The following is a 57143-nucleotide window of genomic DNA, read 5'->3' as shown; positions in this document are numbered from 1 at the left end:
GCTCACCGTCGTCATCCTGCTCGTCGTCTTCGGCTCGCTCGTCGCGGCCGGGATCCCGCTGCTGCTGTCGGCGACCGCCGTCGCCGCCGCGTTCGGGCTGCTGGACACGCTCGGCCGGTGGGTGCCGTTCAACAGCGCCGCCTCCGCGATCGTGCTGCTCATCGGCATGGCGGTGGGCATCGACTACTCGCTGTTCTATCTGCGCCGTATCCGCGAGGAGCGAGCGGCCGGGCGGTCGGTCCAGGAAGCGCTGCGGATCGCGTCGCGCACCTCGGGCCACGCGGTCGTGGTGTCCGGTCTGACCGTGATGGTGTGCATGACCGGGCTGCTGTTCACGGGTGTCGACGTGTTCAAGGGGCTCACGCTCGGCACCGTCCTGGTGGTCGGTCTCGCGGTGCTCGGTTCGGTGACGGCGTTGCCCGCGCTCGTGGCCGCGCTGGGGGACCGTGTCGATCTGGGCAGGATCCCGTGGCTGGGACGGCGGCGTACGGCCGCGGGCCGGTCGCGGATCTGGACGGCCGTGGCGGGCAAGGTCGTACGCCGTCCGCTGCTCACCGGCGGTCTGGCGGCGCTCCTCCTCGCCGCCATGGCGCTGCCGGCGCTCGGGCTGCACCTCCAGGACGCCACGCAGATCCAGAGCCTGCCGCGCGGTGTATCGGCGGCGGCCGACGCGGGCGCCCGGATGCAGCGGGTGTTCCCCGGGGTGACCACGCCCGCGCGCGTCGTGGTGTCGGACAACGGCCCCGAGGCGCGGGCGGCGGCCGAGGCGCTGCACGAGCAGGCCGCGCGGAGCGACGGGGCGCTGCGCGAGCCGATCACGACGGTGCCGGTCGGCGACATGCTGGTGGTACGAGTGCCGCTGGCGGGGGCCGGTACGGATCCGGAGTCGATGCGCGCCCTGGAATTCCTGCGGGAGCGGGCGGTGCCCGCGACGGTGGGGGCGGTGAAGGGGGCGGAGGTCGCGGTCGCGGGCCGGACCGCCATGCCGTACGACTTCACCCGTCAGGTGAACGCGCGGACGCCGCTGGTCTTCGCCTTCGTCCTCGTCCTGGCCTTCGTCCTGCTGGTCGTCGCCTTCCGCTCGCTCGCCCTGCCGCTCGTGTCGATCGCGCTGAACCTGCTGTCGATCGGGGCGGCGTACGGGGTGCTCGTCGCCGTCTTCCAGGGAGGCCGACTGGAGTCGCTGCTCGACTTCAACGCCTATGGGGGCGTGGTGAGTTGGCTGCCGCTGTTCATGTTCATCATTCTGTTCGGGCTGAGCATGGACTACCACATCTTCATCCTCAGCCGGATCCGCGAACGGTGGACCGGTTCGCCGGGCGGTCCCGACTCCACCCGCGAGGCGATCGTCGGCGGCATCGCCGCCAGCGCGGGGGTCGTGACCAGCGCCGCCGCCATCATGGTCGGGGTCTTCTCGGTCTTCACGACGCTGTCCTCGATCGAGTACAAGATGCTCGGTACGGGGATGGCGGTGGCGATCCTCATCGACGCGACGGTCGTACGGGGCGTACTGCTGCCGGCGGCGCTCGCGCTGCTGGGGGACCGGGCGTGGACGCTGCCGGGGCGACGGGGCCGCTCAGTCGACCGTCGTGAGCCCGACGGCCATGCCATCGACCGTCACGCGTACGCCCCGAGCACGACCCGCGCCTGATCGCGCGCGAGCCCGAGGGCGTCGGGGAAGATGCCCAGACCGTGGGCGACGAGCGCGCCCTCGTGAAGGAGCATGAGCGTGCGGGCGAGGCGGTCGGCCGTCTCGGACGGGGTCGCCTCGCCCGGCGCCAGGACCTCCCGCGCGAGGCTGGTGAACAGCTGCAGCATCCACGCCTTCTGGTCGGTGATCAGGGCGTACGCCGGATGCTCCGGATCGTCGATCTCGGCGTGGGCGTTGACCATGCTGCAACCCCGTGAGCCGTTCGCCTCCGCCCAGGCGCGCGAGGCGTCGAAGACCGCGAGCACGTGCTCGGCGGGCGACGGGGGCGCGGCTGCCAGCCGCTCGTCGAGGAGGGCGCGCCAGCGTTCGTCGCGGCCGGCCAGATACTCGACGACGATCTGCTCCTTCGAGCCGAACCGGTCGTACAGCGTCTTCTTGGTGACCCCGGCCTCGGCGGCGATGCGGTCGACGCCGACGGCGTTGATGCCGTGTTCGTAGAAGAGCCGCGACGCGGCGTCCAGGGCGCGGCGCGCGCCGGGGGTCATGACGATCCGGCGCGGGGGGCGGCGGGCGCCGCTCACGCTCTTGTTCGCGGTCTTGTTCACGCTCATGGTGGCAAGTATACCGATCTGTATAGTGGGGCGCATGAGTAAACAGATCGGTATACCTGTCTCCTCTGTCAAGGACGGTTGCGCCACGGGTGGTGTCCTGCCGTGAACCTCCTTCTCTCCGTCGCGTTCGTCATCTGCTGGAGCTCGGGCTTCATCGGCGCCAAGCTCGGCGCCGGCAGCGCCGACGCCGTCACGATCCTGATGTGGCGCTTCCTGCCCCTGGCCCTGGTCCTCGGGGCGGTCGCCGTCGTCCGCGCCCGCGCGGCCTGGCGCGGGCTGACGGCGCGCGATCTGCTGCGGCAGTGCGTGATCGGCGCGCTGTCGCAGAGCGGCTACCTCCTCACGGTCTACTACGCGATCCAGCTCGGCGTCTCCAGCGGCACGACCGCCCTGATCGACGGCACGCAGCCGCTCGTCGCGGGCGCGCTGGCCGGACCGCTGCTGCGGCAGTACGTCTCCCGGCGCCAGTGGCTGGGCCTGTGCCTCGGCGTGACGGGAGTGCTCGTTGTGACGTCGGCGGACGCGGCGGCGGTGCGGGGCGTGGCGCTGTGGGCGTACGCGGTGCCGTTCCTCGGCATGCTGTCGCTGGTCGCCGCCACGTTCCTGGAGGGCCGTACCCGCAAGGCGGTCGCGCCGTCCGTGGCGATGACGATCCACTGCGGCACGAGCGCCGTCGTCTTCACCGTCCTCGCCGTCGCCGCGGGCGCGGCGGTGCCGCCCGCCGAGACGTCCTTCTGGCTCGCGGTCGGCTGGCTCGTGCTGCTGGCGACGTTCGGTGGATACGGCCTGTACTGGCTGGTTCTGCGCCGCTCCGGGATGCTGCGGGTGAACACCCTGATGTTCCTGATGGCGCCGGTCACGGCCGTATGGGGCGCGGTCATGTTCGGTGAACCCTTCGGCCCGCAGACGGCCGCCGGGCTCGCCGTCGCGCTGATCGCGGTGGCGGTGGTACGAGGCGGGGCGCGCGGTCCGGGGGATGCCACGGCGGACGGTCCGGCAGACGTTGCGGCGGACGGCGGAAACTCCGGTGACGTGCGGGCCCGCCGCGCAGACAATGGCACGCGGGTGTGACCGCGAGGGCTTTGAGCGGCTTTCGGGCGTCACCCCGTGACCGATCGATCCATCTCTGGCAAGGAGCGACCTCATGGCGCGGCGCACAACCGTCCCCAGCCTCTTCCCGCCGCCCGGCTACGCGCACGCGGCCGTGGTCGAGAGCGGCAGTCGCCTGGCGTTCATGGCCGGATCCGTACCGCTCGACAAGGACGGCACGCTCGTCGGACCGGGTGACTTCGCCGCGCAGACCGAGCAGGTCCTCGCGAACCTGGAGACCGCGCTGCACGCCGTCGGCAGCGATCTGGGCCGGGTGATCTCCACCGACGTGTACGTGGTGTCGTCGGACCCGGGTGACCTGAGCCGGGTCTGGGACGTGGTCCATGCCTCGGGTCTCACCACGGGGCCGCACACCTCCACGCTGCTCGGGGTCGCGTGCCTCGGCTACACCGGCCAGTTGGTGGAGATCACGGCGGTGGCCGAGGCCGACGGAGCGACGGACTCAGGGGAGTGAGGGCGGCCCCTCTCCTCGCCGGGGCCGCGGCTCTCACGGCCCTCGCCGCTCTGGCCGGCTGTTCGTCCGGCTCCGGCTCCGGCTCCGGCAGCGGTTCCGCCGCCGACGAGGCGCCCGACACCTCCGCGTACACCGACGGCAGTCGTGTGCCGAAGGTCGAGAAGGAGTGGGACATCCCGGAACTGCCGCTGGCCCGCTACGAGTTCAGCGCCGACGAGACCGAGCGCACGACCCAGGCCCAGGTGCGCGGGGCGGAGCGCTGCATGGCCGGCTTCGGCTTCACCGGCTTCATCCTCGACCCCACCGGACCCGTCTCGGTCGACAGACAGGCGTCCTTCGCCACGCTGGTGGCGGTGGCGATGGCGACCCCGTTCGGCGAACTCGACCTCGACGAGGCGCGGCGTTGGGGTTACGGGTGGGACCCGAAGCTGCCCGGCGGGGAAGGGAAGAAGGGCCCCACGGTGACCGAGGCGGAGTATCAGGTGCTCTACAACGCCGACCGCGCCACGGACCTCGTCGTCAAGGGCCGCAAGGTCCCCGAGGGCGGCTGTTTCGGTCAGGCGTCCGCCCGGCTCAACGAAGGGGTCGAGGACACGACCCGGATGTACACCTACACGTCGCGCCGGACCCAGGCGCTGGCCAAGAAGGCGCGGAAGGACCCCGACGTGAGTGAGGCGCTGCGCACCTGGGCGACGTGCGTCGAGGACAAGGGCTTCAAGCGGTACAAGGGCCGCGAGGAGGCCTTCCGCGACGACGCGTGGCACCGGGGCGACGACGGCAACACCCGCCGTACGCAACGGGAACGGGACACGGCCGTCGCCGACATCGAGTGCGCGCGCGAGCACAACACGGTCGGGGTGTGGTGGGCCGGCGAGGCGCGGGCACAGTCCGCCGACATCGTGAGCCACCGGGCGCAGTACGAGGCGGTGCGGCGCGACCAGGACGTCGTACGGGCCAACGTCCGCGACGTGATGGGGGATTGAGCGGTACGTGAGGGTGGACCGAGACGGTCCACCGGCCGCACTCGGTCCCGGTCGGGTCTGCTCGCGCCCGCTCGGTAGGGGAAACCCGACCACCAAGTCTCGACCTGACCGTGCTGACCCCGACAGGCCCCGGCGGCTGCAATGTCGAGGTGATTACTTGGCGAGTCGAACGCGACAACAGCAGGTCGGCGGCCCCCTGGTGGTGGCCCGTGGGATGGCTGCTCGCCGCCGTGTGGGCGGCGGCCTTCCCCCTCGTCTCCGAGCTGGGGACGCACCGCGTGTGGGGCGTCTGCGCGGCCGTCGGATACGCGGGCGCCGCCGTCGCCGCACGGCTGCTGCCGCGCCCGCGCGCCGTGCGGGTCTCGGTGACGGTGGCCCTGGCGGGCGCGGTCGTACTGCCGCTGCTGCTCCTGGTTCTCACCGGCCAGGCGCAGTCGGAGGTCGACGTCATCGAGCGGTCCGGCCGGCTGCTGTACGAGCGGGGGACCCCGTATCTGGACGCGCCCCGGCGGGTCGAGGAGTACACGCCGTATCTGCCGGGGATGGCGCTCCTGGGAATCCCCCGCGCGCTGCTCGGTGAACACGGCTGGGTGGCACGGTACTTCGGCGACGCGCGGGTGTGGTGCGCGGCGGTGTTCCTGGCGTGCCTGGTGGCGAGCCGGGGAGTCGTACGGCGGCCCGGGGACGGGGCCCAGGTGCGCGGTGAGGACGAGCGGTTCGGTACCGCGACGGCCGCGCTGATCGCCTCGCCGGTCGTGGCACTGCCCCTGTGTGTCAGCGGAGTCGACCTGCCGCTGGCCGGGCTGTGCGTGCTGGCCGTCGCCTTCGCCGTACGCGGGCGGCCGGTGGCGGCCGGGCTGGTGCTCGCCGCCGCGTGCTCGCTCAAGTGGACGGCCTGGCCCGCGATTCCGGTCGTCGTCGCGCTGCTCGGCTGCGTGTGGGGCGCGCGGCCGGCTCTGCGCTGCGCGGGTACGGCGGTTGCCGGTACGGCCCTGCTCGTCCTGCCGTGCGCGCTGCTCTCACCCGGTCCGATGGTCCAGCAGGTGCTCGCCTTCCCCACCGGGCGGGGCGAGTTGGCGACCCCGGCGGCCAGCCCGCTGCCCGGCCGGCTGCTCGCGGAGCAGGGCGCCATGGGGTGGGCGGCGGCGGTGACGCTGCTCGTGTGCGGCGCGATCGGCGTCGGCGTCTCGCTCGTCCTGCGGCCGCCACGGGACGCCGTGCGGGCCGCGGACCGGCTGGCGCTCGGCCTCGCCATAGCGTTCCTGCTGGCGCCCGCCGGGCGGTTCGGCTATCTGGCGCTGCCCGTAGTGCTGGTGGTGTGGGCGCGGTCGGTGGACACAGGGGCGGCGCCGGCCGGGTCCTGGGAGGCTTCGGCGCGGCAGCTGACGCGACTGCGCGAACCCTGAGGCGCGCCCCGACCGCGCCCTGGTCGAACCCCGAACGCACCCTGAGAACCGTGAGCGCCCTCAACCCCCGCCTCCCTGTTCGTGTCTCCTCCCGCGACTGCGGACCCCGGCTTATGAGGAGCTGACATGGCAATACGACGGCACAGGCCAGCGCGTACGGGTGTGGCGGGGCTCGCGGTGGCGGCGCTGGCCGTCACCGCGTTCACGGCGCCCGCCGCCGAGGCGGCACCGAGCCGCACCGGGCACGAGGAGACCCGGCGGGCGCTGGACGACGTCGTACGGGGCGGCATACCCGGAGTGGCGAGCCAGGCGCGCGTCGGGAACAGCGTCTGGAAGGGCGCGGCGGGTGTCGGCGACCTCAGAACCGGCGCGCCGCGCGGCGCCGACGACCGGTTCCGTATCGCCAGCATCACCAAGACGTTCGTGGCGACCGTCATGCTCCAACTGGAGTCGGAGGGACGGCTCGACCTCGACGACACGGTGGAGACCTGGCTCCCCGGAGTCGTACAGGGCAACGGCTACGACGGCCGGCAGATCACCGTACGGCAGCTGCTCAACCACACCAGCGGCGTGTACGACTTCATCAACGACCCGGCGTACGAGAAGAAGTATCTCCTCGGCTTCCTCAAGAACCGCTACAAGACGCGGTCTCCACAGGAGGCGGTGGACGCCGCGACGGCCCACGCGCCGACCTTCGCGCCGGGGACCGACCACGCGTACTCCAACACCAACTACGTGCTGGCCGCGCTGATCATGGAGCGGGTCACGGGGAACACGTACGAACACGAGGTACGCACCCGGATCTTCGAACCGCTCCGGCTACGCGCCACCGTCCTGCCCGGCAACAGCTCGCTGATGCCGAAGCCGAGCGGCCGGGCATACTCGACACTGGGCGAGACCGCGCCCGGGGCCAAGACCTACGACGTCACCCACCAGAACGCCTCCCAGACCTGGGCGGAGGGCGACATGATCTCCAGCGCGGGAGACCTGAACCGGTTCTTCGGCGCACTCATGCGCGGCGAACTGCTGGCTCCGGAGCAGTTGAAGGCCATGAAGACCACCGTCTTCGACTCCGACTACGGCCTTGGCATCGAACGGCTCACGGCGAGCTGCGGGGCCGAGGTCTGGGGCCACAGCGGCGGCTGGATCGGCTCGCTCTCCTTCGCGGTGACGACCGAGGACGGCGGCCACTCGCTCGCCCTCAACCTCAACGGGGACTGGAACGCGGCAGGCATGGGGCCGGTGGTGGACGCCGAGTACTGCGGCACGGGCACGGGCACGGGCGGCTGAGGACACCCATCAGCCGCACCGTTACGCCGTTTCGCCGCGCAGATGCGCCAGCACCGCGAGCACCCGGCGGTTGCCCTCCGTCGGGTCGAGGTCCAGCTTCATGAAGATGTTCCCGGCGTGCTTGACCACCGACGCCTCCGTGACCGTCAACCGCCCCGCGATCGTCTGGTTGTTGAGCCCTTCCGCCATCAGCCCCAGGACCTCCCGCTCGCGCGGCGTGAGCCGGCGCAGCGGGCGGTTCCGGGCGTGCTGGACGAGCAGGACCCGTACGACCTCCGGGTCGATGACCGTCTGCCCGTCGGCCACCCGCCGCATCGCGTCCAGGAACTCGGAGACCTCGCCGACCCGGTCCTTGAGCAGATAGCCCAGCCCGGCGGCCTCCGATCCGCCCGCGCCGCCGAAGAGTTGGGTCGCGTACGCGGTCGCGACGTACTGCGACAGTACGAGCACCGGCAGCCCGGCGTGCCGGGCCCGTAGCTCCAGCGCGGCCCGCAGCCCCTCGTCGCGCTGGCCCGGCGGCATCCGGACATCGGTGATCACGAGGTCGGGGAGGGCGGGGCGCGCGTCGTCCACGGCGCGCGCCAGCGCCTGCGCGTCGCCGACGGCGGCGATCACCTCGTGTCCGCCACGGGTCAGCAGCTCGGTGAGCCCCGCCCGTAGCAGTACGGAGTCCTCCGCCAGTACTACGCGGAGCACGGCACCTCCATCCGGACCCTCGTCGGGCCGCCCACCGGACTGGACACCACCAGCCTGCCTTTCAAGATCGCCGCACGGTCCGCGAGACCCTGCAGACCCGCGCCGGCGGCGGGGACCGCCCCGCCGCTGCCATTGTCGGTGATCACAAGAGTCAGCCGGCCGTTCCGCAGCCTGCCGACGACGGACATCTCGCTGGCGTCGCTGTGCTTGGCCGCGTTCGTCAGCGCCTCGGTGACCGTGAAGTACGCGACCGTCTCCACCGCGTCGGGCAGCCGGCGGGGCAGGTCGATGTCGACGCCGACCGGGATCGGGCTGCGGAGCGCGATCTCCGCGACGGCGGCGTCGAGGCCGTGGTCGGTCAGGACCTGTGGATAGATACCGCGCACCAGGTCACGCAGTTGCGTCAGCGCGAGCCGCGCCTCGCCGCGAGCGCGCGACACCAACTCCGTGGTGGGCGACCCGCTCTCCCGCAGCTCCAGCTCGGCCAGCCCCAACGTCATCGTGAGCGCGACCAGTTGCTGCTGCGCCCCGTCGTGCAGATCACGCTCGATACGGCGCCGCTCGGCCTCGAACGCGTCGGCCAGCCGGGCGCGCGACCGGGTCAGCTCGACGACCTGGCGCTCCTCGTCGCGGGGCGACAGCAGGAACACCGCCGTCCTGACCTGCGCCCCGGCCAGCAGGCCCGCCGCGTACGCGCACAGGGCGAGGGCGACGAGTCCGGCGGCGGTGGCGGGCAGGGCGTGCGACGGACTCTCGATCGCCTGTCCCGGGATGAGCATCACGCTGTCCGGAGCCACGGCCCGGACGATGAGCGGCGCCGCCGTCAGGACGACGGCGAACGTCAGCCCGATCGCGACGCCGAACCCGGCGAGCGCGAAGACGACGCCGGACACCACGACGTATCCCAGCTCGCGCCAGGTCGACCGCTCCCGCAGCCGGGCGCCCAGCCGCGCCCGGCGGCCGGCGCCGGGGAGCGAACGGTGCGGGTCCAGGACGGGCACCGGCTCGACCAGCCGCAGCCGGCGCCGCTCCAGCGCGGCCACGGGGATGCCGAACACCGTGGCGGCCAGGAGGAGTACGAGGCCCACGCCGATGACGGACAGGATGACGCCGAAGACGGCCAGGGCCGTCAGAACGGCCACGGAGGCGAGGCCGGTGAGCGCGCCGCTGAGCAGAAACGCCCACGCGCGCCAGGGCCAGCCCGACAGGAGGAAGCGCTGCGGGGGCTGTCTCATGGCGCGCCAGACGGTGACACCGGAGACTGTCTCTTCCCGTTCCGCTTCCCGTTCCGCTGCGGAGCCCGTCTTCAGGTCTGGCCCAACCGGGTCGTCCGACTCATCCGATATACGCACCAGGTCAGGGTACGAAACGGGGCGCGCCGCCCCGCCCTCGCGGAGCGCCGCTCAGCCGGGCGGGGCCACCAGCCCCGTCTCGTACGCCAGGATGACGAGCTGGACCCGGTCGCGGGCGTCGAGTTTGGCCAGCAGGCGGGTCAGATACGTCTTGGCCGTGGCGACGCTGATGGACAGCTCGGCCGCGATCTCGGTGTTGGACAGACCACTGCCGACGAGGACCAGGACCTCGCGCTCCCGGTCGGTGATGCCGGTGACCGCGCGCCGGGCGGGGCGCGATGTGGGGCGGCCCGCGAACTCCTTGATCAGGCGGCGCGTGACGCTCGGCGCGATCAGGCCGTCGCCGCTCGCGACCACCCGGATCGCGGCGAGGATGTCGTCCAGCGCCATGTCCTTGACGAGGAAACCGGCGGCTCCCGCGCGCAGCGCGCCGTACACGTGGTCGTCCTCGTCGAACGTCGTCAGGACGATGACATGCGTGGTGCCGGGACCCGCGGTGATCTGCCGGGTGGCGCTGATGCCGTCCGTGCCGGGCATACGGATGTCCATCACCACGACGTCGGGGGCGAGTTCGGCGGCCAGCCGTACGGCCTCGGCGCCGGTGCCCGCCTCGCCGACGACGTCGAGGTCGGGCGCGTCGGTGATGACCATGCGCAGCGCGGCGCGGACGAGGGGCTGGTCGTCGGCGAGTACGACGCGTACGGGCGCGGGGGCGCTCACGCGCCGGCCCCTACCGGCAGCGGCAGCCGCACCGTCACCCGGAAGCCACCCTCGGGGCGGGGTTCGGCCGAGAAGTCGCCGTGCAGCAGCGTCGCGCGTTCGCGCATGCCGACGAGACCCCAGCCTTGGCCCTTACCGCTGCGTCCGTCCCCGCGTCCGTCGTCCGTGATCTCGATGGAGAGTTCGTCGGTCCGGGAGTCGACGGTGACGCGGCAGGACGGGGTGCCCGCGTGGCGTACGACGTTGGTGACCGCCTCCTGGATGATGCGGTACGCCGAGATGTCGATCTCCGGCGGCAGCGGGCGCCGTTCGCCGTGCCACCGCACATCGACGCGGACCCCGGCGGCCGTCGTCGTCGCGGCCAGCCGGTCGACGTCCGCGAGACCGAGGGCGGGACCGAGGGCGGGATCGAGCGCGGGGCCAAGGGGTGCACCGTCGCCGTACGCCAACCCCTCGGCGTGTTGGGGGAGTTCGGGCTCCGCCTGCCGCAGCGCGCCGAGCATCCGGCGCAGCCCCGCCAGCGTCTCGCGCCCCGCCGTCTCGATACTGCCCAACGCCTCACGCGCGGCGACGGGCTGCGTCTCGATGACACGGGCCGCCGCGCCCGCCTGGAGGGCGATGATGCCGATGCTGTGCGCGACCGAGTCGTGCATCTCGCGCGCGATCCGCAGCCGCTCGGCGGTGACCGCCTGCGCCGCCGCCTGGACGCGGGACTTCTCGGCGTACTCGCGTGCCTGGTGGGTCGAGTTGCCGATGAGCCAGGCGATGGCGGCGGTCATCGCGACGGCCAACTCGGCCGACGTACCGACGTTCCACCCGCACACCAACCGCACGGTCAGATAGCCGACCAGTGTGCCGAGCGCCATCGCGAGGGCGACGAGACCGGTCCGGCGTGGCCGGGTGGCGGCGACGGCATACAGCGCGACATCGACCGCGAGGAACTGCGCGAGCGGAATCTCGCCCACACTCAGCGGAGTCGTCGCCACGACGGAAGCGGCGAGCAGCCGGCCCATCGCCGCCACCGGCCGGTGGGCCAGCAGTCTGCACCCCCACAGCGCCAGCCCGGTGCCGACCGCCATCATCACCAGGCCGTCCCACCGGTAGAACACGACTCCGGCCATGACCGTCGCCGCCTCCTCGCCGGGCAGCCTCAGCCGCATGAGAAAGGTGAAGACCATGCCCGCGCCCCAGGCCAGGGCGGTCCAGGTGCTCGGACGTACGCGCTTGAGCAGGGGCAACGGCAGCATGGCGGTCATGGGCCGATGCTAACGACGCGGTCCGCGCGGGTCATCGGACCGTGGTTGTACACCCGTGGCCGACAGCAGTTGGCGGGATTGTCGGCGCCGGTCCGACGACACACGGGGGAGCGCGCCGCCACCGTTGGCCGGGTGATCGAAGTCAACGAACTGACCAAACGCTACGGCGGCACCACCGCCGTCAAGGACCTCAGCTTCAGCGTCCGCCCCGGACTCGTCACGGGGTTCCTCGGACCCAACGGAGCCGGCAAGAGCACCACCCTGCGGATGATCCTCGGCCTGAACGAGCCCACCGGCGGTTCGGTCACCGTCGACGGCCGACCCTTCCGGGACCGCCCGCGCGGGCTGCGGCACGTCGGCGCGCTGCTCGACGCGGGCGATGTGCACGGCGGGCGCACCGCGACCGCGTACCTGGCGGCGCTGGCGCGCAGCAACCGCATCCCGCGCGGCCGGGTGGACGAGGTGTTGGGGGAGGTCGGCATCGGCGCCGCGGCCCGGCGGCGGATCGGGGGATTCTCGCTCGGGATGAGGCAGCGGCTCGGTATCGCCGCCGCGCTCCTCGGCGATCCGCCGGTGCTGCTGTTCGACGAGCCGCTCAACGGCCTGGATCCGGAGGGGGTGAAGTGGGTGCGGGGGCTGTTCCGGCGGCTCGCCGCCGAGGGGCGCACGGTGTTCGTCTCCAGCCATCTGATGACCGAGATGGAGCACACCGCCGATCAACTCGTCGTCATCGGCAGGGGCGAACTGATCGCGGCGCAGAGCCTGAAGGACTTCGCCGCGCGCGGGGCCCGGCGGTACGTGTCCGTACGCACGCCGGACACCGCCGCACTGGCCGCCGCGCTGAGCGACGAGGGCGCGGTCGTACGCCAGGAGGACGGCGGCCTGCTCACGGTAACCGGGCCCGACGCGGCCCGCATCGGTGACCTCGCCTTCCAACACCGGCTACGAGTGCACGAGTTGACCACGGTCACCTCGTCCCTGGAGGAGGCGTTCGTGGAACTCACCGCCGAAAGTGTCGAGTACGGAGCGGGGGACCCCCGATGACCAGGAACACGTTGCACACCGCGCCCACGGCGCCGACGACGCCCACGCCGCGCTCCACCGCGAGCCCCGTCCCACCCGAACCCCGCCCCCGCTTCCGTGACCTCCTGGCCGCCGAATGGCTCACCCTGCGCTCCCTGCGCTCGACCGTGTGGTCCTACGTGATCGGCGCACTGGTCGTCATCGCCTTCAACGGAGGCGCCGCGTACGACCGTTACCGCTACTGGCACGAGTACGACGCCCGGAGCAGGTCCGACTTCGTCACCGACGGCATGGCCTTCATGTACGTCTGCACGACCAACGCGGGCATCGTCATGATGCTCGTCGCCGGTGCCGTGGGCGCTCTCGCGATCACCGGTGAGTACAGCACCGGCCAGATCCGGGCGGTCTTCGCGGCCGTACCGGCCCGCCGCTCGCTGATGGCGGCCAAGGTGTGTGTCCTGACGGCCGCGATGACCGTGTTCGGCGCGGTCGCCGCCGGGGTCTCGTTCTGGCTGACCCAGGCCATCCTGGGCGCACGCGGCGCCGGGGTGTCGATCGGCGATCCCGGCGCGCTGCGTATCGTCGTCGCCTCCACCTTGCTGGCACCGGTCAGCGCGCTGGCAGGTGTGGCGCTCGGCGCCGTTTTGAGGCACAGCGCCGGCGCGGTGGTGAGCGTGGTGGCGCTGCTGCTGGTGCTGCCCCTGGTCCTCAGTGACGACCGGTACTGGGGGGCCGTGGTCGGTCACGCGATGCCCGTCAGCGCGTGGACCCGGCTGGTCGACATCGGGTACGACCCGTCAGCGGTCCCTTTCCCCTGGACGACCACGGGGGCGTGGGCCGTGTACGCGCTCTGGGCGACGGTCGCGGCGGTGGTGGCCGTGTGTGCGGTGCACCGCCGCGATCAGTGATCGGTGATCGGTGATCGCGTGATCCGGCCCCACTCCACGCGCTCAGACGGTCTTGACGGCCCCGCCGTCGATGAGGTGGTCCGTCCCGGTGGTGCTGCCCGCGAGGGGTGAGGCGAGGTACGCGACGAGGGCGGCGACCTCGTCGGGCCGTACCAGCCGGCCCGTCACCATCCCCATGGCGGCCGGGAGTTGGGCCACGAGCTGCTCGTGCTCCACGCCCATCGACCGGGCCAGGGCGGCACCGTAACCCTTGGGGCTCTCCCACATGTCCGTGCGTACGGCGCCGGGCGAAACGGTGTTGACCCGCACTCCGAGCGGGCCGAACTCCTCGGCCAGCGCCTTGCCGAACGCGGTCAGCGCGGCCTTGGCCGTCGTGTACGGGACGGGGCCCGCGTGCGGCGTACGGGCGCCGTTGGACGAGATGTTGACGACGGCGCCGCGGCGCTCGACGAGTGGGGGCAGCGCGGCGCGGGTGGTGCGTACGGCGGCGAGGAAGTTCAGGTCGAACATCTCCTGCCACTGCTCGTCGGTGAAGGTGAGGAAGCCGCCGGTCGCTCCGTCCACGCTGTCGCCCCCGCCGACGTTGTTGACCAGCAGGTCGATGTCGGTGAGTTCGGCCCTGGCCTGCTCGATGAGCCGGGCCGGGCCGTCGGCCGTGGAGAGATCGACCGATATCGCGAGCGCGCCCGTGGCCTTGAGCGCGGGGGTGAGCGTCCGGGCGGCGGCCACGACGCGCATGCCCTCGGCGACGAGTGTCGTGACCACGGCCAGACCGATGCCGCGGCTCGCGCCGGTGACGACGGCTGTCTTGCCGGCCAGTTGCAGATCCATTGCGTACTCCGATGCTCCGAGAGGCGAGACTTCGACGATGCGAAAACTCTAGAACATGCAACATCGATGTAGCAAGTAGGAGAGAAAGAGCAACCACCCCGTAGTCTTCATCCATGGCTGAACAGAAGAAGCCGAAGCCCTTGCGGGCGGACGCCGAGCGGACCGTACAGACGATCCTGACCGCCGCCGAGCGCGTACTGAGCGCCAATCCGGCGGCGACGATGGAGCAGATCGCCGAGGCGGCGGGGGTCGCCCGTACGACGGTCCATCGGCGTTTCGCGACGCGCGAGGCCCTGGTCGACGCGCTGATCGCGTGGGCGACGCGGCAGTTCCACGAAGCGGTGGTGGGCGCCCCGGCTACGGCTCCGCCGCTGGTCACCCTCTACCAGGTGACCGCCAACGTGCTGCGCGTGAAGATCGATTGGGGCTTCGCGATGAGCGGGGCGGCGCCGCAGGACCCGGAGGTGGCACGGGTGCACGCCGACGTACTGGAGCGCTGCGACAGCCTGTTCCTGCGCGCGCGACAGGCCGGCGTCCTGCGTCAGGACGCCGACCTGCTCTGGGTCCGCCAGGTGTACTACGCGCTGATCCACGAGGCGGCGCAGAACCGCACGGACGACCCGGCGGACGGCTCGGCCGACGACGCGCCGGAAGGCTCGGCGGACGGCGACGTCGACGCGCTGGCCACGCTCGTGGTCGACACCCTGCTGCGCGGCGTCGGCGGCGCGGCCGGGTCGGGCTCCTCGCTCAGCTCTCGGTGAGCATGCCGTTCCGGAGCTTGGCCAGCGTCCGGGCCAGGATTCTGGAGATCTGCATCTGGGAGACGCCGAACTGCTCGCCGATCTGCGACTGGGTCAGTTCCTGCCCGTAGCGAAGCTCAAGGATCTGACGTTCCCGCTCGTCCAGCGTGCTCAGCAGCGGTGCGAGGCTCTGGAAGTCCTCGACCAGCTCCATGGCGGGATCGCACGCGCCCACGAAGTCGGCGACGGACGCGCCGCTGTTGCCCGGGGCGCCCCCACCGGAGTCGGCGGGCAGGTCGAGCGAGTCGGAGTTGTAGCCGTTGGCGGCGATCAGCCCCTCGACGATCTCCTCCTCGCTCAGCTCCAGATGCTCGGCCAACTCCCGCACCGTCGGGTCCCGGTCGAGCCGCACGGCGAGCTGGTCCTTGGCCCGCGCGAGCTGTATCCGCAACTCCTGCAACCGGCGCGGCACATGCACGGCCCAACTGGTGTCGCGGAAGAACCGCTTGATCTCACCGACGATGTACGGCACGGCGAACGAGGTGAACTCCACCTCGCGCGACAGCTCGAACCGGTCGATGGCCTTGATCAGCCCGATCGTCCCGACCTGGACGATGTCCTCCAGCTGATCGTCCCGGTTACGGAACCGCTGGGCGGCGTACCGCACGAGCGACAGGTTCATCTCGATGAGCGTGTTGCGCGCGTACTGGTATTCGTGCGTGCCCTCTTCAAGAACCTGGAGCTGCTCGAAGAACACCTTCGACAACTCCCGCGCGTCGCGCGGCGCGACCTTCCCCGCGTCCTCGATCCACGGGAGCTCCCCGACACGCGGCCCCGTAAGCGGTTCGGCGGTTCTCGTGAACTGGGTGGACATGGACATGATGTTGATCCCCTCCCGGATCGGCGAACGGGGGGCTCGCCGACGCGACGTGTGCCCGGCCTTCTCCCACCCATGCGCGCTCCGCGCACATTTCTCCCGCCCGTGGACCGTCCGATTCCGTAACCGGCCGTATGAGCTAGTTCAGGTACGCCGTCATGGGTGGACCGACGGACGCACCCGACGCGAAGAGGATGGGCCGAATTCCGGACGGCCTCGCCGACGCCTCGCCCACGCCTCCCCGACTCCCGGCGACATCGCGGTACCCGAAGAACAGCCGTGGCGCGGGTAGTTGGCGACTCCCACCCCACCCCACCCCTTCGCCGAGACCGACCCGCCCGGTACGGTCAGAACCATGCAGCAGGAGCCACCCGCCCCACCCATACCCACCCGTCCCCCCACCATCGCCGCCGCACCCCGCCCCACGGGCCTGCTGGTGGCAGCCCTGACGACCGGACTGCTGCTGGGCGCAGCGGGAGTGGGCGCGGCCTGGGCGATCACCGGGGACGGAACCGCGTCCGAAACAGGCCCGGCGACCGACGCGCGCGGCGCCTGCGACGCCCTCGCAGGCTTCGACGAGTCGAAGTACTCGGCGAAGGGCAACGAGGGCCTGATGGCCCTCAACCGCTGGAGCGGAGCCATCACCCTGTCCGCCGCGGCGGCCGCGGGCGACCCGGCGTACAAGTCCCTCTCGGACTCCCTCAGCCGGGCACAGCACCGTCACGCCCAGGTCTTCGACTTCGACGCCCGGGTGAAGAAGGACCTGGCGAGGGCCCGCGAGATCTGCGAGGACATCTAGGTCCTGTTGATGGGCCGGGGGAAAGCTCCGAAGCGAACCGGCCGGCAATCCCGCAGTTCAACGTTGGTCAGGCCGCGCACTTCCGGCCGCCGCGCCGGCGAGGGCCAGCGCGCCGACGACGGGAGGTTCTGTCAGCAGGACGGGGCGGCTGTCGGGGAGCCGTACGGTAAGTCCGTGGCGGATGGCCTGCCAGTACGAGGGCACCTGGGTCACCAGGCCGCCCGCGAAGACGAGGTCATGGACCGGGGCGCCACGGTCGGCGAGTGTGGTGACCAGGTCGCAGATGCCCCGTGCCCCGTCGTCGAGCACGGTGCGCGCCTCCTCGGAGCCGGCTTCGGCCGCCGCCACCACGCAGGGCGCGTGCCGGCCCCAGTGCTCGGGGCCGTCCCCCCAGCTCAGCCGGAGGACGAGTGCCTCGATGTCGGGCGCCCGCACCGAGGCGAGAAGGTGCCGGCCGAGGACGCCGGGACCGTGCCCCCGGTCCACCCGGACCAGTACGGCGCGCGCCGCCTCGCGAACCAGCGCGGAGGCGCTGCCGTCGTCGGAGAGCACCCAGCCCCAGCCGCCCGCCCTGAGCGTGTTGCCCTCGCCGTCGGACGAGACGCCGATGGATCCCGTACCGACGACGATGCCGGTACCGCGGCCGAACCCCGCCGCCGGCAGCAGGAGTTCGGCATCGTTGACCACCGTGACCGGCACCCCGAGCCGGGCTCGTAGGGCCCCGCCCAGCCGAGCGCAGTGTTCCCTGTCCTCACAGCCCTGTGCCCCCACCGCGACCGCGGCGATCTCCGGCACGGCAGCTCCGAGAACGTCCACCAGTCGCTCGACCAGCCATCGGGCCGCCATGTCGACCGGCGTCGCGGACCAGCCGTCGGAGGGCACGATCACATCGTGGATCACTTCCGGGGCCGCGCCCGCCGAAGCCCGAGTCACCGCGCGCAGATGTGTCTTGGTGCCGCCGACATCGACTCCGACCAGGAGGCCGGCCATCACGGGGCGCCGTTCGGCAGCGGCGAGGCGTTCTCGAAGTCCGCGGGGTCCAGCCCGCCGTGCTTGGTGTCGTCGTTCGCGAAGACGAACGACTCGATGGGGACGCCGCGTTCGTCGGACAGCGCCGCGGAGAGCTCCTGGAGCGCCACCGTCTCCAGAACCACACGTACGGCCGGAGGCGTGACGGGCAGTGTGATCACACTCAGGTGCTCCTCTGGGGGCACCGGCAGGGTGGTGATCAGCAGGGTGAAATGTCCCGCGGCCGCCAGGGAGCGGGCGAGTTCGATCTCCCGGCCGTCTCCGAGGACCACGTGCAGGGTCCGGCCCGCCGACTCCATCTCGCCGTGGAGATAGTTCCTGGTGGCCGAGGCGGTGGCGGGAAGGCGGGCCACCTCCCGTAGCAGCAGCGCCCCTTCCTGCGCGGCGGCGCGCGAGGCCCCGGAGGCCACGACGTCGGCGGCCACACAGCGGGCGGCACGGACGCTCAGCGCCGTGATGACCTCCGTCGCGTGCCGCGCCGTCGCGGTGACCTGGGCGGCGATGTCCGCCCAGACGCCGGCCGGACCGTGAGTCCTAGCGGCGTCCGGAGTGGCGGGGCGGGGTGAGAGCGCGTCCGCGAGCAGATCGAGGGCCACGACCGTACCGGTGAAGCCCGTCGTGGAGGCGAAGGAGTCGGGCTCGTTGCCCAGATCGAGAGTGAGCTGCGCGAGCCGGTCGAGCGGCGAGGGTACGACGTTGAGCACCGCGATGTGCGGGACCCGCGCCATCGCCTCGAACGCGGCGATCGTCTCGGCGCTCCGCCCGCTCTGGGAGACCCCGACGAGCAGGTCGATGCCGCCGAACGCGCCGGTGTTCTCCGTGATCTCGTCGGCGAGCACCCGGTGGGCCGCGATGCTCCGGCCGCGCAGGATCTCGACGGGCACCGCCAGAGCCGCGTACGAGGCACCGATCCCCGTGAAGAGAGGGCGCTCGACCCGGCCGAGGTCCGTCTCGGTGAGCCGTCCCCTCACGTGCTCGGCCACTCGTACCAGAGCCTCGGGCTGGGCCGCCTGCCCCTCGCGGAAGGTGATGCGGGTTACGGGCATGGTGATGGTTCCTTTCGTGCGCCCCGGTACGGGGTGGGCGCGAGCGCGGTGATCAGCGGGCGGATGCGACGGCGAGCAGGAACCACCCGGTGTGGGGGATCCACTGCTCGGCCCACCGCCATGTCTCGCTCGCGGGAGCGTCGGGCGGCAGGAGCGCGATGTCGTTCTCGTCGCTCCAGCCCGAGGTGATGCCGTTGGCGATGCCGCCGGGCAGGTTGGGGAAGTCCGAGGAGTAGTGGACGTTGTTGCGTCCGCGGGCATGGATCATCGAGGCGTCGAAGGGGTTGCGGCCGGTGATCCAGGCGAGTTGGTCGTCGGCGAACGCGGCCAGGTCGCGGCGCTGCTCGTCGGTGACGCCGCCGGTCACGGCACAGGCCGAGGCCGCGGCGGACAGGGAGGCGATGGTGGCGTTCTCGCCCTGCCACCAGTACCCGGTCTCGTTGGCGTGCGGGAAGAAGAACGCGTCCCGGTCGGTCCCGCCGAGCGGCCGAACCCGCTGACGCGGATAGCCGAAGGGGTTCGGTACGGCGTAGGTACGTTCCAGTGTGTCGAGCATCGCTTCGACGGCCAACTCCCGAGCCCGACCGGCCTCCGGCGTGCCGGGCAGGGCGTCGGCGAATCGCAGGAGCGCGAGGACGGGCAGTCCGGCTTCCGCCGCGTGGAAGAACGGTCGCCCTTCGGCGTCCGCGACGAACCAGCCCGGACCCTCTTGCGGCCTCACGTAGCGGCCGAGGAGTGATCGCGCCCGTCGCCGCGCGGCCTCATGCGCCCCTGCCTCGGTGTCCGCACCGGCCGCGACCAGTTCGGCGGCGGCGAGCAGAGAGGCGTAGTCGTCGATGATGTTCTCGGTCCCGTCGTCCAGGTACGACAGGTTGTGCTTCTCCAGATGGGTGAAGCCCTCCACGGCGGTGCGCAGATACGTCTCGCGCGAGAAATCGCCTTCGTCGTCGAGGGTGGAAGCGCGGGCCAGGGCCGCGATGGCCAGGCCGCCGCCCTGGCGGTAGGCGGCCTGGTAGCGATCGGTGCGTACGCATTCGGCGAGTGGTGCCGTCACCACACGCTCCTCCAGCCGCTTGGTCAGCGCGTCGAAGATGCCGGTGTAGAAGTAGCCCTCGGGCGCCCGGAAGCGCACCAGGAAGTCCGCACCCCACAGCGCCTCGTCGCGCAGCCGGGTACTCAACGACGCGACCAGATCAGGGTGGTGGGCGGCGATGGCGTCACGGGCCGCGATCATGGCCCAGGCGCAGAGCGGGATCTGCTGGGGGCTCATGGTGCGCGTGTACGTGAGGTGGCTGAGGAACTTGCTCGTGTCGCCGCTCGCGTCGAGCCATCCCCCTCGGGCGTCGACCCGCTTGCCGCTGTCGTCCCCCCACAGTGCCGCCGCCCGGTCCTTGCGGTCGATCTCGCCGCTGGAGCGCATGGCCTTGAAGTAGGCGAGCACGTCGGACATCGTCTGACGCTGAAGGCGGTCCGCGGAGATCTCGAACGGCTCCGAGAGAGTGGCCCGGCCTCCGTCGTCCACCATGCGCAGGACGTACCGGCCCGGCGCGAGGTCGGTCGGCAGTTCGACGCGGGCGTACGGCCCGAGGGTCCACCCGGCGACCGACTCGACGGGTCCCGGTTCGAGCCGTCGGTCGGGTGCCGGACCGTCCCGCGCGAGCAGGGTCACCTCGGGCGCGCCGGAACCGGCGGGTACCGCGATCACGGCGGCGACGGCCGGGCCGGGACCGTACCCGAGGTGGCCGACCAGTGCCTTCGGGCCTTTGCGTGTGTCATCCCTTGAGGGCACCTGCGAGCACCGCACCTTCCATCTTGTCGGCGAAGAACGCGTAGAGGATGTAGACGGGAACGAGGGTGATCACGATGCCCGCGGAGAGCACCCCGTACTGCGAGGCGTTCGCCATCGACAGTGTCGGCAGGGCCACTTGTGCCGTCCGTACGGCGGTGTCCGGTCCGGTGATGACGAGGCTGAAGAAGTACTCGTTCCAGAAGGACAGGAAGTTGAGGATGAGGACGACGACGACCGCCGGCATGGACAGGGGGAGGTAGACCGACCGGAGCAGCCGCCAGCTTCCCGCACCGTCGAGGGAGGCCGACTCCTCAAGTTCCGCCGGGATGGTCCGCATGGCCTGCGTCAGCAGGATGACCGAGAGGGGCATCGCGCTGGCGGGCAGGAAGACGATCAGGAACTCGCGGGTGTGGAAGAGGTTGAGCGATATCGACAGCAGGACCGTGGGGACGAGTGCGGCGAATCCGGGGATGAGGAAGCCCAGCGAGAAGATCCGCTCGATCGCGGCGCCGATCCGCCCTTTGGAGCGTGCCAGAGCGAAGGCCGCGGGCAGGGCGAGTACCAGTGTCAGTACGTTCGCGGCCACGGTGATGTAGGCCTGGTTGACGAGTGCGGGGCCCAGGGTCGCGTTCCGCATGGCCTTGCCGAAGTTGCCTGTGTCCAGGCCCGTGAACGGCGAGAACGGGTCGTTGATGATGCTGAGGTTGCTCTTGAAGGATGAGATCAGCAGGTAGTACAGGGGCACGATCAGGAGACCGACGTAGAGCCATACCCCGGCGTGTGCCAGATATTTCAGCGGCCCTGTTCTACGCAGCGGGCCGGCGGCCCGCGTGGCGGCGCGCGTGGAGGCCCGCGTGGCGGCGCGTGTCATCGCTCGTCCCCTTTCAGTAGTTCTGCCGGAAGAGGCGGCGGATTCCGAGCAGCCCGAGCACGCCCACGACGAACAGCATCACGGCGATGGCCTGGCTGTAGCCGACCTTGGACTGGTTGAAGGCGTAGTCGTAGACGAGGAAGGAGAGGTTCACCGTGGAGGTGCCCGGCCCTCCCCTGGTGAGGAGGAGTACGACGGCCGCGGAGGAGAAGAGCGTCCAGAGGAACTGGAGCATCGTCACCACACCGACGTAACTGCGGCAGACGGGCCAGGCGACGCTCCACATACGGCGCCAGTGACCGCAGCCGTCGAGTTCCGCCGCCTCGAACAGCTCGGTCGGTACCGCGTTCAGACGGGAGGACAGCAGGACGGCCGAGACGGACACGGAAGACCAGATGATGACCACCATCACGGCGACCGAGGCGGTGGAGGAGTCGGCCAGCCAGGGCTTCGCCGTTGAGCCGAGCCCGACGGCGGTCAGGAAGCCGTTGACGAGGCCCGAAGGGGCGAAGACGCCGACGAAGACCATGGCCAGCGCGGGCGCCGACAGCAGGACAGGGGTGAAGAGCACGGCGCGGATGAACCGGTGTCCGGGCGGGTTGAGCGCGAGATAGTACGCGAGCATGAACGCCGCACCGATCACGACGGGCAGTGAAATCACCAGCTGGATCAGTGTGTTGTAGATCGCCGAGTGGAAGACCGGGTCCGAGAGCAGCCGCTCGAAGTTGTCCGGTCCCACGAAGGTGCGGGGGGCGATCAGACCACGCCAGTCGGTGAGTGAGAAGTAGAACAGGCTCACCAGGGGGCCGGCGGTGAAGACCAGGAACCAGATGAGAGCCGGCAGCGCGAAGCCGAGTGGCGCCAGCTCGCGCCAAGTGCGACGGCGGCCTGCCACGGGCGCTGAATCCGCCGCTTCGGAGAGCGGGGACTGCCCGGCGGGCAGGGTGAGTTGGGTTGTCGACACCCGGGGGCACCTTCCTGTGATGCGGCCGCACACGAGGGTGTGTGCGGCCGCCACCTCTACTTCGCGGCCTTGTACACCGCGTCGACGGCGGAACAGATCTTCTTGGCGTCGTTGCCCTTGGTGTAGGCGACGGAGGTGGCCCGGTAGAGCGGGTTGGCCACATTGGCCGGCACGTGGAGATCCGGCATCACGGTGAAGTCCACGCCCTTGGGGAACGTGGTGAGGGACTGCTTGAGCAGGGGGGAGGTGAGACCGGTGGTGTCGACCTCGGTCTTCGTCGCCGGAACGACCCCGCCGCTCACGACCATGTCGTGCAGCACGGACGGCTGGTACATGTACTGGATCAGCTTCTGCACCGACGACAGCTTGCCCTTGCCGTTGGGGCTGATCCACCACCCCGCGGAGGTCGACCCCTCATAGGCGGTCGGCTTGGCGTAGGTGCCGCCCGGGACCGCCGGAAGGCCGCCCAGCGTGGTCGCCTCGGCCGTCTTCTCGTCCGCGGAGAGATAGCCCCAGGAGCCCACCGGCGCGACGGCGGCCTTGCCGCTGAGGTACAGCGCCGACGCCTGATCGGCGGTGAGTCCCTCGACACCGTCGACGAATACGCCCGCGTCGCGGAGCTTCACGAAGAGGTCGATCCCCTTCATCGCGCCCGCGCTGTCGCAGGTGTCGCCCTCGGCGAACACCTTCTTCGCCTCGGCGGCGGGGAGGTAACTCTCCATGATCTGGAGGAAGATCTTCTGTCCCGACCAGTCGTTGCCGCCGACGGCGACCGGCCCCACGCCCGCCGCCCGCAGCTTCCCGGCCGCGGTGATGAGCTGGTCGGTGGTGGTGGGGATCGGTATGCCGTGCTTGTCGAAGATCGACTTGTTGTACCACCAGGGCCAGTGGAAGCCCGCGTACGGCAGCCCCCGCAGGTGCCCATCGGCGTCGGTCCAGTCCTCGACCGCCTGGGTGGGCAGGGAATCGGTCAGGTTCCACTGTTCGACGTAGTCCTCGACGGGAACGACCGCGTCGTTCTTCACCCAGTCGAGCTGCTTCTCCAGCAGGCCGACGAGAAGGACGTCCGCCTCGTCGCCGGCGAGGAGCGACGTCTCGTAGACCTGGTTGAGGTCGTCGCCGTTCTCCAGGACCTTGACCTTGATCCCGGTCTTGGCGGTGAAGCCCTTGAGGGCGGCCTTGAGCGGCACACTCTCCTGTCCGCCCGTCGTCCAGTTGGTCTGCAGAGTGATCGTGCCGTCGTCCGAACCGGCGGACGAAGAGCCCCCGGTCGTACAGCCGGCCGCGAGTGCCAGGGCTACCGCACTCGCGGCACCGACACCGAATCTGCCCAAGCGATGCATCAGTGAGTCCTCCTGCTGCCGGCCCCGCGGACTTCGGACGCGGCGGGACACACGGACGGAATGCGCCCTCCTGCGGCGAGGCCGTCGGGGCGCTGTCCTCGGTCAAGGTATGCAGTGGAAGGCAAGTGGTCAATGGTGGTCTCATGTTGGCTTTGAAATTGTATGAGTCGAGCAGTGGTCCCTTGCTGGGCGCAGGGTGAGTGGTAAGCAGTGGTACGGTTTCCGTTGACCGCTGGAGGTTCACCGATGGGCATCGACGCCGTTCCGACCCGCGCACCCCGGCGCGTCCGCGGTTCTGATCCGCTGTGGAAACAGGCTTCGGAATCGATACTCGAACGGATCGAGAGTCAGGAACTGAAGGCCGGTGAGAAGCTGGCGCCGGAGAGGGAACTCTGCGCCCAGCTGGACATCTCACGTGTGACGCTCCGCAAGGCTCTGTCCCGTCTGGTGGACCAAGGGGTCCTGAGCGCCTCGCACGGCCGCGGCTGGTTCGTCGCCCAGCCCGTGGCCGCACGTGAATGGCCCAACGATCTCGAGTCGTTCACGACGACGGCCCACCGCAAGCACATGCGGCCGAGTTCCCTGGTGCTCCGTCAGATCGTGGAGGCCGCCTCGCTCGACGAGGCGGACCGGCTCGGTGTGCCGGCGGGAACGCCCCTGCTGCGTCTGGAGCGGGTGCGCCTTCTCAACGACGTACGGATCGCCGTGGACCGGACGGTCATTCCCGCCGACCTCGCGCCGTCCCTCGCCACGAAGGACTTCAGCTCCGCGTCGCTCTTCGAGGAACTGCGCGCCCAGGGAGTGGAACTGAGCCGGTCCGAGGCCACGATCGAGGCCCGGACCGCCGACGAAAGACTCGCGGCCCAGCTGGAACTGGCGGTGGGAGCCCCGGTGCTGGTCCTCGATCAGACGATCCAAACGCCCGACCAGCGGCCTGTGCTGGCGTCGACAGTCGAGTACAGCGGGGAGAGGTACCGGCTGCGCACGACGCTGTCCTCGTCGAGCGACCCCGCGCGGAGGTAGCTCGCGACGGGGACGACGGGGGGCGATCACCGCACACACGCGCAGCGGTCGACGACAAGGTCATCGCCGCGAGCCCCTGAAAGCGGATCACTCTCCCGCCCGTCTCGGACGGCGAGGCCGCGCCGCCCACCGTCGCACAGGTCCAGGAAATGGCCGACGTCATGCCAGCATACCTACGCGCCGCGATCGCCGTACTGGCCGGATCAGGCTTGCGCGTAGGGGAGTTGCTCGGACCGAAGGTCTCGGACGGTCGTCGTCGACGCGCTCCTCGGGCATCTCGCCGCGCGGCCGTCGAAGGAATGGCTGTTCACGACGGAGGAGGGCGAAACCCTCAACTACCGCCGCTGGAAGACCGATGCGCACCTGTGGCCGGGCGAAGAGGACCGCACCCGCTCCGTCATGGACGCCGTTCTCGGCGGCCTGCGGACCGGGTGCGGACCGGTAGGCGGTGCGACCCGCGAAAGTGCGGGTCAGACGGCCCAGGCACAGATCAAGCCTTCTTCGTCTCCCAGAAGATCTTGTCGATCTGGGCGATGTAGTCCAGCGCCTTCTGGCCCGTCGCCGGGTCCGTCGAGGCCTTCGCGGCCGACAGCGCCTTCAGGGCGTCGTTGACCAGCTGGTGCAGCTCCGGGTACTTCTCGAAGTGCGGGGGCTTGAAGTAGTCGCTCCACAGCACCGAGACATGGTGCTTGGCGAGCTCGGCGCGCTGTTCCTTGATGACCGTGGCGCGGGCCTGGAAGTGCGCGTCGTCGTTGCCCGCCATCTTTTCCTGGACGGCCTTGACCGACTCGGCTTCGATGCGGGCCTGGGCGGGGTCGTACACGCCGCAGGGGAGGTCGCAGTGGGCGCTGACCTTCACCTTGGGGGCAAACAGGCGGGAGAGCATTGAGCTGTCCTTCCTCGTGATCGTCTTCTCAGGTGGGACATTACTCCGTGAGAAGCCGGATTTCGCGAGTGCCCCCTAGGGCTTAGGACAAAAGTCCAGGGTCGGAATGGGACTGGCGGCGGAACGTACCGTGGGACCGGGAGGTGCCGGATGACCGAGCACGGGCGCGAGCCGAGAGCGCTGTTGGGGATCGCGGAGGTGTCGGGACCGTCCATGTATCCCACCCTCAAACAGGGCGATCAGCTGCTGGTGCACTACCACGCACCGGTGAAGGCCGGTGACATCGCCGTACTGAAACATCCGCTCCAGCAGGATTTGCTGATCGTGAAGCGGCTGGTCGAGCGACGCGACGGCGGATGGTGGGTGCTCGGGGACAATCCGGGCGCCGAGGGGGACAGCCGGGTGTTCGGCGCCGTCCCCGGCGAGCTGGTGCTCGGCCGGGTCCGGGGCCGTTACCGCCCGCGTGCCGAGGATCAGCGGTCCGTGGCCGGTGCGGTCGCGTGGGCCTTCTCCGCGCTGCGGCCCGTGCTGTCCGACCGCTCCGTCTCCAGGCGTTTGCGGGCCCGGTAGGCGGCCACGTTGGCGCGGGTCGCGCAGCGGTCCGAGCAGTAGCGGCGCGAGCGGTTGGTCGAGGTGTCGAGGTAGGCGTTACGGCACGGCGCGGCCTGGCACAGGCCGAGCCGGTCCACGCCGTACTCCGTCAGGTGGAACGCCAGGCCCATCGCGGCGATCGCGGCGAAGCCGGCCGTGGCGTTGGACGGGTGCTCGGCCAGGTGCAAGTGCCAGCGCGGATGACCCTCGTCGTCCAGGAAGTCGTGGCCCGAGATCTGCGGGCTGACGGGGAACTCCAGCAGCAGCGAGTTCAGCAGGTCGACGGCGTGCGTCGCCTCGCCCCCGTCTGCCGCCGCGAAGATCGCGCGCAGCCGGCCCCGTACGGAGCGGAAGCGGGTGACGTCCGCGTCGGTGGCGCGGCGCGACGCCTGGGTGGATTCGCCGAAGAGGGCGCGGACGGCTTCGACCGAGGTCAGCGTGTCCGTACCGCGGGCCGGTTCCTCGGTGTTGACCAGGCGTACGGCGTGGTCCGAGTAAGAGGCCAGTTCCACTTGTAGTCCTTACGGCAGCGGTCTAGGGTCGGCGTAATAGCTGGTCTTGCGTACAGGGTATTACGGAGCGGAGGGTTCCGATGGTGGACACGGGCACGGGCACGGGGGCGAGTGTGGCGGCGAACGCGCCCGGACGGGCCGACTGGCGGGCCTGGCAGGACAGCTGGGACCGCCAGCAGGAGTGGTACATGCCCGACCGCGAGGAGCGCTTCCGGGTGATGCTCGACATGGTCGAGGCCCTGGTCGGCCCGGAACCGCGGGTGCTCGACCTCGCCTGCGGCACGGGCAGCATCACCGACCGGCTGTTCCAGCGGTTCCCGGCGGCCACCAGCACCGGCGTCGACCTCGACCCCGCGCTGCTCGCCATCGCCGACGGCTACTTCGCCGGCGACACCCGCCTGACGCTGGTGCGGGCCGATCTCAAGGACCCCGACTGGACGGCGAAGCTGCCGTACGACTCGTACGACGCCGTCCTCACCGCCACCGCGCTGCACTGGCTGCACAGCGAACCGCTGGCCGTGCTGTACGGACAGGTCGCCGGCCTCGTCAGGCCCGGCGGCGTCTTCATGAACGCCGACCACATGAGCGACCCGAGTACGCCCCGTATCAACGAGGCCGAACGCGCCCACCGGCACCGGGAGATGGACCGTGCCAAGGCCGCGGGCGCCCTCGACTGGGCCGACTGGTGGGACCTCGCCGGCAAGGACCCGGTGCTCGCGGGGCCGACCGCCGAGCGGTTCGCGATCTACGGCGAGCACGCGGACGGCGACACCCCCTCCGCCGAATGGCATGCGAAGACACTGACCGACGCGGGCTTCGGCGAGGCGCGCCCGGTCTGGTCCTCGCCGTCGGACTCGCTGATGCTCGCCCTGAAATAGGCGAAAGGGGGGAGGGGTGTCAGGGACTCCGTGGTCCGTGGCACCCCTCCTCACCGCTTCTGCAGCACCTTCTACAGCACCTTCGACAGGAACGACTTCGTCCGCTCGTGCTGCGGATTCGTCAGGACCTCGCGCGGATGGCCCGACTCCACGACCACCCCGTCGTCCATGAACACCAGCGCGTCGCCGACCTCGCGGGCGAAGCCCATCTCGTGCGTCACGACGATCATCGTCATGCCGGACTCGGCGAGATCCCGCATCACGTCCAGGACGTCGCCCACCAGCTCCGGGTCGAGCGCCGACGTCGGCTCGTCGAAGAGCATCAGCTTCGGCTCCATCGCCAGCGCGCGGGCGATCGCCACGCGCTGCTGCTGGCCGCCGGAGAGCTGCGACGGATAGCCGTCGGCCTTGTCCGCGAGCCCCACCCGGTCCAGCAGCTTCTCGGCCCGCTCCCTGGCGACGGCCTTCGTCTCACGGCGCACCTGCATCGGTGCCTCCATGATGTTCTCGATGGCCGTCATGTGCGGGAAGAGGTTGAAGCGCTGGAAAACCATGCCGATGTCCCGGCGCTTCAGGGCGACTTCGGAGTCGCGCAGCTCGTACAGCTTGTCGCCCTTCTGGCGGTAGCCGACCAACTCGCCGTCGACGTACAGCCGTCCGGCGTTGACCTGCTCCAGATGGTTGATGCACCGCAGGAAGGTCGACTTGCCGGAGCCGGAGGGCCCGATCAGACAGAAGACCTCGCGCGGCGCGACCTCCAGGTCGATGCCCTTGAGCACGTGCGCGGCGCCGAACGACTTGTGTACGGCCTCGGCCTTCACCATCGCGGTCCCGCTCCCGGTCGCGCCGTTCGTCGTCTTCGCGATGGCGGTCATGCGGTGCCTCCGTTCGGGCGGCCCAGGGACAGCAGATTGGCCTTGACCTTCTGGAACGGGGTCTGCGGCAGGGTGCGCAGCGAGCCACGCGCGTAGTGCCGCTCCAGGTAGTACTGACCGATGCTCAGGACCGAGGTCATCAGCAGATACCAGGCGGCGGCGAGGAACAGCATCTCGACCGGGGCGCCGGACGTCTGCCCGATGTCCTGCGCGTATCTCAGCAACTCGTAGAACTGCACGGTCGCCACCAGCGACGTCGTCTTCAGCATGTTGATGACTTCGTTGCCGGTCGGCGGCACGATCACCCGCATCGCCTGCGGGATCACGACGCGGCGCAGCGTCTTGGAGTGGCTCATGCCCAGCGCGTGCGACGCCTCCGTCTGCCCCTCGTCGACCGAGAGCAGACCGGCGCGGCAGATCTCCGCCATGTACGCGGCCTCGTTGAGGCCGAGGCCGAGCAGCGCCGTCAGGAACGGCGTCATGAAGCTGGCCCAGTAGTCCTTGTAGATCGGCCCGAGGTTGATGTACTCGAAGACGAGACCCAGGTTGAACCAGACCATGAGCTGGACGAGGACCGGCGTACCGCGGAAGAACCAGATGTACGACCACGCGATGGACGACATCACCGGGTTCTTCGACAGCCGCATCACCGCGAGGACGATGCCGCCGATCACGCCGATGGCCATCGACAGGACGGTGAGGATCATCGTCTGGCCGACACCCTTGAGGATGCGGTCGTCGAAGAAGTAGTCAGGTACGGCGCCCCAGTTGATCTTTCCCTGGGAGAACGCGTAGATGATCGTCCCGAGCAGCGCGACCGCGACGACCGCGCTCACGTACCGCCCGTAGTGCCGGACCGGGATGGCCTTGATGGCCTCCGGCCCGGCGGGTCCCGCCGGCGGGGCGTCGGACGGGCCGTCCGACTTCGTTATGTCAACAGACACGGATGCTGCCTTTCGGAGCCGGGCGCGGATCAGGTGCCGGCGTTGATCGAGGCTGCCTTGACCGCGCCGGCGTCGACGCCCCACTTCGCGATGATCTTGTCGTACTCGCCGTTCTTGATGATCGCGTCGAGCGCGGCCTGGAGCGCCTTGCTCAGCTCGTCGTTGCCCTTGGCGACCGCGATGCCGTACGGGGCGGCCTCGATCTGCTCGCCGACGAGCTGGAAGTCGTTGCCGCCGCCCGAGGTCTTCACCGCGTACGCCGCGACCGGGAAGTCCGACGAACCGGCGTCGGCGCCACCGGCGCGCAGCCGCGTCTGGGCCTGCTGGTCGTTGTCGAACGGCTCGATCCCGATGGCCTTCTTGCCGCCGTCCGTACACTTCTTCGACTCGGCCTTGGCCAGGTCGTGCGAGACGGTGCCGCGCTGGACGACCATCTTCTTGCCGCACAGGTCCGACCAGGCGGCGATGCCCTTGTCGTCGCCCTTCTTGGTGTAGATCGAGACACCGGCGGTGAAGTAGTCGACGAAGTCGACACCCTCGCCGACCTTCTTGCCCGTCTCGGAGTCCACGCCGTCCTGACGCGCCTTGGTGTCGGTCATGGCCGACATGGCTATGTCGTACCGCTTGGAGCGCAGACCCGTGAGCAGCGTGTCGAACGTGCCGTTCTCGAACTCGAACTTCACACCGAGCTGCTTGCCGAGCGCGTCGGCGATGTCGGGGTCGATACCGACGGTCTTGCCCGCGTCGTCCTTGAACTCGACCGGCGGGTACGCGATGTCGGAGCCCACCTTGATGACGCCCTTGTCCGCGATCGCCTTCGGCAACTGGTCGGCCAGCGGTGCGCTCTTCGTGGTCGCGGGGGAGTCCTTCTTCCCGCTGTCGGTCTGGTCGCCGCAGGCGGTCAGCAGCAGAGTGCCGGCGACCGCGATCGCGCCGACCGCGGCGAGGCGGGACTTCCCGGCGGTGGTACGACTGGTGGAGCTGGCGGTCATGATGAGGATCCTCCGGCGGACGAGGGAATTACCACGCGGTGGGCACGCGCCATCGAGTGTCGCGACCGTGTGCGATTGATTAGGGCATCTTGCCATTCGGACTGGTCGGATCAGGGGGCTGGTCATGTCAAAATCGGATAACGGGTGACCCTCGTGTCCCAGCACGCCGGCAGACCAAGACCGGACCATCTGCTGGTGAGCCTTCAACCGGCCGGACAATCTCCGGTCCGTCCTCCCCCTCCGGGTGGTTTCGTGTCGTGCGGCGGAAGTGTCCTGAAACTCCGCTATGAGTCATGTCACCGCTTGTGAAACGAGTCGTGGACGTCCGGCCCGTCCGGTATGAAGGACAGCTACACCCCTCATCCGGGGCTCAGGGCGCGTGTGCGGCGCGCCCGCGCGTATGTACCTCCTCCTGTTCGGCGTTCCAACCGCCGATAACAGGACACGTACGCGGTGCCCGCCCACCCCTCCGTAACCCAGGAGTGGACACCCTCAACTGATGAAGAGACTTAAGGGGTCAAGAACATGGCAGCGGAGATCGTGAATCCTCGCAGTGAGAGCGACACCGAAGGCGCCACCGACGAGCCCTTCGATCCGGCGTTCGCGCTGCACCGCGGCGGGAAGATGGCCATCCAGGCCACCGTGCCCGTCCGGGACAAGGACGACTTGTCCCTCGCCTACACGCCCGGTGTCGCCAAGGTGTGCACGGCGATCGCCGAGAACCCGGAGCTGGTCCACGACTACACCTGGAAGTCGCAGGTCGTCGCCGTCGTGACGGACGGGACCGCGGTGCTCGGTCTCGGCGACATCGGCCCGGAGGCCTCGCTCCCCGTGATGGAGGGCAAGGCGATCCTGTTCAAGCAGTTCGGCGGCGTCGACGCGGTGCCGCTGGCGCTCGCCACGACCGACACCGACGAGATCATCGACACCGTCGTGCGGCTCGCCCCGTCCTTCGGCGGGGTCAACCTGGAGGACATCTCGGCGCCCCGCTGCTTCGAGATCGAGCGCAGGCTCCAGGAGCGGCTCGACATCCCCGTCTTCCACGACGACCAGCACGGCACGGCCGTCGTGACGCTCGCCGCCCTGCGCAACGCCGCGAAGCTCACCGGGCGCACGCTCGGCGACCTGCGCGCCGTCATCTCCGGGGCGGGAGCGGCGGGGGTCGCCATCGCGAAGTTCCTGCTGGCGGCGGGGATCGGCGACGTGTCCGTCGCGGACCGCAAGGGCATCGTCAGCCCCGACCGCGACGACCTGACGGACGTCAAGCGCGAACTGGCCGAGATCACGAACCGCGCGGGGCTCTCCGGCTCGCTGGAGGCCGCACTCGCGGGCGCGGACGTCTTCATCGGCGTGTCCGGCGGTACGGTCCCGGAGCCGGCGATCGCGTCGATGGCCCCGGAGGCGTTCGTCTTCGCCATGGCCAACCCGAACCCGGAGGTCCACCCCGACATCGCGCACCAGTACGCGGCGGTCGTGGCGACGGGCCGGAGCGACTACCCGAACCAGATCAACAACGTGCTGGCGTTCCCGGGGATCTTCGCGGGCGCGCTCCAGGTGCGGGCGTCGCGCATCACGGAGGGCATGAAGATCGCGGCGGCGAACGCGCTGGCGGACGTGGTCGGCGACGAACTGTCGGCGGACTACGTGATCCCGTCCCCGTTCGACGAGCGGGTGGCCCCGGCGGTGACGTCGGCGGTCGCCGCGGCGGCGCGGGCGGAGGGCGTCGCGCGGCGCTAGGGGGTGTCTTGTCGATCAGGCCGGATCAGGGAGCGGGGTCTGGTGCGTGCGATCGCAAGGCGGAGGAGGGAGGCATGGCGGAGCCATGCCGACCGACGACAACGCGGCGAGCGTGCGTGCCAGGAACCGCGAGCCCGGCAAGATCGGCAAGACACCCCCTAGCCGTTCGGTAGCGGTTCGACAGCTGTCACAGGGCCGCCCTCCTCGGTGGGGGCGGTCCTGCTCAGCGTGTGGACGGACGCTTCGGTGTTACCGCGGGCACAGCCGCTCCAGGGCCGACCGGCTCTCGTCGTCCGTGGGCCGGTAGATCACCAGCCGCTGGTCCGGGTCCGGCAGTGGCATCAGCACTTCGAAATCCACCGTGACCGTACCGACGTCGGGATGCCGCATCTCCTTGCGCCCGCGGCCGTTCACCGTGATGTCCCGCTCGTTCCAGAACCGCGCGAATTCCTCGTCATGAGTGGTGAATTCGGTGATGAGGTCGGTCAGCGCCTGATCCTCCGGATGAGCGGCCCACGCGGCGCGCAGATGCGCGATTCCCTCCCGTACGACGCGTTCGCGGTCGACGTAGAAGTCGCGCATCCCCGGATGCATCAGACACAGCCACATCGAATTGCGCCGCGCCGGCGGCAGGGTGTCGAAATCCAGGAGCAGCCTCGCCATTTCGGCGTTCCAGGCCAGAATGTCGTAACGGTGGTTCATCAGCATCGCCGGCAGCGGCGACAGATCGGCGACCAGCCGGGCCAGTGGCGGTGCCGCGGTGGTGGCGGGTCTGTCGGCGTTACGGGGACGCTGCTGGGCCAGGTTGAAGAGGTAGGCGCGTTCGTCGGGGGCCAGGCGCAGCGCCGCTGCCAGCGCCTCCACCACGTTCGCCGACGGCCGCAGCCCGCGGCCCTGTTCCAGCCGCACGATGTAGTCGATGCTGATCCCCGCCAGCTCGGCGACCTCTTCGCGGCGCAGTCCCGGGGTCCGCCGGGCCTGCCGGCGCGACGGCAGACCGAAATCGCGCGGGTCCAGTCGCTCGCGGCGGGTACGCAGGAAAGCGGCCAGCTCCTTCGTCGTATCCACGGTGCTCTCGGCGACAGTCATCGCCTTCGATGCTACAGCGAGGGTAGGACCGGCCTTCCCAGGAAGTTCTCTCCCTTATCCCCGGCTCGCGGTCGTCGCAGCCTTGTGCCCGGCAACGGATCACAAGCACAGGAGGACACGATGTCCCTCACTCTCGACACCTACCGGCTGCTGGGCCGCTCCGGGCTGCGGGTCTCACCGCTGGCCCTCGGCGCGGCGACCTTCGGCACCGAATGGGGCTGGGGCGCCGAGCAGGACGACGCGCGCGAACTCTTCGACCTCTACATCGAGCGCGGCGGCAATTTCATCGACACCGCCAACACGTACACCAACGGCAGTTCCGAGCGTCTGCTGGGTGAATTCACCCGTGACAGCCGGGAAAGCCTCGTGCTGGCGACGAAGTACTCGACGCTGGCCCGGCCCGGCGATCCCAATTCCGGGGGCAGCCACCGCAAGACCATGTTCGACTCGGTGGAGACCAGTCTGCGCCGGCTGAACACGGACTACCTCGATCTGCTCTATCTGCACGTGTGGGACTTCACGACGCCGGTCGAGGAGATCCTGCGGGGGATGGACGACCTGGTCCGCCAGGGCAAGGTCCTGTACGTGGCGATCTCCACCGCCCCGGCCTGGCAGGTGTCGCGCATGCAGGCCATCGCCGACCTGCGCGGCTGGTCGCCGCTGGTCGCGCTGCAGATCGAGTACAACCTGATCGAACGCACCGCGGAACGTGACCTGATCCCCATGGCGCGCGAGATGGGGCTGGGCGTGGTCCCGTTCTCACCGCTGGCCGGCGGGGTGCTCACCGGCAAGTACAGCCGGGCCGACCTGACAGCGACGGAGGTCGCCGCCGACGGCACCCGCAAGGGCTTCAACATCGCCAACGGCGCGCTCACCGAACGCAACCTCTCCATCGCGGACGTCGTGGGGGAGGTCGCCGCGGAGCTGGGCCGGACACCCGGTCAGGTCGGGCTGGCCTGGACCCTGCGGAACCCGGGCGTGACGGCATCGATCATCGGCGCGCGCACTCCGGCGCAGCTGGAGGACAACCTGGGCGCCCTGGAGGTCGAGTTCACCGCCGCCCAACTGGCCCGCCTCGAAGCGGCCGGCGCGATCGAGCCGGGCCTCCCGCACAGCCTCCTCGACAGTGACAGGGGCCGCAGGTTCAACAGCGGCGACCTGAAGATCGAACCGCGCCGCTGACACCCGGAGACCTCCGACCGGGTGCCCGGAAGCCCCGCGCCTCGCCCCCGCCCCGCGTCCCGTCCGCCTGCCGCCACCCAACCGACCCCGCCCATTCACCCGCACCTGGTGGGATCCTCGCGCTACACATCCCACCCAGGAGGCGCTTGTGAATCTGCTTGTCAACGGTGACGCCGAGCAGGGGTCCGGAGGTACCGCCGAGCCCGTCGGGCAGGTGGTCGGATGGGGCGTACGGCAGGGGGCGCCCGCGCTCGTCGGGTACGACGTCGGGGACGGGTATCCCACGCCCGACGATCCCGGACCGGCCGGCGGCGCGGCCGGGGGACGGTTCTTCTCCGGGGGGAACAGCCCCCTCACCACGCTCGTCCAGGAGGTGGCCCTTCCCGCCTCCGGCACCACCGGGCGCGGTGCCGTCGACGCCGGGCGGGTCCGGTACGTGCTCAGCGGGTGGCTCGGCGGGTACGCCGGGCAGGAGGACGGGGTCAGGCTGTCCGTCGAGTTCCGCGACCGGGCCGGGACCCCGCTCGCGCTCTCCGTCCTCGGCCCCGTCACCGCCGGCGAACGCGGCCACGCCACCGCGATGCTGGAGCGCCGCGCCGAGGCCGCCGTACCGCCGGGTGCCCGCTCCGCCCACGTACAGCTCTCGTTCACCCGCACCGGCGCGGGTACGTCCAACGACGGCTACGCCGACGCGATCTCACTCAGCCTCGCCGCCTCGGGGAGGCACTCGTGACCCTCAACAGACGTGATCTGCTCAAGGCCGCCGGCGTCGCGGGCGCGCTCAACGTGGTCTGGCCGCTGACCGCCGGACTCTCCCCGGCCCAGGCCCGCGAGGCCGCGCAGGCGCTCGGTTCGACGTACGACGAGGCGCCGTTCACGCTCGGCGTCGGGTCCGGCGACCCGCAGCCCACCAGCGTCGTGCTCTGGACGCGGCTCGCGCCCGAGCCGTTCGCCGAGCCGGGCGAGCAGCCGCTCGCCGAGGTCGTCGACGTCCGCTGGGTCGTCGCCGAGGACCGCGCCCTGCGCCGGGTCGTCGCGCGCGGCACCGTCCCCGCGTCCGCGACGCTCGCGCACAGCGTGCACGTACCGGTCGGCGGGCTGCGCCCCGGCCGTACGTACTGGTACGCGTTCACCGCGCTCGGCAGGACCAGCCGCCTGGGCCGGACCCGTACCGCCCCCTCCGGTCATGTCCGCAGCGCCCGCTTCGCCACCGCCAACTGCCAGAACTACCCGCAGGGCCACTACGCCGCGCTGGCCGGGATCGCCCGGGAGGACCTGGACTTCGTCATCCACCTCGGCGACTACATATACGAGCACGGCCCCGAGGGCAGCGACATCCGCGACCACAACGGCCCGGCCATCTACACGCTGCACGACTACCGGATGCGCCACGCCCTCTACAAGGGCGACCCTTCGCTGCGCGCCGCGCACGCCGCGCACCCGTGGTTCCTGACCTGGGACGACCACGAGGTCGCGAACGACTACAGCGGTACGGGGGGCGGCGCACCGTTCATGGGACGCCGGGCCGCCGCGTACCAGGCCTGGTACGAGCACCTGCCGCACCGCGGCGCCCGGGACTCGGTCCTGCCGGACATCGACATCCACCGGGTGCGGCGCTGGGGCGACCTGCTGGAGCTGGCCGTGCTCGACCTGCGGCAGTACCGCTCCGCGCAGAACCTCCCCGACGGCACCATCCTGGGCGCCGACCAGAAGGCCTGGTTGAAGAAGACCGTCGACCGCGCGCCCGACAGCTGGCACATCTGGGCCAACTCGATCATGCTCAGCCAGCTGCGGGGCCGCCCCGGTGGCGGCTACATGTTCACCGACCAGTGGGACGGCTTCCTCGGCGAGCGCGAGGAGGTGCTGGAGCACGTGCGTACCAGCGGCCTCGAAGACCTCGTGGTCCTCACGGGCGACTGGCACTCCGCGTTCGTCGACGACATCCGGCCGGACTACGACAACATCGAATCGCCGGTCCTGGGAACGGAGTTCACCGCGCACTCGGTGAGTTCCAGTGCGTACGACGCGCAGTGGAACGCCGCCAACGGGCCGCTGATGGGCGCGGCCAACCCGCACCTTCAGTACTTCGAGGGGAACCGGTACGGCTACGACGTGTACGAGGTCACGCCGGAACGATTCAGCACCCATATGCGGGTCATCGGGGACCGCCGCGACCCGGCCTCGCCCGTCTCCACCCTGACCACGTTCCATGTGGACCGGGGCACGGCGGGCGCGTACGAGGACCCGGCGACGAAGTCGTCGCCCGCCCAGTACCGCAGGGACTGAGACCTGGCGGGGGCGGGACCCCGGCGGGGGCGGGACCCGCCTCACACGCGCGCGTGGTTCCGCGCGTCCCGCCCCCGCTCTAGGGTCGAAGTCATGTTCGCCGCCTACGCAGCCCGCATCGACCGTGACCAGCCGCTCAACGGCCTTGAGCTGGGCGAACGCCCGGCTCCCGAGCCGCGCCCCGGCTGGTCGACCGTGACCGTCAAGGCCGCCTCACTCAACCATCACGACCTCTGGACCCTGCGCGGGGTCGGCTTCTCGGAGGACCAGTTGCCGATGATCCTCGGCTGCGACGCCGCCGGGATCGACGAGGACGGCAACGAGGTCGTCATCCACTCCGTCATCGGCCAGACCGGCCACGGCGTCGGCCCCCGCGAGCCGCGCTCGCTCCTGACCGAGCGCTACCAGGGCACGTTCGCCGAGCGGGTCACCGTACCCACCTGGAATCTGCTGCCCAAGCCAGCCGGGCTGACCTTCGAGCAGGCCGCCTGTCTGCCGACCTCCTGGCTGACCGCGTACCGGATGCTGTTCACCAACGCAGGTGTACGGCCCGGGGATTCCGTCCTCGTGCAGGGCGCGGGCGGCGGCGTCGCGACCGCGGCGATCGTCCTCGGGAAGGCGGCGGGGCTTCGGGTGTACGCCACCAGCCGCGACGAGGCGAAGCGCAAGCGCGCCGTCGAACTGGGCGCCACCGACGCCTTCGAGCCGGGCGCGCGGCTGCCGCACCGCGTGGACGCCGTCATCGAGACGGTCGGCGCCGCGACCTGGTCGCACTCGATCAAGTCCCTGCGGCCCGGCGGCACCGTGGTGATCTCCGGCGCCACCAGCGGCGACCGGCCCTCGCACGCCGAGCTGACCCGGGTCTTCTTCCTGGAGCTGAAGATCGTCGGCTCGACGATGGGCACCAAGGACGAACTGGCGGCGCTGCTGTCCTTCTGCACGGCGACGGGTATCCGCCCTGTCATCGACGACGTCCTGCCGCTGGACCGGGCGCGCGAGGGCTTCGAACGGATGGCGGCGGGCGATCTGTTCGGCAAGATCGTGCTGACCGGCTGAGGGGGTTTCGTGAACGCACTGTTGCCGCTGCTTCTGCTCGCCGGCTGCCTCGCGGTGGTCATGGGCTTCTTCGGCTGGCTCGCGCTGCTCGTGAGGCGCCGGGGGAGCGCGGGCGCGGGGATCGCCGCGGCCATGGCCTCGTACGAGGAGGCGTTCCGGGTGACCGCGCACGAGGCGCACTACGAGATCCGGGCCGCGGCGGAACGGCAGATGCCGCTGCCGTCGCCGGACGATCCGCACCGGCCCGGCCGGCACGGGAACTGGCCTGTCCAGCCGCGTCCGCGCCGCTCCGTACGGCGCCGCTGGGCACGACGCCTGCGCGGCTGACTGTCAATTTTGGTTGACACGGTTGGCGTGTCAACGTAAATTGACAGCCATGACCGATGCAACGGATCTCGCCGAGAGGGCGGGTGACCGCGACCCCCGCGTCGGGCTGAGGGCGGTCGCCGCGCTGCGGCGGCTGCTCGAACAGCTCGAAGCCGTCCAGGTACGCAGCGCCCGGAACCAGGGCTGGTCGTGGCAGGAGATCGCGGCCCAGCTCGGTGTCAGCAGGCAGGCGGTACACAAGAAGTACGGGAGGCAGTGATGTTCGAACGGTTCACGAAGGGCGCGCGCGCCGTGGTGACGGGCGCCGTGACCCAGGCCGAACGCACGGCGTCGCCCCAGATCACCGATGAGCACATGCTGCTCGCGCTGCTCGACTCGGAGGGAACGCGATCGGCGTTCGCCTTCGCCTCGCTCGGCATCCTGGACCGGCGCGACTCGGTGGAGGCGGGGCTGGCGGACGCGCGCCGGCGGGGCGGCATGTCGCACGCCGACGAGGCGGCGCTCGCGGAGATCGGGATCGACGTCGCGCAGATCGTCTCGAAGGTCGAGGAGGCGCACGGCGCGGGCGCGATGGGGGTGGGCGGGCGGGTGAAGCGGGGCTGGACGTCCCACAAGAAGTTCACGCCCGCCGCGAAGAAGACGCTGGAGCAGTCGCTACGGGTCGCACTGGGCCGCGGCGACAAGGAGATCACCGACGGCCACATCCTGCTGGCGCTGACGGCGCGGCCGGGAGTGGTGTCGGACGTGCTCGCGGATCACGGGGGGACGTACGGGGCGGTGGAGCGGGCGCTGTTCGGGGAACGGGGGTAGTCCGGTTGCGGTTGTCGGCTGACGGGCGGGGTTCGGGGTCTCCGGAGGGGTATGTCCGGACGGCGTGACTTACGCCGCGTGCAACGCTCGTTGGACCCGATGTGGCCTCCTTGTTCACGCGGCACAAGTCAGCCTGAGTGTCCGAACACACCCCTCCTGCGACCCCGCCCCCCTCACGCCGTCACGTGGCGCTGTTCACACCTACCGCCGGTCTGCGCGGAGGAAGGGGGACGCGCAGGGGTCGTGGCCGGACACTCAGGCTGATTTGTGCCGCGTGGAAAGCCCGGTTCCCTCGGGTCCAACGAGCCGTGCACGCGGCGTAAATCATGCCGTCCGGGCATGACCCCGGAGCGGCACCCGGACACCACCGCAACCACCCAGCCCGTCCGGCGCTTGAGGACAACGACCACCGGCCCGCAGGTGAACCCCGCAACAGCTCAGCGCTCAGCGTCCTCGCGGCACCCGGCCACCACCGCAACCCACCCAGCCCGTCCGGCGCTTGAGGACAACGACCACCGGCCCGCACGCGCGGACCCTACGGCTTCGACCCCCGCAGCAGGCCGCCAAGGTGCGCCGCCGCCGTCGACAAGTGGCCGCGGGCTTCGGCCAGTTGGGTCTCCGTCACGCCGTGGTCCCGCGCCGCGTCGCGGACGTCGTCGCGGAAGCGGTCCAGCAGGCGGTCCAGGTCGCGGGCCGGGTCGCCCGTCGTGGGGGTGTCGTCCGCCCAGTCGGGGTCCGCGTCCGGTTTGGCGTACGGGGGCCACGCCGAGCCCTTCGCCAGGCCGCCGAGGTGCGTCGACAGTTCGGACAGGCCCTCCCGTACGCCCGTCGGCCAGTCGCCGCGCGAGAAGTGGCCCTGGACCTGGTCCTGGACCTGCTTCGCGATGCGCAGCATCTCCTCGCGCGCCGTCTCCTGCGCCTCCTTGGCCTGGCGGCGCGCCTGCTGCGCGTCCTCACGCGCCCGGCGTGACTCGTCCTTCGCCCGGCGGGCCTGTTCCTTCCACTCCTGCTTCGCGCGGCGCAGCTCCTCCTTCGCCGCGCGCCAGGACTCGCCGTCCCCGGTCCAGTTCTCCCCGTTGGTCTGGGTGCCGGCCGACGCCGACGCCGCCGCCGCGCGCATCTCGTTGCGCAGCCGGCCCGCCGCGCCCCGTACGTCGTCGCGGATCTCCGAGGCGAGTTCGGAGACGGACTCGCGGATCTCCAGCTCCAGGTCGGCCAGTTCACCGCTGCGGCCCGCCAACTCCTCGCGGCCCGCCTCCGTGATCGAGTAGACCTTGCGGCCCCCCTCGGTGGCGTGGGTGACCAGGCCCTCGGCCTCCAGTTTGGACAGCCGCGGGTAGACCGTGCCGGCGGAGGGCGCGTACAGGCCCTGGAAGCGCTCCTCCAGCAGCCGGATCACCTCGTAGCCGTGGCGCGGTGCCTCGTCGAGCAGTTTGAGCAGGTAGAGGCGGAGGCGGCCGTGGGCGAAGACCGGGGGCATGTCAGAGCTCCTTCGTGGCGGGGGGAGAGGCGTGGGCGGCGTCGTACGGGTCTTCCGCCGGTGGCCTGCGGAGCAGGGCGATCGAGCCGGACACCGTCATCGCCTTGAGCTGCCCCGTACCCGCCCCGAGCGTGCCGGTGATCTTCTTCGCGCCCCACTGCCCGCCGACCCTCAGGTCGTCGAACGCGTTGGAGACCGAACCGCTCGCCGTGTTCGCCTCGACCTTCGCGTCCGCCGGGTGCGGCAGCCGGATGGCCACCTCGCCCGAGACCGTGTTGACCTTGATGTCGGTGGGTTTGCCTGCGGGTTCGAGGTCGATGACCATGTCGCCGCTGACGCTGTCGGCCCGTACGGACCCTCCCGCGCAGTCGACGACCGTCAGATCGCCCGAGACCGAGCTGAAGCGCAGGTCGCCGGTGACGGCCTGCGCCTCCACGTTCCCGGCGACGGTCTCCGCGCCGACCCGGCCGGCCAGGCCGACGAGGGTGGTGTCACCGTTCACGCCGCGCACATTCGTACGCCCCTTGATCCCGGAGATCACGGCGCCCGCCCCGACGACACCGACCTCGACGCTCGCCCCCGCCGGGACCGTGAGGGAGACGACGGCGCGGCGCCGGTGGCCCTTGCTGTCGAGCCACTTGAGGAAGTTGTGCCAGGGGAGGTCCTCGTAGGCGATGGTGAGCGTGTCGCCCGTGCGGGTCACGATCAGGGGCGGGCCGTGGATCTCGGAGATCTCCAGGCGCGCGCCGCCCTGCTCGGCCAGCGCGGTCTCGTCGATGCCGACGACGTTGACCGTGCCGTTCACGATGCGCACGCTGAGCGCCGTCACCGGGGCGTCGAAGGTGAGCTTCTTCGGCTCACTGACTTCCCACGTCGACTCTGCCATGGTGCTGACTCCCCCTGTGGCCGGCCACGACGCAACATATCGCGTCTCTTGCGAGACACGATATATCGTGGATAAGGGAAGTCAAGACCTATCGCGATGCCGGCGAGGGCTACTCGTCGTCCTCGTCGTCGTCGAGGCGGGCGAGCCACGTGGCCAGACGTTCCACCGGAACCTCGAAGTCGGGGTTGAGATCGACGAACGTACGCAGCTGCTCGGCCAGCCACTTGAAGGTGACCTCCTCCTCGCCGCGCCGCTTCTCCAGTTCCTCGATCCCGCGATCAGTGAAGTACATGAGATCAGCGTAACTACCTGGTGGGGAGGGGAGGTATCCCCGCACATGGCTGTGCGGTGAGCGGGGGAGTGGTGGCGGTGGAACACGACGTACAGGAAGTGGTCCTGCCCGGTGGGCAGGTCATTCTCGCCAGGGTCAGCGTGCTGCGGCCGGACGAGTCGGAGTTCCAGGACGTCGGGGCCGTCGACCGGCTCCGGTCGGGCGTCGCCCGCGTCAACGAGGTGATCGCCGCGGTCGGCGCCACCGTGATGGACGCGGCGCGGGCGGCGGGACCGAGCGAGGTCAGCGCCACGTTCGGTATCGAACTGGCGGTCAAGCCGGGCGCCGGGGTGGCCGCCGTCCTGGCCGACGGGGAGGCCAAGGCGTCCATCTCCGTCACCCTCACCTGGCAGCTGGACCGCGAAGCGGCACGGCCCGCCCCGGAAGGCTCGCCGGGGCCGGAACCACTCCCCACTTCGGGATCATCGGGCTAGGGTCTGTCGTTTGGATCAGGCTGGATAAGGGAGCGGGGTCTGGTGCCGTGGATCGCAAGGCGGAGGAGGGAGGCATGGCGGAGCCATGCCGACCGACGACAACGCGGCGAGGCGCGGTGCCAGGGCACGCGAGCCCAGCAAGATCCAAACGACAGACCCTGGCCTCGTCCCACTTGCCTCAACTTCGGGGGAACGGGGTGCGGATGAAAGACGCTCAGGTCGCCTGCGGATCGCCGGGGAGCGGATCGTGGGGGGACGGATCGCGGGAGACAGGGCGACGCGCCCTGCCAACGCCCTCTTACTCCCCGCGTGTTGACGCATGAGCTCCCTCGAAGCCCCCGTGAGCCGGGGAGTCGTCCGCATCGGCCCCGCCGCCGACGGGTATGACGCAGGCAGTGCCGATTTCTGGGGAAGCGGCTTCTTCGTGGCCCCCGAATGGGTCGTGACCTGCGCGCATGTCGTGGACAAGAGGGTGGGTGCGATGGAGCGGGAGCCAGGGGGCCCAGTCACGGTCACCACCTACGACGAGGAGCGGCTGGACGGCGAGATCGCCCATGTCCTGGCCGGTCACGACCTCGCGCTCGTACGGGTACCGGGCGCCGACTTCGCCGACTGCCTCTGGCTCAGCGACCGTTCGGCGGCCACACCCGCCGAGGTCGAGCTGTTCGGCTGGGCCGCGACGCTGGGGGCGCACGGCGCGGAGGAGTTCGTCGCCACGACGGCGATCGCGACCGGCGGACGCCAGGGGAAGGCGCTGTGGCTCAAGAGCGCCCTGGTGCTGCCCGGCTGTTCGGGCGGCCCCGTCGTCGACACCCGGTACGGATCGGTCGTCGGCGTCATCAAGGGCAAGAAGCAGGGCGACGCCACCCTCGGCCGCGCCGAGTCCATCACCGTGCTGCGCACCCTCGGCGACGAGATGGCCGGATCCCCGTGGGCGGAGGTCGTCGGCGCCCACGACCGGCACCATCTGCGGCGGTTCGAGGGCCCCGGCGACTGCTGGCCCCGCCGCCACCACCGGCTGGCCCTGGCCCAGGGCCGGCCGCACAGCTTCACGCCGCAGTCACGCACCCAGCTGTACGGGCTGTTCGCCGACGTCGAACCGCCCACGGGCCCCGGCGAGGTGCTGCATCTCGTGAACGGCGCGAGCCGCCGCATGCTGCGCAGCACCCAGCGCATCGAGTCCAACGACCCGCGCACCTGGCGTGAGGGCGCGGGACTGCTCCACGACCCGCGCGAGGGCACCGAAGCCGCCCCGGCGGGGCAGGACCTCGAACAGGAAGGCGTCGTCCTGTACGCGGCGATGGTCTACCTGACCCTGCGGGCACGCCGCGACAGCCCCGGCGCCCAGAAGCTCCGTGACTGGGTCCACAAGGCCGCCGACGCGCTGGAGAACGAGGTGATCCGCGAGGAGACCCTGGAGATCCTCGCCGGCGGCGACCGCGACGACGACGCGGACGCGGGCCCCGTTCTGGAGGCCGTCCACGACGACGTCCTCGTCGTCATCGAGCCCGAGATGTACGGCACCCACCCCTGGCGCGTGCAACTGCTGAACCCCGACGGCGGCACGACCACCGTCCGGTACGACGAGGAGGGCGTCCCGCGCCACGGGCTGGAGGCCGCCGTACGCCAGGGTCTGAGCGAGGCGCTGGCCCGCGCCGACGCCGGGCAGTACGTCGCGGCCGTCGACTTCCTGCTGCCCCGCGCCCTCTTCGACGAGCCCGTCGACGAGTGGCGCTCCCGGCTGCCGCGCGCCGACGAACCACCCAGCGTGCACACGCTCCCGATCGGACGCCGCCGAGTCGTCGCCCTGCGCGACCAGTTGCGCCGGCGCGACGGTGTGACCCCGGAGTGGAACCGCGGCAGACGCGCCACCGACCGGGGGCCGCTGGAGGCCGTACCGCTCTGTCTGGACGTGCCGGACCGGGGACACACGGCCACCGCGCCCGAGGGCGAGGAGGCGGCGTACGCGCGGCTGTCGGTGAGCACGGCGGGCATCGCCGGCGCGTCCCTGCCGGTGTACTGCGCGAGTACGGCCACCGGGCGCGGCTCGCGCGTCCTCACCCGCGCCTTCCACGCCGGCCATGTCGCGGTGCTGTGCCGCCGCACCGGCGAGGACGGGCACGACGACTGCGCGGAGTTCTACCGCAGGGCCGCCCAGTTGGTGCGCGAGGCCCCCACCGGCAGCGCGCTGCGCGAGCGCGTACGGGTGCTGCGCAACCTCAGCGCCGATCCCGACCGGTCCGACCAGCAGACGGCCTGGGCACGGCACATCGTCCTCATCTACGATCCGCCACACAGGCCGGCGCTTCCCGACGAACCACTGCACGCTCCACCGCTATGACAGACCTATGCCCCCAACTCACCTGCTGCGGACGGGGTACGGACGGCCGGGCGGGGTACGGACGTCCAGGATGCCGGGCGCACGCCGGGCTGACATCGATGAGGAGCCTACTGTGACCGACTGGCGCATCTACCGGGGAGCGGGGCTGCCGCACGACGGTGCGCGGCACTTACCGGATCCGCCCCCCTGGCGGGAGTTCACCGCGCGAAGCCCCGACGGCTCGGCAGGTGCGGACGGCCCCGGCACGGACGGTACGCCGGAGGGACCGGACTCCGAAGAGGTGGACAACGCCCGTCGGCTGGGCGTCAAACGGCGCCTCGTGGAGTCGTTCCACCCGCGCCCCGACGAGGTCGAGGCCGTGAACGCCGCGCTCCAGCTGCGCCGTCCGCTGCTCGTCACCGGCAATCCCGGCACCGGCAAGTCGACGCTCGCGCACGCCGTCGCCCACGAACTGCGGCTCGGCCGTGTGCTGCGCTGGCCCATCGTCAGCCGTACGACCCTCCAGGACGGCCTCTACCACTACGACGCGATCGGCAGGCTCCAGGACGTACAGCTCGACCGTGCGGTCTCCGGCGACGCGGTGCGGCAGCCGCCCATCGGGTCGTACATCAGGCTCGGCCCGCTCGGTACGGCGCTGCTGCCGTCGGCCGACGGACTGCCCCGGGTGCTGCTCATCGACGAGTTCGACAAGAGCGACATCGACCTGCCGAACGACCTCCTGAACGTCCTGGAGGAGGGCGAGTTCACGATCCGTGAGCTGGAGCGGCGCGTCGAGCGCGAGCCGGCGACCGACGTCCTCACCGACGACGGGACACCGGTGACCGTGACGGGCGGCCGGGTGCGGTGCACCGCGTTCCCGTTCATCATCCTCACCTCCAACGGCGAACGGGACTTCCCCGCCGCCCTGTTGCGCCGCTGTATCCAGCTCGAACTCAAACCGCCCGGCGAGAAACAGCTCGCCGCGATGGTCGCGGCGCATCTGGGCGAGGAGGCCCTGGAGGAGGGCGCCGAGCTGATCGAGCGGTTCCTCCAGCGCGAGCCCGGCGAGGTCGTCGCCACCGACCAGCTGCTGAACGCGCTGTATGTGACCCAGCGGGCGGCCGACGCCGAACAGGTCACCCGCAACAGGCTCGCCGAGATGCTGCTCCGCCCTCTCGACCGTCCGAGGTGATGGCGGATGACCACCCCCGACCCGCCCCCCGGCGACACGCCCCGCCCGCACCCCGCCCGGCCGTCCGCCGGACCGTCCGCCGGACCGGACGGGCTGGCGGAGCTGGTCGGCCGGTTGCGCGCCGCGGGCCGCGAGGTGTCGGCCAGAGAGCTGGCCGATGCCGTGTGGCTGGCGCGTCTGACGGCTCCGCAGCCGCGCACAGGGGATCGTCCTCGGCATCATGAACCTCCGCCCACCCGGCCGACCGGGTCCGACGAGGCCGTCCGGCCGCCCGCCGACGAGCCGGAGCACCGGCCCGAGCCCCCGCCCCGCAGCGCCGAACACACCGCGCCCCTCTCGCTCTACGCGCCGTCCGGCGCCGACGCCGTCCCGACCCGGTCCTTCCCGATACGGGCCCCCGCCACCGGAGCCCTCTCCGGCCTGCTCGGCCTGCAACGCGCGCTGCGCCCGCTGCGCGGCTACCGCCCGCCCGTCCCGCCCGTCCTCGGCGCGGAACTGGACGAGGAGGCGACCGCCGAGCGCAGCGCCGCCGATGGCTTCCTGCGTCCCGTACGGCGCCCGGCCGCGCACCGGGAGGCGGAGATCCTGCTCCTGATGGACGCCTCCCCGACCGCGTCGGTCTGGCAACTCACCCTGGAACGGCTCCGGCAGGCCTGCGAACGGCTCGGCGCCTTCCGCGACGTCCAGGTGCACTATCTGCACCAGGGACCGGACGGTTCGGCGATGGCCGGCACCGGACCCGACCCGCACCAGACCCGGCTGCGCCCCGCCGACCAGCACCGCGACGTCACCGGCCGCCGGCTCACCCTCGTCATCAGCGACTGCGTGGGGCCGCTGTGGCAGTCCGGCGGCGCCCAGCGGCTGCTGTACCGCTGGGCCGAGGTCTCCCAGATCGCCGTCGTCCAGCCGCTGCCGCCGCGCCTGTGGGACCGTACGGCGCTGCCCGCCGATCCGGGGATGCTCGTGCACGAGCCCGGCGTGGGGCGCGGCACGCGGTTCGTCGCCGACGAGAGGCACGGCCGCGCGGAGCCGCCCGCCGGGGCGCTCCCGGTGCCCGTCCTGCTGCCGACCGACCGGGTCCTCGGCCGCTGGGCCCAACTGCTCGGCGGCACCGGTACCCGTACGATGCGCGGCGCGGCGGCCTGGGTGCTGCCGCGGCACCCGGCGCAGCCCGCGTCGGGGCCGTACGGAGGGGCGCGCACCCCGCAGGCGCGGCTGCGCGACTTCCGCTCCGGCGCGTCACCCGGCGCGCTCGAACTGGCCGTGCACCTGGCGGCCGTACCGCTCTATCTGCCCGTCATGCAGCTCGTCCAGGAGGCGCTGCTCCCCGACACCGGCCCCATGCAACTGGCCGAAGTGCTCCTCGGCGGACTGCTGGAGCGGCTGCCCGACACCGTCGACGTGCCGGGACCGCGCTACGACTTCGCGCCCGGCGTACGCGAACTGCTGCTGGAAATGCTCGACCGGGGCGCCGCCGAGCTGGTCCTCAAATACCTGTCGGAGTACGTCACCCGGCGCTTCGGCAAGGGCATGCGCAACTTCCCGGCGCTGGCCGTCGCCCGCCTCCAGGGGCAGGAGGCCGACGAGCCGACGGTGCCGGAGGACCCCGACGGCGGGCCGCAGGCCGACGAGGAACTGTTCGCGCAGGTCCCCGCGCGCGTGGTGCGCTGGTACCGGCCCGTACGGCCGGTGCCCGGCAGGCTCGACGAGGTGGAGCGGCTGCTCGGGCTCTGGCGCGACCGGCGCGACCGGCAGATGCTCTTCGACGCGCAGGCGCTCGCCGAGGCGGCGCTGGCCGCCGACGGCGACGGGCGCTCACGGCATCTGCTGGGGCGGGTGCTGTTCGCCCGCGCCAACACGGCGGAGGCGCGCCGCGATCCCGAGGAGGCGCACCGGCTGCTGGTACGCGCCGAGGGGCTGCTCACCGGACACGAGCCGGCGACGGCGGTCGCCCGCGCGGACGTCCGGCACGAACTGTGGCGCCAGGACCACGACATTCGGTGGCTGCGCGCGGCGGTGGCCGGGCTGGCCGAGATGCCCGACGGGGGAGACCTCGCCACGCGGACGGCGCGCCGCCTGCGGATGGGCCGGGTCCTGCTCGACCTCGCCAGGACGGTGCCCGAACGGGAGGAGCCCGCCACCGCCGCCGTAACCGAACTGCGGTCCGCGCTGGCCCTGTTGGACGACCTGGAGGCGCCCCCGCACCGCCGCGCCGGCGCGCTCCTCGACCTCGTGGCCGCCCTGCGGCTGACGCGCGAGCACGACAGGGCGGAACTGCTCACCCTGACCGACGCGGCCGAGTCGGCGGCCGAGGACAGCGCCCCGCTGCTGCTGCGCGCCCGGCACGAGCGGGCCCGGATCCACCGTGAGGCGCGGGACTGGGAGTCGGCGGCGACCGCGTACCGGCAGGCCGAGCGGAGCGCACCGCGCGACAGCCACGTCCGGTGCGAACTCCTCGCCGAATGGGGCGAGATGCTGCTCACCGAGAGCGGCCGCCCCGACCGCGCGGAGGGCATCCTGCGCGAAGCCCTCACGAACGTCACGTCCAAGGCCCCGCTCCGCTGGCGCCTCCATCTGCTGCTCGGGACGGCCCTGCTGGACCGCTACCGCGACGACCGCGTGGGCGGCGGCTTCCTGCCCGACGTCTACGAGGGCTGCCACCTCCTGGAGCTGGCGGCCCGCCGCGCCGCCGACCCGGCCACCCGGGCCCGCTCCTGGCTGACGCTGGCCGGCGCCCGGCTGGACCTGCCGGATCCGGAGTCGCACCTCGCCTCGGTGGAGTCGGACTACGGGCGGGCGCTGCGCGAGATCACCGAACCGCCGTCGCTCACGGCGGCCCGCGCGCTGCACGGCCGCGGCGAACTGTACGAGCGGATGGCACGCCCCTTCGCGGCCCTGGCCGACTACCGGGCCGCGGACCGCCACTGGCGTGGCCTGACGGAACAGGGCACCCCGATCCCGGAGGACGAGGCACGGGCGACCCGCGAGCGGGCGGAGGCGCTGGCGCACTGAGAACGGGTCCTGGTGAGGGGGCTCGGGGCCCGCCGACGTGCGGTTCAGCACCCATGGGCGTACGCGACCGGCGCATGCATCCACGCGCCCGGCATGCGCTCCCCACCGGGTGTCCCCGGAGTCACGTCCCACGGCCGGAACACCAACTCCCCATGTGGCGAACGGGTTTCCGAATCGTGGCCCTCGGGAAGTAGAACCCTCACGGCATCGCCTCCTGAGGCGTGTGGTGAAAGTAGCGTCGTCCGCCCACAGGGCGGGGCTCACGCCCGCCGCGCGGGCCGCGCGCCCTGAGCCGGGCGGGACTTTCAGCACCGGGCTTCGGGGGCATCGGGGGTACTGGGAGGAGCAGAGGGTGCTGGAGCAACGTGTGGCCGGATCCGCGGGGCAGGTCAGTGGGATTCCCGGCAGCCCTGTGCTCCCCGATCTCACCGGGGTCGATCTGCGCACCCTGCGGAGACTCGACGACGCCGCGCTGACGTCGGCCGTCGAGGACGTGCTCCGCTGTCCCGACTCGCTCACCGATCTGTGGAAAGACGGGCAGTGAGACGGCCCGGTCGACGACGGGATTCGGCCAGTCTCCGCGCGGAGCGGAGGTAATGGCTCCGGCACCGGGGACTCTCGCGGTCCCGCCCGGTGCCCTCGTACGGCTCGCCGCCACCCGCCAGCGGACCCCCGACATCGACCTGCTGCAGGCCGCCCTGCACAGCCGCCGGCTGGTCCTGCTCAAAGCTCTCCTCGCCAAGGTCGAGCGGGCCGGCCTGGCGGCGGACGCCCGAGTCGCGTTCGACCGGGACTGGGGCCTCCTGGAGCGGGCCGAGTCACCCGCGCCCGCCGCCGCCCGCAGGCTCCTCGACTACCCCGCCGTCGGCGGCTGGGTCGTGGACGCCCTCAACGCGCCCGGAGCGGACGGCCTCGCCGCCGCACTCCACCCCCTCGGCGGGATCGCCGTCGGTACGGCACTGCGCACCGGAGCCCGGCTCGACACCGTGCTCCCCACCGCGGACGGGCGCCTCGTCCTGCCCGGCATCGGCGTCCACGACGCCCGCACACCCCGCGTACGGATCCGCTGCGGCCCGCGCGGCACGCTGCTCACCCCTGTGGGCCACCCCGCCCGCTCCGTGCTTCTACGGCCCGACGGCCGGGGGGCGGGGGCGGGCTGGCACTCCCTGGCCGTGCTGCCGGGCAGTACCGGCCGGCTCGACGACCTCGGCACCGGACACGCCCCCGCCGTGGACGTGACACGGCGGCCCGACCGCGCCGTCTGGCTCACCCGCTGGCGCGCCGCGGTCTCCTTACTGAAGGCCGCGGACCCCTGGCGCGCCGCCGAAGTCACCCGGCTCGTACGGTCCGTGGTCCCGATGGCCCCGGTCGACAAAGGCGCCGAAGGCGCGTCCAGCGGCACCCTCCGGGCGGCGCCGTGGGCCGTCCACACCGCGCTCCCCGACACCGCCCGGCGATTCGCCGAGGTGCTCGTCCATGAACTCGCCCACAGCAAGCTCGCCGTCCTCGCGGACCTCGTCGCGCTGCACCACGCGGACGGCGCGGCCGTCCACCGGGTCGCGTGGCGCGCGGACCCGCGCCCCCTCGACGGCGTACTCCAGGGGACGTACGCGCACCTCGCCCTCGCCGACCTGTGGTCGCGCGTCGCCGACCGCCCCGGCGCGGCCCCGGCCGCCCGCCGGGCGGCCCGCACCCGCCGCGAGGAGTACCGGGCTCAGGTCGCCGACGCGCTCCCCGTCCTGCTGGGCAGCCACCAACTCACCGAGCAGGGGCAGCGTTTCGTCGTATCGATGAAACAGCACCTGACGTCGCTCGGGCAGGTCCCGAATAGCCCGTACGCACTGTCCGATTCCCTGTCCGGTGATGGTGACGTTCGGTAACGTATCTAACGCGCCGTCAGGGAACGGCATGGATCGACGGATGGATGAGGAGACGCGCGCATGGTCGCTCAGCGGCACCTGGCGGGGGACGGCGGACCCGATCAGGAGTCCCAGCATTTCGTGGTCGCTTTCCCGGGACATCACCGGCCGTGGGCCACCTGGATCGCGCGCCGGCTCGAAGCCCACGGCCACCGGGTCACCTCGCACCGCTGGGACCCCGACCGCGAACAGCCCCTGGAGGACGCCCTCGGCGATCTCCTGCTGGCCAGAGGCCGGGTCCTGCTGGTGCTCAGCGACTGGTTCTTCCAGCTCGGACCCCGTCGTGAGGGCGAGTGGAACGACGTCCTGCGCGGCTTCGTCGCCGACAACGCCGACCGGTTCGCCGCCGTCAACCTGACCAACCGCGCGCTGCTGCCGGCCACCGCCGTCCTGGAACCGGTCGACCTGTGGGGCATCGGCGAACAGGAGGCCGAGCGGCGCCTGTTGACACGCCTGTCCCTCGACCCGGCCGCGTTCCGCGCCGACACCGGGGGCGCCGACTCCCGCTACCCCAGCGACGCACCCGCCGTCTGGGGCGAGGTGCCGCGCCGCAACAACCGCTTCACCGGGCGTGACGAACTGCTCAACCGGGTGCAGGAATCGCTCTCCGACGTCGAGCCGGGCGCGTCCGTCTGCGCCCTGGTGGGAATGGCGGGCATCGGCAAGACCCAGCTCGCCGTGGAGTACGCGCACCGCTTCATGCCGGACTACGACGTCGTGTGGTGGGTCAACTCCGACCAGCGCGGCACCCAGCGCGACCGGTTCGGCGAGCTGGCACCGGCACTGGGGCTGCGCAGCGGCTCCGAGCCCGGCGAGCGGATCCGCGCGGTGCGCGACGCGCTGCGCCGCGGCGATCCGCACGCCCGCTGGCTGGTGATCTTCGACGGCTGGGAGGATGTGGACGAGGCCGCCCGCATGCTGCCCCAGGGCGGCACCGGCCATGTCCTGATCACCTCCCGCAACCACGGCTGGCGCAGCATGGGCGACGTCGTGGAGGTGCCCGTCTTCGCCCGCGCCGAGTCGACCGGCTATCTGATGCGCCGGGCACCGCACATCACGGCGGCCGAGGCCGACGAGGTCGCCGCCGAGTTCCAGGACCTGCCGCTCCAGATGGCGCACGCGGCGGCGCTCCTCGGTGAGATGCGGATGCCCGTACCGGACTACCTCGACAAGGTCCACAGCGGTGAGATCAACCCCCTGGACGAGGTCTCCGAACTGGGCAACTACCCCAGCTCCTCGCTCACCTCCTGGTCGATGCTCTTCAACCGGGTACGCGAGTCCGAGCCGCGCGCCCTCGAACTCCTCAAGCTCTGCGCCTGCTTCGCGCCCGGCCGTATCCCCATCGGACTGGTCCGCGGCGTGACCCCCGCCGACCTCCCCGAGCAGCTTCGCTGGATCGCCGACAACAGCCCCGACTGGCCGCGCGCGCTGGACACTCTCGCCAACTACTCGGTCATCACGAAGGATTCACGGAGCGCGTCCGTGTCGGCCGGCAACGACGGAGGGCCCCGCCAGGAGTCCGTCCATATGCACCGCGTCGTGCACGGCATCGTCAGCCGGCTCATCGCCGGGGACGACCGTGAGATCCACCGCGCCGTGGTCCGCCAGGTCCTCGTCGGCAGCGACCCCGGTGAGCCCTCCGACAGCAGGCGGTGGCCCCGGTACGCCGAGATCCTGCCGCAGCTCGAAACCTCCGGCTCGCTGGAGAGCACCCACCCGCGCACGATCCAACTCATCCTCAACTGCCTTGAATACTGCTACAACAGCGGCGAGTACACGGTGGGCATGGACCTGGCCGCGCGGGTCAGGGAGAAGTGGGCCGGCCTGTTCGCGCCCGACTCCGAGCACATGCTGGAGCTGACGGCGCAGACCACGGTGATGCTGCGGGCGAGCGGCCGGTTCCACGAGGCGTACGACCGGGACGGCGCGGTCCTCGATCTGCTGCTGGCCCAGCCGGAGCCCGACCCGGTCAGGCTGATGACGGCCAACAGCGGACTCAGCTCCGACCTGCGGTTCCTGGGCCGCTATCCGGAGTCGTACCGGCTCCAGCGGGACGTCGTCGAGGTCGGCCGGGAGCTTCGCGGCGCCGACGAGTGGACCACTCTTCACGCCCAGCACAACCTGGGCGTCGTCCTGCGGCTCCTCGGCCAGTACGAGAAGGCCTACGAGACCGACCTCGACACGCTCCGCAAACGCGAGGCGGTCCTGCGCGCCCGGCACTCCGACACCCTGCACTCGGGCAACGCCTGCGCCCGCGACCTGCGGCTCCTCGGCCGCTACCACGACGCCCTGGCCCGCCAGGACCTGATCGTGCGGACCCAGATCCAGGTCCTCGGCGAGCGGCACCCGCAGACGCTGTGGGCGCAGCACAACCTCATCCTGTGCAAGCGCAGGGCGGGGTCCCAGGGCGAGGACATCGGTCCGGTCATGGCCGACCTGCTCGCCCGCCACGAGCGGGTGAACGGCAAGGGTCATCACAACAACCTGATGCTCGTCACCGACTACGCCAACTACCTGCGGGTGCACGGCGATCTGGCCAAGGCCAGGGACCTCCTCGCCGAGGCCGAGGGCACCTACCGCGCTCTGGTCGGCCCGGCCCACCCCGTACCGACCGGCATGCAGTCCAACGTCGGCCTCCTCATGCAGGCCGAGGGGAACAGGGACGGCGCGCTCGTCCTCTTCGAGCAGGCGCTGACCGGGCTGCGCACCCTCCTCGGCGACGACCACCCGTGGACGCTGGGCTGCGCGCTGAACGCGGCGGGCGGGCGCAATCTCACCGGCCGTCTGGAGGAGGCCGCCGAGCTGAGCAGGGAGACGCTGCGGCGCTCCCGTGCCGCGCTCGGCGACGACCATCCGCTGACGCTCTCCAGCCAGACGGCGCTCGCGGCCGATCTGCGGGCGCTCCAGCAGCGCGAGGAGGCGGACAAGGTCGAGGAGGACGCGCTGCAGAAGCTGACGCGCACGATGGGCGCGCAGCACCAGCACACGCTGTCGGCGCGCCAACGGGTGCGGCCCTACTGGGACTTCGAGCCGTATCTGGGCTGATCCGGGCCGACGCCCCGCCCCGTTCGTACACACGGGTACGCACAGGAGGGCCCGGCACCGCTTCCGCGCGGTGCCGGGCCCTCCTCCGTACGTGTCACAGCCTCCGTCAGGCGTCGAACACCTCGGCGCACAGCTGCGCCTGCTCCGCCTGGTGCCGCTTGGCCGAGCCGACCGCCGGGGACGAGGACGCGGTGCGCGAGATACGGCGCAGCCGCTCCTCGTGCGGGACGTCGGCGCCGACCGCCAGGTCCAGGTGGTCGATCAGGTTGAGCGCGATGAACGGCCACGCACCCTGGTTCGCCGGCTCCTCCTGCGCCCACAGGTACTTCTCGGCGTTCGGGTACTTCGCGATCTCCGCCTGGAGCTCCGCACCCGGCAGCGGGTACAGCCGCTCAAGACGCACGATCACCGTGTCCGTCAGACCGCGCTTCTGCCGCTCGGCGTCCAGGTCGTAGTAGACCTTGCCCGCGCAGAAGACGACCTTGCGGACGTCCGCCGGATTGATCGTGCCCGCCTCGGCCAGCGTGTCGCCGATCACCGGGCGGAAGCCGCCGGTGACGAACTCCTCGATCTTCGACGTCGCCGCCTTCAGCCGCAGCAGCAGCTTCGGCGTGAAGACGACCAGCGGCTTGTGGTGCGGGTTGTGGACCTGCCAGCGCAGCAGGTGGAAGTAGTTCGACGGCAGGGTCGGCATCGCGACCGTCATGTTGTTCTGCGCGCACATCTGGAGGAAGCGCTCGGGGCGCGCGGACGAGTGGTCCGGGCCCTGGCCCTCGTAGCCGTGCGGCAGCAGCAGCGTGACGCCCGAGGTCTGGCCCCACTTCTGCTCCGCCGACGAGATGAACTCGTCGACGACCGTCTGCGCCCCGTTGACGAAGTCGCCGAACTGGGCCTCCCACATGACCAGCGACTCCGGGCGCGCCAGCGAGTAGCCGTACTCGAAGCCCATCGCCGCGTACTCGCTCAGCAGCGAGTCGTAGACGTTGTAGCGGGCCTGCTCGTCGGAGAGGTAGAGCAGCGGGGTGTAGTCCTCGCCGGTCTCCTGGTCCACCAGCACCGCGTGGCGCTGGCCGAACGTACCGCGACGGGTGTCCTGGCCCGACAGCCGGACCGGGGTGCCCTCCATCAGCAGCGAGCCGATGGCGAGGGTCTCGCCGGTGCCCCAGTCGATGGTGCCGTCCTCCACCGACGCCGCGCGGCGCTGCATCTGCGGCATCAGCCGCGGGTGCACCGTGATGTTGTCGGGGATGTTGACCTGGGACTCGGCGATCCGCTTGACGACCTCCTGCGAGATGGCCGTCGTGACCGCGACCGGGAACTCGGCCTGGGCGTCCGGGACATGGGTCGGAGCCGGGTGCGACGTGGCCTCGCGGACCTCGGCGAACACCTTCTCCAACTGGCCCTGGAAGTCCTGGAGCGCCTGCTCCGCCTCTTCCAGCGTGATGTCGCCGCGACCGATCAGCGACTCGGTGTAGAGCTTGCGCACCGAGCGCTTCTTGTCGATCAGGGTGACCATCTGCGGGTTGGTGAACTGCGGGTTGTCGCCCTCGTTGTGACCGCGCCTGCGGTAGCAGATCATGTCGATCACGACGTCCTTGTTGAACGTCTGGCGGAACTCGAACGCGAGCCGCGCCACCCGGACGCACGCCTCCGGGTCGTCACCGTTGACGTGGATGATCGGCGCCTCGATCATGCGCGCGACGTCCGTCGCGTACATCGAGGAGCGCGAGGCCTCCGGGGCGGCGGTGAAGCCGACCTGGTTGTTGATCACCACATGCACCGTGCCGCCGGTGCGGTAGCCGCGCAGCTGCGACATGTTGAGCGTCTCGGCGACCACACCCTGGCCCGCGAAGGCCGCGTCGCCGTGCAGCGCGACGGGCAGCACGGTGAAGTCCGTGCCCGCCTTGTTGATGATGTCCTGCTTGGCGCGCGCGATGCCTTCGAGGACCGGGTCGACCGCCTCCAGGTGCGAGGGGTTCGCGGCCAGCGACACCTTGATCTGCTCGCCGTCGAGACCGGTGAAGGTGCCCTCGGCGCCCAGGTGGTACTTCACGTCGCCGGAGCCGTGCATCGACTTCGGGTCGAGGTTGCCCTCGAACTCGCGGAAGATCTGCGCGTACGACTTGCCGACGATGTTCGCCAGGACGTTCAGCCGGCCGCGGTGCGCCATGCCGATGACGACCTCGTCGAGCCGCGACTCGGCCGCCGAGTCGATGACCGCGTCGAGCAGCGGGATGACGGACTCGCCGCCCTCCAGCGAGAACCGCTTCTGGCCGACGTACTTGGTCTGCAGGAACGTCTCGAACGCCTCGGCGGCGTTGAGCCTGCGCAGGATCCGCAACTGCTCCTCGCGCTCCGGCTTGGAGTTGGAGCGCTCGATACGGTCCTGGAGCCACTTGCGCTGCTTCGGGTCCTGGATGTGCATGAACTCGACGCCGGTGGTGCGGCAGTACGAGTTGCGCAGCACACCCAGGATGTCGCGCAGCTTCATCATCGACTGGCCGGCGAAGCCGCCGACCGCGAACTCCCGCTCCAGGTCCCACAGCGTGAGCCCGTGCTCGGTGATGTCCAGGTCGGGGTGCTTGCGCTGGCGGTACTCCAACGGGTCGGTGTCGGCCATGACATGGCCGCGCACCCGGTAGGAGTGGATCAGCTCGAAGACCCGTGCGGGCTTCGTGACGTCCTCGTCGTGCGACGCGTCGATGTCCTTGAGCCAGCGGACCGGCTCGTACGGGATCCGCAGCGCCTGGAAGATCTCGTCGTAGAACTCGTTCTCGCCGAGCAGCAGTTGACTGACGATCCGCAGGAACTCGCCGGACGCGGCGCCCTGGATGACGCGGTGGTCGTACGTGGAGGTCAGCGTCATGACCTTGGAGATGCCCAGCTTGTTCAGGGTGTCCTGCGAGGTGCCCTGGAACTCCGCCGGGTAGTCCATCGAACCGACGCCCATGATGACCGACTGACCGGGCATCAGACGCGGCACGGAGTGCACCGTGCCGAGGCCGCCCGGGTTGGTCAGCGAGACGGTGACGCCGGTGAAGTCGTCCATCGTCAGCTTGTTGCCGCGGGCGCGGCGGACGATGTCCTCGTACGCCTGCCAGAACTCGAAGAAGTTGAGCGTCTCGGCCTGCTTGATGCCGGCGACGACGAGCTGGCGGTCGCCGTTCGGCTTCACCAGGTCGATGGCGAGACCGAAGTTGATGTGCTCCGGCTTGACCAGGGTGGGCTTGCCGTCCTTCTCCGCGAAGGAGTGGTTCATCATCGGCATGGCCTTGATGGCCTGCACCATCGCGTACCCGATGAGGTGCGTGAAGGAGATCTTGCCGCCGCGCGCCCGCTTCAGGTGGTTGTTGATGACGATGCGGTTGTCGAAGAGCAGCTTCACCGGGACGGCGCGCACGGACGTGGCCGTGGGCACCTCCAGCGACGCGTTCATGTTCTTCGCGACAGCGGCCGACGGGCCGCGCAGCGTCACGTACTCGGGACCCGTGGGCTCCTCGGCCGGCTCCTGCTTCGGCTCGGCCGCGGGCTTGGCGGCGGCCGGCTTGGCGGCGGGGGCCGCGGGCGCGGCGGGTGCGGCCTTGGCC

At 71.1% G+C, this 57143-nt stretch carries 51 protein-coding genes and 1 pseudogene (1 of these 52 running past the window's edge); 29 read left to right on the top strand and 23 right to left on the bottom strand.

The window, feature by feature from the left end; all coding sequences use genetic code 11:
* A protein-coding gene (locus ACFT9I_RS29900; RefSeq protein WP_382569337.1) for an MMPL family transporter crosses the window boundary here: on the top strand, positions 1-1651 show its 3' portion. It extends 659 nt beyond the left edge of the window; only the last 1651 of its 2310 coding nucleotides appear in the window; its start codon lies beyond the left edge, outside the window; it ends in the stop codon at positions 1649-1651.
* Here ACFT9I_RS29900 and ACFT9I_RS29895 read toward each other — a convergent pair.
* A complete protein-coding gene (locus ACFT9I_RS29895) occupies positions 1618-2196 on the bottom strand; it encodes a TetR/AcrR family transcriptional regulator (protein ID WP_382569347.1) in 579 nt (192 codons plus the stop codon). The genes ACFT9I_RS29900 and ACFT9I_RS29895 overlap by 34 nt on opposite strands.
* Positions 2197-2364: 168 nt before the next feature.
* On the opposite strand from ACFT9I_RS29895, the gene ACFT9I_RS29890 reads away from it, so the two are divergent.
* The 5 genes from ACFT9I_RS29890 (at position 2365) to ACFT9I_RS29870 (ending at position 7505) form a co-directional block, all read left to right on the top strand.
* Positions 2365-3333, top strand: a complete 969-nt coding sequence (locus ACFT9I_RS29890) for a DMT family transporter (RefSeq protein WP_382569335.1) — start codon at positions 2365-2367, stop codon at positions 3331-3333.
* Between the two features lie 73 nt (positions 3334-3406).
* Complete coding sequence (locus ACFT9I_RS29885; protein ID WP_382569333.1) at positions 3407-3826, top strand: RidA family protein; 420 nt, start codon at positions 3407-3409, stop codon at positions 3824-3826.
* Positions 3823-4809, top strand: coding sequence for a hypothetical protein (locus tag ACFT9I_RS29880; RefSeq protein ID WP_382569331.1), 987 nt, complete (start codon positions 3823-3825; stop codon positions 4807-4809). Before ACFT9I_RS29885 ends, ACFT9I_RS29880 begins: the two co-directional genes overlap by 4 nt.
* Positions 4810-4958: 149 nt before the next feature.
* The gene (locus tag ACFT9I_RS29875; RefSeq protein WP_382569329.1) at positions 4959-6215 is read left to right on the top strand and encodes a glycosyltransferase 87 family protein; all 1257 of its coding nucleotides are present in this window, start codon (positions 4959-4961) and stop codon (positions 6213-6215) included.
* A 126-nt stretch (positions 6216-6341) separates the two neighbouring features.
* A complete protein-coding gene (locus tag ACFT9I_RS29870) occupies positions 6342-7505 on the top strand; it encodes a serine hydrolase domain-containing protein (RefSeq protein ID WP_382569327.1) in 1164 nt (387 codons plus the stop codon).
* 21 nt (positions 7506-7526) lie between these two features.
* On the opposite strand, the gene ACFT9I_RS29865 is transcribed toward ACFT9I_RS29870, so the two are convergent.
* The 4 genes from ACFT9I_RS29865 to ACFT9I_RS29850 form a co-directional block, all read right to left on the bottom strand.
* Positions 7527-8201: a LuxR C-terminal-related transcriptional regulator gene (locus ACFT9I_RS29865; protein WP_382569325.1), complete on the bottom strand. Its 675-nt coding sequence runs from the start codon at positions 8199-8201 to the stop codon at positions 7527-7529.
* The gene (locus tag ACFT9I_RS29860) at positions 8189-9436 is read right to left on the bottom strand and encodes a sensor histidine kinase (RefSeq protein WP_382569323.1); all 1248 of its coding nucleotides are present in this window, start codon (positions 9434-9436) and stop codon (positions 8189-8191) included. The genes ACFT9I_RS29865 and ACFT9I_RS29860 overlap by 13 nt, the downstream gene beginning before the upstream one ends.
* Positions 9437-9604: 168 nt before the next feature.
* Positions 9605-10273 carry a response regulator gene (locus ACFT9I_RS29855; RefSeq protein WP_382569321.1) on the bottom strand — a complete coding sequence of 223 codons (669 nt, stop codon included), beginning with the start codon at positions 10271-10273 and terminating at the stop codon, positions 9605-9607.
* Positions 10270-11529, bottom strand: a complete 1260-nt coding sequence (locus ACFT9I_RS29850; protein ID WP_382569319.1) for a sensor histidine kinase — start codon at positions 11527-11529, stop codon at positions 10270-10272. The genes ACFT9I_RS29855 and ACFT9I_RS29850 overlap by 4 nt, the downstream gene beginning before the upstream one ends.
* A gap of 132 nt (positions 11530-11661) precedes the next feature.
* Between ACFT9I_RS29850 and ACFT9I_RS29845 the strand changes: the two genes are divergently transcribed.
* A complete protein-coding gene (locus ACFT9I_RS29845) occupies positions 11662-12573 on the top strand; it encodes an ATP-binding cassette domain-containing protein (protein ID WP_382569316.1) in 912 nt (303 codons plus the stop codon).
* Positions 12570-13460 (top strand): ABC transporter permease subunit, encoded by an 891-nt coding sequence (locus ACFT9I_RS29840; protein ID WP_382569314.1) that lies wholly within the window; start codon positions 12570-12572, stop codon positions 13458-13460. Before ACFT9I_RS29845 ends, ACFT9I_RS29840 begins: the two co-directional genes overlap by 4 nt.
* 42 nt (positions 13461-13502) lie before the next feature.
* Here the strand turns inward: ACFT9I_RS29840 and ACFT9I_RS29835 are convergent, their stop codons facing one another.
* Positions 13503-14291: an SDR family NAD(P)-dependent oxidoreductase gene (locus ACFT9I_RS29835; protein ID WP_382569312.1), complete on the bottom strand. Its 789-nt coding sequence runs from the start codon at positions 14289-14291 to the stop codon at positions 13503-13505.
* A gap of 113 nt (positions 14292-14404) precedes the next feature.
* On the opposite strand from ACFT9I_RS29835, the gene ACFT9I_RS29830 reads away from it, so the two are divergent.
* Complete coding sequence (locus ACFT9I_RS29830) at positions 14405-15052, top strand: TetR/AcrR family transcriptional regulator (RefSeq protein WP_382569310.1); 648 nt, start codon at positions 14405-14407, stop codon at positions 15050-15052.
* On the opposite strand, the gene ACFT9I_RS29825 is transcribed toward ACFT9I_RS29830, so the two are convergent.
* Positions 15039-15911 (bottom strand): RNA polymerase sigma factor SigF, encoded by an 873-nt coding sequence (locus ACFT9I_RS29825; protein ID WP_382569308.1) that lies wholly within the window; start codon positions 15909-15911, stop codon positions 15039-15041. The genes ACFT9I_RS29830 and ACFT9I_RS29825 overlap by 14 nt on opposite strands.
* A gap of 352 nt (positions 15912-16263) precedes the next feature.
* Between ACFT9I_RS29825 and ACFT9I_RS29820 the strand changes: the two genes are divergently transcribed.
* Positions 16264-16707 carry a hypothetical protein gene (locus ACFT9I_RS29820; protein WP_382569306.1) on the top strand — a complete coding sequence of 148 codons (444 nt, stop codon included), beginning with the start codon at positions 16264-16266 and terminating at the stop codon, positions 16705-16707.
* A 57-nt stretch (positions 16708-16764) separates the two neighbouring features.
* Here ACFT9I_RS29820 and ACFT9I_RS29815 read toward each other — a convergent pair whose 3' ends face one another.
* From ACFT9I_RS29815 to ACFT9I_RS29790, 6 genes are read right to left on the bottom strand one after another with little or no spacing between them, the layout of a single operon-like run.
* Positions 16765-17697 (bottom strand): N-acetylglucosamine kinase, encoded by a 933-nt coding sequence (locus tag ACFT9I_RS29815; protein WP_382569304.1) that lies wholly within the window; start codon positions 17695-17697, stop codon positions 16765-16767.
* The gene (locus ACFT9I_RS29810; RefSeq protein ID WP_382569302.1) at positions 17697-18782 is read right to left on the bottom strand and encodes an SIS domain-containing protein; all 1086 of its coding nucleotides are present in this window, start codon (positions 18780-18782) and stop codon (positions 17697-17699) included. Before ACFT9I_RS29810 ends, ACFT9I_RS29815 begins: the two co-directional genes overlap by 1 nt.
* Positions 18783-18834: 52 nt before the next feature.
* Positions 18835-20571, bottom strand: coding sequence for a glycoside hydrolase family 9 protein (locus ACFT9I_RS29805; protein ID WP_382569300.1), 1737 nt, complete (start codon positions 20569-20571; stop codon positions 18835-18837).
* On the bottom strand, positions 20555-21442 hold the full coding sequence (locus ACFT9I_RS29800; protein WP_382569298.1) for a carbohydrate ABC transporter permease: 888 nt from the start codon (positions 21440-21442) through the stop codon (positions 20555-20557). Before ACFT9I_RS29800 ends, ACFT9I_RS29805 begins: the two co-directional genes overlap by 17 nt.
* Positions 21443-21455: 13 nt before the next feature.
* The gene (locus tag ACFT9I_RS29795) at positions 21456-22406 is read right to left on the bottom strand and encodes a carbohydrate ABC transporter permease (RefSeq protein WP_382569296.1); all 951 of its coding nucleotides are present in this window, start codon (positions 22404-22406) and stop codon (positions 21456-21458) included.
* A 56-nt stretch (positions 22407-22462) separates the two neighbouring features.
* Positions 22463-23749 (bottom strand): ABC transporter substrate-binding protein, encoded by a 1287-nt coding sequence (locus ACFT9I_RS29790; protein ID WP_382569294.1) that lies wholly within the window; start codon positions 23747-23749, stop codon positions 22463-22465.
* Positions 23750-23995: 246 nt separating this feature from the next.
* Between ACFT9I_RS29790 and ACFT9I_RS29785 the strand changes: the two genes are divergently transcribed.
* Entirely contained in the window at positions 23996-24772 is a 777-nt protein-coding gene (locus ACFT9I_RS29785) for a GntR family transcriptional regulator (RefSeq protein WP_382569292.1), read from the top strand.
* A 41-nt stretch (positions 24773-24813) separates the two neighbouring features.
* Positions 24814-25252 (top strand): annotated as a pseudogene (locus ACFT9I_RS29780) (site-specific integrase); the annotation flags it as partial.
* 10 nt (positions 25253-25262) lie between these two features.
* On the opposite strand, the gene sodN reads toward ACFT9I_RS29780, so the two are convergent.
* On the bottom strand, positions 25263-25658 hold the full coding sequence (sodN, locus tag ACFT9I_RS29775) for a superoxide dismutase, Ni (protein ID WP_167027254.1): 396 nt from the start codon (positions 25656-25658) through the stop codon (positions 25263-25265).
* 150 nt (positions 25659-25808) lie between these two features.
* Between sodN and sodX the strand changes: the two genes are divergently transcribed.
* Positions 25809-26228, top strand: coding sequence for a nickel-type superoxide dismutase maturation protease (gene sodX / locus ACFT9I_RS29770; protein ID WP_382569290.1), 420 nt, complete (start codon positions 25809-25811; stop codon positions 26226-26228).
* Here the strand turns inward: sodX and ACFT9I_RS29765 are convergent.
* Positions 26132-26761 carry a CGNR zinc finger domain-containing protein gene (locus ACFT9I_RS29765; RefSeq protein ID WP_382569288.1) on the bottom strand — a complete coding sequence of 210 codons (630 nt, stop codon included), beginning with the start codon at positions 26759-26761 and terminating at the stop codon, positions 26132-26134. The genes sodX and ACFT9I_RS29765 overlap by 97 nt on opposite strands.
* Positions 26762-26841: 80 nt before the next feature.
* Between ACFT9I_RS29765 and ACFT9I_RS29760 the strand changes: the two genes are divergently transcribed.
* Positions 26842-27639, top strand: a complete 798-nt coding sequence (locus ACFT9I_RS29760) for a class I SAM-dependent methyltransferase (RefSeq protein WP_382569286.1) — start codon at positions 26842-26844, stop codon at positions 27637-27639.
* A 71-nt stretch (positions 27640-27710) separates the two neighbouring features.
* Here the strand turns inward: ACFT9I_RS29760 and ACFT9I_RS29755 are convergent, their stop codons facing one another.
* The 3 genes from ACFT9I_RS29755 to ACFT9I_RS29745 are packed head-to-tail and all read right to left on the bottom strand — an operon-like array spanning position 27711 to position 30450.
* Complete coding sequence (locus ACFT9I_RS29755; RefSeq protein ID WP_382569284.1) at positions 27711-28514, bottom strand: amino acid ABC transporter ATP-binding protein; 804 nt, start codon at positions 28512-28514, stop codon at positions 27711-27713.
* The gene (locus ACFT9I_RS29750) at positions 28511-29458 is read right to left on the bottom strand and encodes an amino acid ABC transporter permease (protein WP_382569282.1); all 948 of its coding nucleotides are present in this window, start codon (positions 29456-29458) and stop codon (positions 28511-28513) included. Before ACFT9I_RS29750 ends, ACFT9I_RS29755 begins: the two co-directional genes overlap by 4 nt.
* Before the next feature lie 29 nt (positions 29459-29487).
* Positions 29488-30450, bottom strand: a complete 963-nt coding sequence (locus ACFT9I_RS29745; protein WP_382569280.1) for an ABC transporter substrate-binding protein — start codon at positions 30448-30450, stop codon at positions 29488-29490.
* A gap of 525 nt (positions 30451-30975) precedes the next feature.
* Between ACFT9I_RS29745 and ACFT9I_RS29740 the strand changes: the two genes are divergently transcribed.
* Positions 30976-32187: an NADP-dependent malic enzyme gene (locus ACFT9I_RS29740; protein ID WP_382569278.1), complete on the top strand. Its 1212-nt coding sequence runs from the start codon at positions 30976-30978 to the stop codon at positions 32185-32187.
* Between the two features lie 249 nt (positions 32188-32436).
* Here ACFT9I_RS29740 and ACFT9I_RS29735 read toward each other — a convergent pair whose 3' ends face one another.
* On the bottom strand, positions 32437-33276 hold the full coding sequence (locus ACFT9I_RS29735) for a helix-turn-helix transcriptional regulator (protein WP_382569276.1): 840 nt from the start codon (positions 33274-33276) through the stop codon (positions 32437-32439).
* A gap of 120 nt (positions 33277-33396) precedes the next feature.
* Here ACFT9I_RS29735 and ACFT9I_RS29730 point away from each other — a divergent pair, with 120 nt between their 5' ends.
* The 7 genes from ACFT9I_RS29730 to ACFT9I_RS29700 all read left to right on the top strand — a co-directional run bounded on the left by ACFT9I_RS29730 (position 33397) and on the right by ACFT9I_RS29700 (position 38937).
* Positions 33397-34458, top strand: a complete 1062-nt coding sequence (locus tag ACFT9I_RS29730; RefSeq protein WP_382569274.1) for an aldo/keto reductase — start codon at positions 33397-33399, stop codon at positions 34456-34458.
* A 148-nt stretch (positions 34459-34606) separates the two neighbouring features.
* Positions 34607-35191, top strand: a complete 585-nt coding sequence (locus ACFT9I_RS29725; RefSeq protein ID WP_382569272.1) for a phosphoesterase — start codon at positions 34607-34609, stop codon at positions 35189-35191.
* Positions 35188-36744: an alkaline phosphatase D family protein gene (locus ACFT9I_RS29720; protein ID WP_382569271.1), complete on the top strand. Its 1557-nt coding sequence runs from the start codon at positions 35188-35190 to the stop codon at positions 36742-36744. The genes ACFT9I_RS29725 and ACFT9I_RS29720 overlap by 4 nt, the downstream gene beginning before the upstream one ends.
* A gap of 93 nt (positions 36745-36837) precedes the next feature.
* Positions 36838-37800: a zinc-binding dehydrogenase gene (locus ACFT9I_RS29715; RefSeq protein WP_382569269.1), complete on the top strand. Its 963-nt coding sequence runs from the start codon at positions 36838-36840 to the stop codon at positions 37798-37800.
* 9 nt (positions 37801-37809) lie between these two features.
* Positions 37810-38127 carry a hypothetical protein gene (locus ACFT9I_RS29710; protein ID WP_382569267.1) on the top strand — a complete coding sequence of 106 codons (318 nt, stop codon included), beginning with the start codon at positions 37810-37812 and terminating at the stop codon, positions 38125-38127.
* A 49-nt stretch (positions 38128-38176) separates the two neighbouring features.
* Positions 38177-38386 (top strand): helix-turn-helix domain-containing protein, encoded by a 210-nt coding sequence (locus ACFT9I_RS29705; RefSeq protein ID WP_069630502.1) that lies wholly within the window; start codon positions 38177-38179, stop codon positions 38384-38386.
* Positions 38386-38937, top strand: coding sequence for a Clp protease N-terminal domain-containing protein (locus ACFT9I_RS29700; protein ID WP_382569265.1), 552 nt, complete (start codon positions 38386-38388; stop codon positions 38935-38937). The genes ACFT9I_RS29705 and ACFT9I_RS29700 overlap by 1 nt, the downstream gene beginning before the upstream one ends.
* Positions 38938-39472: 535 nt before the next feature.
* Here the strand turns inward: ACFT9I_RS29700 and ACFT9I_RS29695 are convergent.
* From ACFT9I_RS29695 to ACFT9I_RS29685, 3 genes are all read right to left on the bottom strand, one after another.
* Positions 39473-40417 carry a helix-turn-helix transcriptional regulator gene (locus ACFT9I_RS29695; RefSeq protein ID WP_382569263.1) on the bottom strand — a complete coding sequence of 315 codons (945 nt, stop codon included), beginning with the start codon at positions 40415-40417 and terminating at the stop codon, positions 39473-39475.
* A 1-nt stretch (position 40418) separates the two neighbouring features.
* Positions 40419-41303, bottom strand: coding sequence for a DUF4097 domain-containing protein (locus ACFT9I_RS29690; protein ID WP_382569261.1), 885 nt, complete (start codon positions 41301-41303; stop codon positions 40419-40421).
* A 109-nt stretch (positions 41304-41412) separates the two neighbouring features.
* Positions 41413-41595, bottom strand: a complete 183-nt coding sequence (locus ACFT9I_RS29685; protein WP_382569259.1) for a DUF6104 family protein — start codon at positions 41593-41595, stop codon at positions 41413-41415.
* Positions 41596-41672: 77 nt separating this feature from the next.
* On the opposite strand from ACFT9I_RS29685, the gene ACFT9I_RS29680 reads away from it, so the two are divergent.
* The 7 genes from ACFT9I_RS29680 to fxsT all read left to right on the top strand — a co-directional run bounded on the left by ACFT9I_RS29680 (position 41673) and on the right by fxsT (position 53556).
* Entirely contained in the window at positions 41673-42068 is a 396-nt protein-coding gene (locus tag ACFT9I_RS29680) for a CU044_2847 family protein (protein ID WP_382569257.1), read from the top strand.
* Positions 42069-42387: 319 nt separating this feature from the next.
* A complete protein-coding gene (locus ACFT9I_RS29675) occupies positions 42388-44409 on the top strand; it encodes a trypsin-like peptidase domain-containing protein (RefSeq protein WP_382569255.1) in 2022 nt (673 codons plus the stop codon).
* A gap of 112 nt (positions 44410-44521) precedes the next feature.
* Positions 44522-45580, top strand: a complete 1059-nt coding sequence (locus ACFT9I_RS29670) for an AAA family ATPase (RefSeq protein ID WP_382569253.1) — start codon at positions 44522-44524, stop codon at positions 45578-45580.
* Positions 45581-45586: 6 nt separating this feature from the next.
* The gene (locus ACFT9I_RS29665; protein ID WP_382569251.1) at positions 45587-48592 is read left to right on the top strand and encodes an SAV_2336 N-terminal domain-related protein; all 3006 of its coding nucleotides are present in this window, start codon (positions 45587-45589) and stop codon (positions 48590-48592) included.
* Between the two features lie 352 nt (positions 48593-48944).
* Positions 48945-49136 (top strand): hypothetical protein, encoded by a 192-nt coding sequence (locus ACFT9I_RS29660; protein ID WP_382569249.1) that lies wholly within the window; start codon positions 48945-48947, stop codon positions 49134-49136.
* A 52-nt stretch (positions 49137-49188) separates the two neighbouring features.
* Positions 49189-50472, top strand: a complete 1284-nt coding sequence (locus tag ACFT9I_RS29655; protein WP_382569247.1) for an aKG-HExxH-type peptide beta-hydroxylase — start codon at positions 49189-49191, stop codon at positions 50470-50472.
* Positions 50473-50532: 60 nt separating this feature from the next.
* Positions 50533-53556, top strand: coding sequence for an FxSxx-COOH system tetratricopeptide repeat protein (gene fxsT, locus ACFT9I_RS29650; RefSeq protein WP_382569245.1), 3024 nt, complete (start codon positions 50533-50535; stop codon positions 53554-53556).
* A gap of 106 nt (positions 53557-53662) precedes the next feature.
* On the opposite strand, the gene ACFT9I_RS29645 is transcribed toward fxsT, so the two are convergent.
* Positions 53663-57143: multifunctional oxoglutarate decarboxylase/oxoglutarate dehydrogenase thiamine pyrophosphate-binding subunit/dihydrolipoyllysine-residue succinyltransferase subunit (locus ACFT9I_RS29645; RefSeq protein ID WP_382569243.1), on the bottom strand; the 3481-nt coding region annotated here is incomplete at its 5' end.

Origin of the sequence: Streptomyces sp. NPDC057137 (assembly GCF_042670825.1) — a bacterium.
GTDB lineage: Bacteria > Actinomycetota > Actinomycetes > Streptomycetales > Streptomycetaceae > Streptomyces.
This window is presented reverse-complemented; position numbering and strand designations above follow the sequence as displayed.

Coding starts and splice junctions, on each gene's coding strand:
- ACFT9I_RS29825 (WP_382569308.1), bottom strand. CDS start 15,911: ATGTCCATGTCCACCCAGTTCACGAGAACCGCCGAACCGCTTACGGGG.
- ACFT9I_RS29835 (WP_382569312.1), bottom strand. CDS start 14,291: ATGGATCTGCAACTGGCCGGCAAGACAGCCGTCGTCACCGGCGCGAGC.
- fxsT (WP_382569245.1), top strand. CDS start 50,533: ATGGTCGCTCAGCGGCACCTGGCGGGGGACGGCGGACCCGATCAGGAG.
- ACFT9I_RS29690 (WP_382569261.1), bottom strand. CDS start 41,303: ATGGCAGAGTCGACGTGGGAAGTCAGTGAGCCGAAGAAGCTCACCTTC.
- ACFT9I_RS29885 (WP_382569333.1), top strand. CDS start 3,407: ATGGCGCGGCGCACAACCGTCCCCAGCCTCTTCCCGCCGCCCGGCTAC.
- ACFT9I_RS29685 (WP_382569259.1), bottom strand. CDS start 41,595: ATGTACTTCACTGATCGCGGGATCGAGGAACTGGAGAAGCGGCGCGGC.
- ACFT9I_RS29740 (WP_382569278.1), top strand. CDS start 30,976: ATGGCAGCGGAGATCGTGAATCCTCGCAGTGAGAGCGACACCGAAGGC.
- ACFT9I_RS29755 (WP_382569284.1), bottom strand. CDS start 28,514: ATGACCGCCATCGCGAAGACGACGAACGGCGCGACCGGGAGCGGGACC.
- ACFT9I_RS29745 (WP_382569280.1), bottom strand. CDS start 30,450: ATGACCGCCAGCTCCACCAGTCGTACCACCGCCGGGAAGTCCCGCCTC.
- sodN (WP_167027254.1), bottom strand. CDS start 25,658: ATGCTCTCCCGCCTGTTTGCCCCCAAGGTGAAGGTCAGCGCCCACTGC.
- ACFT9I_RS29715 (WP_382569269.1), top strand. CDS start 36,838: ATGTTCGCCGCCTACGCAGCCCGCATCGACCGTGACCAGCCGCTCAAC.
- ACFT9I_RS29735 (WP_382569276.1), bottom strand. CDS start 33,276: ATGACTGTCGCCGAGAGCACCGTGGATACGACGAAGGAGCTGGCCGCT.
- ACFT9I_RS29760 (WP_382569286.1), top strand. CDS start 26,842: ATGGTGGACACGGGCACGGGCACGGGGGCGAGTGTGGCGGCGAACGCG.
- ACFT9I_RS29830 (WP_382569310.1), top strand. CDS start 14,405: ATGGCTGAACAGAAGAAGCCGAAGCCCTTGCGGGCGGACGCCGAGCGG.
- ACFT9I_RS29665 (WP_382569251.1), top strand. CDS start 45,587: ATGACCACCCCCGACCCGCCCCCCGGCGACACGCCCCGCCCGCACCCC.
- ACFT9I_RS29870 (WP_382569327.1), top strand. CDS start 6,342: ATGGCAATACGACGGCACAGGCCAGCGCGTACGGGTGTGGCGGGGCTC.
- ACFT9I_RS29895 (WP_382569347.1), bottom strand. CDS start 2,196: ATGACCCCCGGCGCGCGCCGCGCCCTGGACGCCGCGTCGCGGCTCTTC.
- ACFT9I_RS29730 (WP_382569274.1), top strand. CDS start 33,397: ATGTCCCTCACTCTCGACACCTACCGGCTGCTGGGCCGCTCCGGGCTG.
- ACFT9I_RS29850 (WP_382569319.1), bottom strand. CDS start 11,529: ATGACCGCCATGCTGCCGTTGCCCCTGCTCAAGCGCGTACGTCCGAGC.
- ACFT9I_RS29860 (WP_382569323.1), bottom strand. CDS start 9,436: ATGAGACAGCCCCCGCAGCGCTTCCTCCTGTCGGGCTGGCCCTGGCGC.
- ACFT9I_RS29785 (WP_382569292.1), top strand. CDS start 23,996: ATGGGCATCGACGCCGTTCCGACCCGCGCACCCCGGCGCGTCCGCGGT.
- ACFT9I_RS29815 (WP_382569304.1), bottom strand. CDS start 17,697: ATGGCCGGCCTCCTGGTCGGAGTCGATGTCGGCGGCACCAAGACACAT.
- ACFT9I_RS29840 (WP_382569314.1), top strand. CDS start 12,570: ATGACCAGGAACACGTTGCACACCGCGCCCACGGCGCCGACGACGCCC.
- ACFT9I_RS29695 (WP_382569263.1), bottom strand. CDS start 40,417: ATGCCCCCGGTCTTCGCCCACGGCCGCCTCCGCCTCTACCTGCTCAAA.
- ACFT9I_RS29800 (WP_382569298.1), bottom strand. CDS start 21,442: ATGACACGCGCCGCCACGCGGGCCTCCACGCGCGCCGCCACGCGGGCC.
- ACFT9I_RS29790 (WP_382569294.1), bottom strand. CDS start 23,749: ATGCATCGCTTGGGCAGATTCGGTGTCGGTGCCGCGAGTGCGGTAGCC.
- ACFT9I_RS29655 (WP_382569247.1), top strand. CDS start 49,189: ATGGCTCCGGCACCGGGGACTCTCGCGGTCCCGCCCGGTGCCCTCGTA.
- ACFT9I_RS29820 (WP_382569306.1), top strand. CDS start 16,264: ATGCAGCAGGAGCCACCCGCCCCACCCATACCCACCCGTCCCCCCACC.
- ACFT9I_RS29700 (WP_382569265.1), top strand. CDS start 38,386: ATGTTCGAACGGTTCACGAAGGGCGCGCGCGCCGTGGTGACGGGCGCC.
- ACFT9I_RS29705 (WP_069630502.1), top strand. CDS start 38,177: ATGACCGATGCAACGGATCTCGCCGAGAGGGCGGGTGACCGCGACCCC.
- ACFT9I_RS29675 (WP_382569255.1), top strand. CDS start 42,388: ATGAGCTCCCTCGAAGCCCCCGTGAGCCGGGGAGTCGTCCGCATCGGC.
- sodX (WP_382569290.1), top strand. CDS start 25,809: ATGACCGAGCACGGGCGCGAGCCGAGAGCGCTGTTGGGGATCGCGGAG.
- ACFT9I_RS29810 (WP_382569302.1), bottom strand. CDS start 18,782: ATGCCCGTAACCCGCATCACCTTCCGCGAGGGGCAGGCGGCCCAGCCC.